Raw genomic sequence first — 55298 nt, forward strand, 5'->3', positions numbered from 1 at the left:
ACTTTTGGCACGCTGTTGAGTTCTCAAGGAACGGACGCTTCCTTTGTACTCACCCACAGAACATTCTCTGGGGCTTTCCTCCGGGCGCTTCCCTTCGGTATTTCGTGTTTCCAACCTTACCAGATCTTTTTTCCGTTCCGTTCCCGGTTCGGATTTCAATTCCGGTGGCCGTTGGAGGGCCTTGCCTTTCGGCGTGTTCACTACGTTAGCGGATTTCCCTGGTAACTCATAATCGAGCTTCGCGGATTCGAATTTCGGCATGAGGGCATGCGAAACAGGACCCCGCTGAAGGGAAGTCGTAGGTAGTGGTTGGCCGCTTCCGGCTGCTGGCTGAATGCCGTACCCGGGTCAAGCGGCTCGGGCTACATTACGGAACCACCAACGCCGCGTCAAGTTCTGGGGCGTCGAGGTGTATGGGCCCGATAAGGGCTCACCGTAGGGTCGTTGGCCGTCCAGAAGCGCCACGGGTGCACGCTTCCCTCGCCGCCGACTCCCGTGCGCGGACCGTTCCTGACCTGGTCGGGGTCTATAGGAGTGCCGGTGAGGACGTTCAGGGGCGCGCCGGGGCCCGCGCAGACGTCGGTGCCGTCGAGGCGTCGGTCCACGTCGAGGGCGGTGGCCAGGCGGGCGGGGCCTTTGGCCAGTTCCTTGTCGTTGCGGGCCGAGAGTCGACGTACCCGAGCGAGTTCCGCGCCCTCGGTGATCTCGCCGGCCCGCAGCAGGACTCCGCTCGCCATCCCCTCCGGACCGCACACCAGGTTGAGGCAGTGCCACATGCCGTAGGTGAAGTAGACGTACGCGTGCCCGGGCGGGCCGAACATCACGCCGTTGCGGGCCGTGCGGCCGCGATAGGCGTGGGAGCCGGGGTCCACCTCCCCCGCGTAGGCCTCGACCTCCGTGAGGCGCAGCTCGATCGGGCCGTCCGGGGTCTCGCGCACCAGGACGCGGCCGAGCAGGTCGGGCGCCACCTCCAGGACGGGGCGGTCGAAGAAGTCTCGGGGCAGGGGCGTACGGTCGGGGGCCGCGATCATGCCGTAGGAGCGTAGTGCACCGAACGTGTACGGGTTTGGCGTGGAGGGTGGCCCTGGAGCCGTCGCGCAGGAAGGGTGTGGCGCGAGGCACCGGTGCGGAACCGCGCGCGGGCCGTTTGCGTTCGTACGTAGTCGAAGGTCGATCGGCGATCAGCAAGGTCGACGATCAGTCGATCCAGTCCACACCACAGGCGGGGCCTGGGGAGGAGAGTCATGGGGTTCAAGAAGCTGCTGGCGAGTCTGGGTGCCGGTGGGGCCTCCGTCGAGACGGTGCTGACCGAGGCCAACGTCGTGCCGGGCGGTGTCGTCCAGGGCGAGGTGCGCATCCAGGGCGGAAACGTCGACCAGCAGATCGAGGCGCTGTCCGTGGGCCTGCAGGCGCGCGTCGAGGTCGAGGGCAACGACCAGGAGGTCAAGCAGGACATCGAGTTCATCAAGCAGCGGCTCGGCGGTGCCTTCGAGCTGAAGGCGAACGCGGTGCACGCGGTGCCGTTCGGGCTTGACATCCCCTGGGAGACGCCCATCACCCACTTCGCCGGGCGGCAGCTGCACGGCATGAACATCGGTGTGACCACGGAGCTGGAGATCGCCCGCGCGGTCGACTCCGGTGACCTGGACCCGGTGAACGTGCACCCGCTGCCGGCGCAGCAGGCGATCCTCGACGCCTTCGGCCAGCTCGGCTTCCGCTTCAAGAGCGCGGACATGGAGCGCGGCCACATCCGGGGCACCCGGCAGAAGCTGCCGTTCTACCAGGAGATCGAGTTCTTCCCGCCGGAGCAGTACCGGGGTCTGAACCAGGTCGAGCTGACCTTCGTCGCGGACGACCGCGAGATGGACGTCGTCCTGGAGATGGACAAGAAGCCGGGTCTGTTCAGCGAGGGCAGCGACTCGTACAAGTCCTTCAAGGTCGGGCTGAACGACTTCCAGGGCACGGACTGGGCGGCGTACCTCAACGAGTGGCTGTCCCACGTCGGCAGCAAGCGCAACTGGTTCTAGGCTCGTCGGCGGCGAGCGATCGCCGTACAAGGAACCGAACCGGAACCGATCAGGAGGTGCCTACGTGACCGAGGTCAAGAGGCCGCCGCTGCCCCATGACTTCCACCCGCCCGTGCCGTCGTTCACGGTCGTGAGCGCGGACTTCGAGCCGGGCGCGGTGCTCAAGGACGCCCAGGTGTACGCGGCCGGGAACACCTCGCCGCACCTGCGGTGGGAGGGCTTCCCGCCGGAGACCAAGAGCTTCGCCGTGACCTGCTTCGACCCGGACGCCCCGACGGGGAGCGGGTTCTGGCACTGGTCGGTGTTCGACATCCCGGCCTCGGTGACGGAGCTGCCCGTCGGCGCCGGCAGCGGCAAGTTCGAAGGCCTCCCTGAGAGCGCGGTGCAGGTGCGCAACGACTACGGGACGAAGGACTTCGGTGGCGCCGCCCCGCCGCCCGGTGACCCGGCGCACCGCTACGTGTTCACCGTGTACGCGGTCGACCAGGAGAAGCTCGGCCCGGACTCGGACGCGTCACCGGCCGTCGTCGGCTTCAACCTGCGGTTCCACACGCTGGCCCGCGCTTCCGTGGTCGCGGAGTACGCGGCGGTCGCCGACAGTTAGTCACGCGACGGTCGCCGATGGTGAATCGCTGCCCGGCGTGAACCGTCCGCGCTCACATCAGCTCAGCGTTCATTGAACGTTTGCCCGCCCCTGGTCTTGGAAGTGATCAGGGGCGGGCATCTTTTATTGCGTTGTCCTACCCGGCGTGCCCGGCCAGAGTTGATCCAAGCCCGCCACGGGGTGGGCCGGTGCACACGGGAGGTGGGCGAGATGCGGGACACGCTGGTGCTGAACGCGAGCTTCGAACCGCTGTCGACGGTGACGCTGAATCGCGCCGTCGTACTGGTGCTGCAGGACAAGGCCGTTGTCGAGCAGGCCCACCCCGCGCTGCGCGTGCGCGCCGCCGCCGTCGAGCTTCCGGTGCCGCGGGTGATCAGGTTGTGCAGGTATGTACGGGTGCCCTTCCGAAGACGGGCTCCGTGGTCGCGGCGCGGAGTCCTGGTGCGGGACCAGCACCGGTGCGCCTACTGCGGCAGACGCGCGACGACCGTGGACCACGTGGTGCCGCGTTCCCAGGGCGGCGCGGACTCGTGGATGAACACGGTGGCGTCGTGCGCGGTGGACAACCACCGCAAGGCCGACCGCACCCCTGAGCAGGCCGGGATGCCGCTGCTCCGGCAGCCCTTCGAGCCGACCCCGGCGGACGCGATGCTGCTCACCCTCGGGCGGGACGGGTACGAGGCCCTGCCGGACTGGCTGGCGCAGCCCGCCGCGTGAGCGGTGCGCCGCTGATGCGTCCCGTGTGTACGACTGTGGTGTGTACGACTGTGGGGCCGCCCTCCTCCGGGAGGGCGGCCCCACAGTCGTACGTCCAGGCAGTCGCTGTCAGTCGATCGGCGGCTGTTCGCGGCGCTCCACGCCGCCGGAGCTCTTCACGGCTCCCCCGCCGCCGGAGCCGCCGCCCGAGAGCGGACCGAAGTTGCCGAGCGCGCCGCCGAGGCCCTTGAGGGCGTCGCCGATCTCGCTGGGCACGATCCAGAGCTTGTTGGCGTCGCCCTCGGCGATCTTCGGGAGCATCTGGAGGTACTGGTAGGAGAGGAGCTTCTGGTCCGGGTCGCCCGCGTGGATGGACTCGAAGACCGTGCGGATCGCCTGGGCCTCGCCCTCGGCGCGCAGGGCCGCGGCGCGTGCCTCACCTTCGGCGCGCAGGATCGCGGACTGCTTCTCGCCCTCGGCGCGCAGGATCTCGGACTGGCGGACACCCTCGGCCTGGAGGATCGCGGCGCGCTTGTCACGGTCGGCGCGCATCTGCTTCTCCATCGAGTCCTGGATGGAGGTGGGCGGCTCGATCGCCTTCAGCTCGACGCGGTTGACGCGGATGCCCCACTTGCCGGTGGCCTCGTCGAGGACTCCGCGCAGGGCCGCGTTGATCTCCTCACGGGAGGTCAGGGTCCGCTCCAGGTCCATGCCACCGATGATGTTGCGCAGGGTGGTGACGGTGAGTTGTTCGATCGCCTGGATGTAGCTGGCGACCTCGTAGGTCGCGGCGCGGGCGTCGGTGACCTGGTAGTAGATGACCGTGTCGATGTTCACGACCAGGTTGTCCTGGGTGATCACCGGCTGGGGCGGGAAGGGGACGACCTGCTCGCGCAGGTCGATGCGGTTGCGGATGGAGTCGATGAACGGGACGACGATGTTCAGGCCCGCGTTCAGGGTGCGGGTGTAGCGGCCGAAGCGCTCCACGATGGCGGCGCTGGCCTGCGGGATGACCTGGATCGTCTTGATCAGGGCGATGAAGACCAGCACCACCAGAATGATCAGGACGATGATGATTGGTTCCATCGTGGTTCCCCGTGCCCTTCTTGCTTCGGTGTTCGCGGATTGCCGCGGTGTTCGCGGATTGCTGCGGGTCCCGGAAGATCTTGGGATCTCGCCGGTCGAGTCTGTCAGAACGGCGCGCGGCCCGTGGGCCGTTCGGATCACCTGCCGTCAGGAGCCGTCACTTCAACGGCAGTTGGGACCCGGAGTCGGCGCCCCGACCGCGCGCAGCTGACCCATGGTCAGATGACCACGGCCGTCGCTCCGTCGATCTCGACCACGTCCACCTCCTGGCCCGCCTCGAAGCTCTGCTCGGTGTCGAGCGGCCGCGCCGACCAGATCTCCCCCGCCAGCTTGATGCGCCCGCCGGAGGCGTCGACGCGCTCCATGACGACGGCCGATCTGCCCTTCAACGCCTCGACCCCGCTGACGAGTTCGGGCCGCTGGGAGCGGTGCCGGGCGGCGATCGGGCGTACCACCGCGATGAGCGCGACCGACACGACGGCGAAGACCACGGCCTGCAGGGCCACTCCGCCGCCTAGGCCCGCGGTCACGGCGGCGGCGACCGCCCCGACGGCGAGCATGCCGAACTCCGGCATCGCGGTTATTACCAGCGGGATTCCGAGGGCGACCGCGCCGATCAGCCACCACACCCATGCGTCCATGTCCACATGGTCATGGTAGGACCGCGGGTCCCTCCACCGACAGGGCGTGCGCGATCAGCTGAGCGGCAGGCCCTGGGCCGACCAGCGGTCGCCGCGCTGCTCGACGACCAGCGGCAGGCCGAAGCAGAGGGAGAGGTTGCGCGAGGTGAGCTCGAGCTCCAGCGGTCCCGCGGCCATGACCTTGCCCTGGCGGATCATCAGGACGTGCGTGAAGCCCGGGGCGATCTCCTCGACGTGGTGCGTGACCATGATCATGGAGGGGGCGATGGGGTCGCGGGCGAGCCGGCCGAGGCGGCGGACAAGGTCCTCGCGGCCGCCGAGGTCGAGGCCCGCGGCGGGCTCGTCGAGGAGCAGCAGCTCGGGGTCGGTCATCAGGGCGCGGGCGATCAGCGTGCGCTTGCGCTCGCCCTCGGAGAGGGTGCCGAAGCGACGGTCCAGGTACTCGCTCATGCCGAGGCGGTCGAGGAAGGCGCGGGCGCGCTGCTCGTCGATGTCCTCGTAGTCCTCGTGCCACCCGGCGGTCATGCCGTACGCCGCGGTGAGGACCGTCTGCAGGACGGTCTGGCCCTTGGGGAGCTTGTCGGCCATGGCGATGCCGGCCATGCCGATGCGCGGGCGCAGCTCGAAGACGTCGACCTTGCCGAGCCGCTCGCCGAGGATGGTGGCGGTGCCCTTGCTCGGGAAGAGGTAGCTGGACGCGACATTGAGGAGGGTGGTCTTGCCGGCGCCGTTCGGGCCGAGGATGACCCAGCGCTCCCCCTCCTTGACCGACCAGGAGACCTGGTCCACCAGAGCCCGGCCCTCTCGGACCACGGATGCGTCCTTAAGCTCCAGTACATCGCTCATGAGCGCGTTGTCTCCCATTGCAGTCTCGGTGTCGCTCGCGTGTGCCCGCGTCTGTGGACGCGGCCCCCGGATAAAACCTACGCCACCGGCCGACCGTTCCCGTGCCGAGCCCGGTCCTTAGGCTGTGTGCATGCTCTCGGAACCACGTTCAGGACGCTTGGCCGCATGGGGGAACGCCCTTTTGGCCGGACTTGTTTCACCCGATGACGCGGTGCACGCGATCGTGGGCGACGACGCGGTGCACCGGGTCGACGGCCTGCCCGGCGAGTCGGCTCCGGTCGGCTGGACGCTCGCGCTCGGCCGGTTGCGCGCGCTCGGCGTGACCGGGTTCCGGGTGGCGCTGCCCGCGCCGGGCCATCCGCTCGGCCTGAGCGGGCCGCCCGCCTTCAACGAGCGTGCTCTGGAGGCCGAGGAGGCGGTGGTCGCGACGGGCGCTCCGTACGGCTTGGTGCCGGAGGTGACCGAGGCGGGGCCCGGGGGTGCCGCGGATGCCGCGGACGTCCATGTGGAGGTCGTGTGGCACTGCCTGCCGGTGCGGGAGGCGCCGCCCGCGGACGTGCCGTCGCTGGGTGAGGCGGAGCGGGAGCTGGCGGACGCGCTGCGGGAGGCCACGGAGGTCCTCGCGCGGCTTGACGTGGCGGCTTCGGGGCCGGTCGCGGAGGCCGCGATCGACGCGTACCGGGCGCGGGCGGAGCGGGGGCGCGAGGCGCTCGCCCCGGGGTATCCGCCGCGTGCGGTGCGGGTGTTGGAGCTGGCGCAGCGGGTCGGGCTGCTGATCTCGGTGGCGTACGAGAACGGGCACGGCGGGGCGGTGAGCGCGTCGCAGATGGGGGCGCGGGCGGAGGCGCTGCGGCCGGTGGAGCGGGTGGCACGGCGGGCGCAGGTGGCCGCGTACAACGCTTACGTCGAGGAGCGGGAGCGGGGCGAGGGGCGGTAGGCCCTGCCGGGGGCCGGTGTGCCGGAGGGCCCCGCGGACCGGGTGGTCCGCGGGGCCCTCTGCCCGTGGGGCGGGGTGTGCCCGGCCCCGGGGGCGGCTAGCCCAGGGGGCTCGGTGTCACTTGTTGACCGTCTCGTTGGCGAAGGCCGGGTTCAGGATGCCGACCACGTTCACGCTGTTGCCGGAGGCGTTCACCGGGACGTGCACCGGCACCTGGACCAGGTTGCCGGAGCCGACGCCCGGGGACTTGGTGGTGGCGCCGTTGGCGTCGGCACCGGAGGTGGCGACGGCGGCTCCGGCGGAGGCGCCCGCGGCGATACCGGCGACGGCGACGGCCAGGGCGGCCTTCTTGGCGATGTTCATGGGTGTGTTCCTTCTGATGACGGGGTGACCCCGGCTGCGGGGTCAGGGGGTGTGCGTCGTGGCAGCGGGGGTGCCGGGGATCCGGTGGAGTCCGGGGGTCCCGGGGACGCGGAGGGCGCCTGGACGACGGCGGAGGGCGAGAACGCGACCGGCCCTGCGTGCGGGGTGCGTGCGGGGCCGGTCGGCCGCGGCGGCGGTCACGTGACCGCCGGATCGCGCGGGTGCGATCAGATGTTCTCGCAGACGTTCCCGAACGTCGGGTTCAGGATGCCGACGACGGAGACGCTGTTGCCGCAGGCGTTCACCGGGACGTGGACCGGGGCCTGGACCAGGTTGCCGGAGCCGACGCCGGGGGAGTTCTTCGCCGCACCGTTGGCGTCGGAGCCACCGTGGGCGGAGGCGATGCCGGCACCGGCGGCGACGAGGCCACCCGCCACCATCGTGACAGCGGCGGCCTTCTTGAGGTTCTTCACTTCTTGGATCCTCCTGAGCGGAAGCTGCGGCCAGCCGCCGCAGCACGCACTGGAGAACGCCGGGGCGCCGATCGGGATGCGCCGAACGGGGGACATCCACACGACGGTATGAATCTCAGCCCGGAACGCGACGATCCGTGCTGACTCGGCGCGCGCCGCGAGGACCTGCGGGGATCAGCCCCGAGGACCTGCGGGATCAGCCCGCGACACCGTGGCGCACGGCCCACAGGGCGGCCTGGGTGCGGTCGGCGAGGTCCAGCTTCATGAGGATGTTCGAGACATGTGTCTTGACGGTCTTCTCGGACAGGACGAGCGCGCGGGCGATCTCGCGGTTCGAGCGGCCGTCCGCGATCAGGCCGAGCACCTCCCGCTCCCGCTCGGTGAGGGAGCCGCCCCTGCCCTGCGAGCTGTTCGCCTCCTCCTGGGACAGCAGGGCGCCCGCCACCTCCGGCTGGAGCAGCACATGCCCCGCGTGCACGGAGCGGATGGCTCCGGCGAGGGCGTCGGGGTCCACGTCCTTGTACACATAGCCCGCCGCGCCCGCGCGCAGGGCCGGGACGACCGTGCGCTGCTCGGTGAAGCTCGTGACGATCAGCACGCGCGCGGGGTTGTCCAGCTCGCGCAGCTTCCGGAGCGCCTCGACGCCGTCCATGCCGGGCATCTTGACGTCCATCAGGACGACGTCCGGTTTCAGCTCCTGTGCGGCCGCGACGCCCTCGGCGCCGTCGGAGGCCTCGCCGACGACCTCGATGTCCTCCTGGATCTCCAGGAACGTGCGCAGGCCGCGGCGGACGACCTGGTGGTCGTCGACCAGCAGCACCCGGATCCCTGCCTTCGAATTGAGCGCGGCGTCAGCCACCGGGGACCTCCATCTCGATCGTCGTGCCCTTGCCGGGCTCCGACTCCACGGTCAGCCGTCCGCCGACCCCGCCCGCCCGGTCCCGCATGGAGACCAGGCCCAAGTGCCGCCCGGCGCGCCGGATGGCTCGCGGGTCGAACCCCTTGCCGTCGTCCGTGATCCGCAGCACCGCGCCGGGGCCGCGTTTCTCCAGGGCGACGGCGACGTGCTCCGCCTCCGCGTGCCGCAGGGCGTTGTGCAGGGCCTCCTGGGCGACCCGGAGCATGGCCTCCTCCTGGGAGGCGGGCAGGGCGCGCACGCCGCCGCTCTCGAAGGTGACGGTGGCGGAGTGGGCGCGGTCAAGGACCTGGATGTGGGTCCGCAGGGTCGCCACCAGGCCGTCCTCGTCGAGGGCGGCGGGGCGCAGCTCCACGACGGCGGCGCGCAGCTCGTCGGCGGCCTCCGCGGCGAGTTGGGCGACCTGCTGGAGCTCGCCCTTCGCGCGCGTGGGGTCGCGGTCCACCAGGGCGGCCGCGGCCTGGGCGGTCAGGCGCAGGGAGAAGAGCTTCTGGCTGACGGCGTCGTGCAGCTCGTGGGCGAGGCGGGAGCGCTCCTCGGCGATGGTCAGCTCGCGGCTGCGTTCGTAGAGCCTGGCGTTGGTCAGGGCGATGGCGGCGTGCTGGGCGAGGATCGAGAGGAGTTCCTCGTCGTCCGCGTCGAAGCCGCAGCCGCCTGTGGGCTTGGCGCATTTCTTGTTCGCCAGGAACAGGGCGCCGAGGGTCTCGTCGCCGTACCGGATGGGCAGGCCGAGGAAGTCGGACATGTCCGGGTGGGCGGACGGCCAGCCCTCGAAGCGGGGGTCCTCGCGCACGTCCGCGAGGCGCTCGGGCTCGGCCTTGCAGAGCATCGCGGCGAGGATGCCGTGCTGGCGCGGGAGCGGGCCGATGGCCTTCCACTGCTCGTCGCTGACGCCGTCGACGACGAACTGGGCGAAGCCGCCGTGGTCGTCGGGGACCCCCAGCGCCGCGTACTCGGCGTCGAGCAGCTCGCGGGCGGAGGCGACGATCGTCTTGAGGACGTCGCGCACCTCCAGCTGGCTGCTCATCGCGAGCAGGGCCGAGCTGACCGCGTACAGCCCGGATCGGGGTCCTTGACTCATGGGTCAACCGTACCGGCGGGGTGTGACAGTGCGTATCCGACCTGTGGCGGCCGGGCTCTAGGACCTGGGCCCTAGGCCCTGCGGCCGGTGGGCCCCCGAGCTGCGGGATCCGGGCGGAGGCGTTATTACACGCGCGGGCGGGCGGGCACGCGAGAGGTATCGGGAGGTATACGGAGGGCCGGGGCCGTGCGGGGAGACCCGGGCGGTACGTCCCCTCTGCCTGTGGCATGAGGGCCGCGGCGCGAACGTCCTACCCGCGGAGGAGTTTGCTCACTGACTGCATTGCTCTCGCAACTGATGGTGAGACTGTTACGCGCCCGATGTGAGCCCGCGCATAGGACGCACATCACGTACGAAGCCCCCTAGTGGACGCCCAGGCCCCGTAAAGGAGGGCTAAGTGCGGACATTGAGGCCGTCGGCGGACCCCCTGATCCACTATCGGGCTTCGTACGTCACTCCTTTGCCACAGAATTTTGCGCCCGCTAAGAATTGCTCCCGTCGCTCGGCGCCGCGGTCCTCGCACCGCGGCGTTTTGCCGGAAGCAACCTGTCCCCACCGGTTCAGAGCGGCCTCCCGATTTACGAAGAGGTCCACCTGCCATGTCCCAGCACGCCCCCTCTGGTCATAGTCGCTCCACGCTGACCAAGAACCAGAAGTTCTCGATCGCCGGTGTCGCCACCCTCGGTGCCGCCGCCCTCGCCTTCTCGATCGTGCCGGGCAGCTCCGACGACGCCCGGACCGCGCAGACCGAGGCCCTCGGCGCCCGCTCCGCCGCCTGGGCCGCGCCGGCCGACGCCCACGCGAGCGTCAGCAAGCAGCAGGCCAACGCCAGCAAGCGGGCCAAGGACGCCGCCGCGAAGGCCGCGGCCGACAAGAAGGCGGCCGACGAGGCCGCGGCGAAGAAGAAGGCCGAGGACGAGCGCAAGGTCAAGCAGGCCGCGAGCCGCTCCGCCGCCCGCAAGCCCGTCTACGCCAACAACCTCGACGGCTGGATCCGCCAGTCCCTGGACATCATGAAGTCCAAGGGCATCCCCGGCTCGTACGAGGGCCTGCACCGCAACATCATGCGGGAGTCCACGGGCAACCCGAACGCCAAGAACGGCTGGGACATCAACGCCCAGAACGGCACCCCGTCGATCGGCCTGCTCCAGGTCATCCAGCCGACGTTCAACGCGTACCACGTGGACGGCACCTCCACGAACATCTACGACCCGGTCGCCAACATCACGGCCGCGGCCAACTACGCCGCCGACCGCTACGGCTCGATCGACAACGTGAACGGCGCCTACTGAGTCGTACCCCCCGGACCTCTTCAGCCGAGGCTCACAGACGCCGAAGGGCGGCACCCCGTGCGGGGTGCCGCCCTTCTTCGCGTCCGGCTCGCGCCGGGAGCGACTACTTGCGCATGACCTCCGGCTCGTGGCGGCGCAGGAAGCGGGCCACGAGGAAGCCGCAGAACGCGCCGAGGGCGAGCAGGGCGGCCATGTCCATCATGTAGGCGCCCGCCTCGTGGTCCCACAGCGGGTCGGTGGCGCCCGGGTCGTCCGGGTTGGGGCTGATCCTGTTGAAGTCCAGCGTGGCGCCGGAGGCCGCGACCGCCCAGCGCGACGGCATCAGGAACGAGAACTGATTGACGCCGACCGTGCCGTGCAGGATGAACAGACAGCCGGTGAACACGACCTGGATGATCGCGAACATGACCAGCAGCGGCATGGTCTTCTCCGCGGTCTTCACCAGGGCGGAGATGATCAGGCCGAACATCATCGAGGTGAAGCCGAGGGCCATGATCGGCAGGGAGAGCTCAAGGAGCACCTGACTGCCGAGCACCAGGCCCTCCTTCGGGATCTCACGGGTGGAGAAGCCGATCACGCCGACGAGCCCGCCCTGGAGCACGGTGATCGCGCCGAGGACGATGACCTTGGACATCAGGTACGCGGACCGGGACAGACCGGTCGCGCGCTCCCGTTCGTAGATCACCCGTTCCTTGATCAGCTCACGGACCGAGTTGGCGGCGCCCGCGAAACAGGCGCCGACCGCGAGGATCAACAGGACCGTGGTGGCCGTGCCGTTCGGGATGATCTTGCCGGTTCTCGGGTTCACCACCGGCAGCAGGCCCTTGTCCGGGTCGATGAGCAGGCTCACCGCGCCGAGCACCGCGGGCAGGATCACCATCAGCGCCAGGAAGCCCCGGTCGGAGGCGATCACCGACACATAGCGGCGGATCAGGGTGAGCAGCTGCGAGCCCCAGCCCTGCGGCTTGGGCGGCGCGATCGCCTGCGGCGGCGGCATGTGCACGGACTGCGCGGCGACGGCGTCGATGTCCGCGGCGTACATCTGGTAGTGCTGCGAGCCCTTCCAGCGGCCCGCCCAGTCGTAGTCGCGGTAGTTCTCGAAGGCGGAGAAGACGTCGGCCCAGGTGCTGTAGCCGAAGAAGTTCAGGGCCTCTTCGGGCGGGCCGAAGTACGCCACCGAGCCGCCCGGCGCCATCACCAGGAGCTTGTCGCAGATGGCCAGCTCGGCCACCGAGTGCGTGACGACGAGGACCGTGCGGCCGTCGTCGGCGAGGCCGCGCAGGAGCTGCATGACGTCGCGGTCCATGCCCGGGTCGAGGCCGGAGGTCGGCTCGTCCAGGAAGATCAGCGACGGCTTGGTGAGCAGCTCCAGGGCCACCGACACGCGCTTGCGCTGGCCACCGGAGAGGGAGGTGACCTTCTTCTCCTTGTGGATGTCCAGCTTCAGCTCGCGCAGCACCTCGTCTATGCGCTGCGCGCGCTCCTGCTCGCTGGTGTCGGCGGGGAAGCGGAGCTTCGCCGCGTACTTCAGCGCCTTCTTGACGGTCAGCTCCTTGTGCAGGATGTCGTCCTGCGGGACCAGACCGATGCGCTGGCGCAGCTCGGCGAACTGCTTGTACAGGTTCCGGTTGTCGTAGAGGACGTCGCCCTCGTTGGCGGGCCGGTAGCCGGTGAGCGCCTTGAGGAGGGTCGACTTGCCGGAGCCCGAGGGGCCGATGACCGCGATGAGCGACTTCTCCGGGACGCCGAAGGAGACGTCCTTGAGGATCTGCTTGCCGCCGTCGACCGTGACGGTCAGGTGGCGCGCGGAGAAGGAGACGTCACCGGTGTCGACGAACTCCTCGAGGCGGTCGCCGACGACGCGGAACGTCGAGTGGCCGACGCCGACGATGTCGTTCGGGCCGATGAGGACCGTGGACGACTTCGCGATCGGCATGCCGTTGACGTACGTGCCGTTGTGCGAGCCGAGGTCGCGCAGCTCGAAGCGGCCGTCGGGCGTCGACGTGAACTCCGCGTGGTGCCGTGACACCTGGAGGTCGGAGACCACCAGCTCGTTCTCCAGGGCACGACCGATGGTCATCTTTCGGCCAAGCGAGAACTGGTGGTACGTCGTCGGGCTGCGGTCGCCGTAGACCGGTGGGGCCCCCGCCGCACCGCCGGATCCCACGCCCGCGCCCGGGCCCTGCTGCTGCGGCACCTGCTGCGGTGCCTGGTGCTGCGCCTGCTGGTGCTGCGCCGGTGCCTGGCCCTGCTGCTGCCAGGCCTGTTGCTGCGGCATCTGCTGCTGCGGCTGCTGCTGGGGCGCCTGATACTGCTGCGGCGCCTGGTGCTGCGGCTGCTGCTGCCCGGCCCAGCCCGGCGCCTCCTGCTGCCCCGGCTGGCCGGCGGCGTGCTGCGGCGGCGCGTACTGCCCCTGCTGCTGCGCGCCCGGCGCCGACACCGCGGCGGCGGCGCCCGCGGCGCCACCGGAGAGGATCAGCTGCGGACCGTCCGTCGCGTTGCCCAGATGGACGGCCGAGCCAGGACCGATCTCCATCTGATGGATCCGCTGCCCCTGCACGAAGGTGCCGTTGGTGGAGCCGTGGTCCTCAATGACCCAACTGCGGCCGCCCCAGCTGATCGTCGCGTGCCGCCAGGAGACCCTGGCGTCGTCCAGCGCGATGTCACCCTGTGGATCGCGTCCAAGGGTGTACGGCCTGGACGAATCGAGCGTCCAGGTCCTGCCATTCAATTCCAGTACGAGTTCCGGCACTCCATGCCCCACTGAGTTGTCCCCCGAGTTGCCCCCATCATGGGGAGTCTAGGGATGTCGAACATCGGGAGGAACTATTTCAGGCGGAGGCCTCTGACCGAAAGTCGGGCCTTGTGAAGACTGCGTACGAGCCACTATGACTGCCCCGTTGACGGGGCAGATACCGCCCCGGAAAGTAGTAAGGGCTCTCAGCGAGTGCGGATCGCGTGCATACCGCGCATGCCACTCATGTCAGTGATGCCTGGAATGACGGGTATGCGCTCGACACCTGTCCTCCCGGCGCCCACTGCCGTCCGTGCCATGCCCGTCGTGCGCCTCACGGGTTCCCCGGCGCGTCCTCCGTACGAGGAGGGCGACGCGCTGCGAGCTCGGGGGGTCCCATGGAGACCGGCGGACACAAGGACGTACGGCGGGGTGTGCCCTGGGTTGACGTCCTGCTCTCCGCGCTCGCCGCGGTCAGCTGGGCGCTGATCGGCATGGCGGGCACGGCGGCGCTCGGCCTGCATCTGCTCGGGGCGGACTCCGCGGGGTCGCTCGGACCGATGACGGCCGCGGCGATCGCACTCGGCGTGGGCGGTTCCGTCACGCCGTCCGGTGACGTGTCGGCCTTCGGCCTCAAGGGCGCGGAGGCGACCACGGCCATCGAGGTCACCCCTCTGGGTGTCGGCCTCGTGGGCGCCGTACTGCTCTCCTACTTCTTCTTGCGTTCCCTGCGCGGCGCGGGAGTTGTGATCTCGCCCGCCGAACTCGTGGCCCGCGCGGGCGCGGTGATCGTGCTATTCCTCGGCATGCTCGGCGGTCTCGCCTGGGCGGGACACGATGTCATCACGATCGACGGCAAACAGCTCGGTATCGACAAGGGAATGGACAAAGGCCTCGACAAAGGTCTGGACAATCTTCCCGACGGTATCGCCGACCGGATTCCCGACGGCCTCAAGGACATCGGCGGCATCGGGGACATCGGCGGACTCCTGCCCGACCGGCTCGGCGACCTCGTCGAGGCGGAGGCCGCGGTGGGCTTCACGGTCGACACCGGGGCCACCCTGCTCGGCGGCGGGATCTGGGTCGTCGCCGTGCTGCTCATCGCCCTCCTCGCCTCCCGCCGCACTCCCCTGCCGCCCGGCCTCGGCGCCCTCCACCGGCTGCTCCGGCCCGCCGCGTCGGCGCTGGTCACCGTGATCCTGATGGCTGTGGTCGCGGGGCTCACGGCGGCGGCGTACGCGATGATCGGCGACGACAACCCGAAGCGGGTCGCCGGCGGTGCGCTGCTCGGCACGCCGAACGGTGTGTTCCTCGGCCTGCCCGTGGGGCTCTTCGTCCCCTACGACGGCGAGGTGAAGGGGCCCCTGGCGCGCTTCCTGCCGGACCCGGTGGACGACCTGCTGCGCAGCGACAGCAGCAAGTCCCTGACCGTGGGACGGCTCGCCGAGCTGGACAACCGGGTGTGGCTGCTCGCGGTCGCGGCGATCGTGATGATGCTGTTCGCCGGGGTCCTCACCGCCGTCCGCACCCCCCTGGGGCCGGACGCCACCACGGCACGGGACGTCGGCGCCGTCGGCTTCGCCGCCCGCTGCGCCCTGTGGCTCGGGCTCGTCACGGCGGTCGCGCTGCCCCTGATGGCCTGGCTGTCGGGGGTGTCCGCCGACGCCTCGGTGTCGGTGCTCGGCTTCGACGGCTTCGGCGCTGGGCTCGAACTGCACGGCAAGCTCGGCATGGCGCTGCTCCTGGGTGCCGTGTGGGGTGTGGCCGCCGGGGCCGCCGGTGCACTCCTCGCCCGGGCCACCGGGGCGGCCGGGGGCCGTGCGGCGCCGCTGGCGCTCACGGGCGGCGAGGCGGAGGAGGGTGTGCCCGGGGCCGGGCAGCAGCAGCTGGTGCCCGGGGCACACGCGGCGGGGCCCTATCGGGCGAGCACGCCTTATCGGCCGCCTCGGGCGGAGACCAACCCGTATTTGCGGGTGCCGGAGGAGTTGCGGGATCGGGAGCCGGAGGCGGGGTCGGGGGCGGGGTCCCGGTCGGGGCAGAGGTGGGACCCGGGGTCGGGTGCTGGTGCTGGTGCTGGTGCTGGTGATGGCGGTGCCCCCGCCGGGGGTGGGGTGCCTCCGTCTGCGGGCCGAGGGGCGCCGTCGGCGGGTGGACGTTCGCCGCGGGCCGGTGGGCCTCCGCCCCGGGGTGGCGGGGTGCCTCCGCCGGTGAGCGGGGCGCCCACGGTCGCGGGTCCTGTGGTGCCGCCGGCGGGTGGGGGGTCCGGGCGGGGGCGCCGGGGCGAGGAGGAGTGGCCGCCTCCCCCGCCTCCGCCGCCACCTCCGCCTCCGCCGCCGTCGGGTAGGGGGCCGAGGAAGCGTTAGGGCCGCTGGGCTGTGGGGTGGGGGTGGGGTGTCTGGGGTGGGGGTGTTGTGGGGTGTTGCGGGGCGAGGGCCAACGTGACCTGGGGCCGCCGCAGGGCCCGTGCCGCCCCGAGGCGCCCCGACGCGGGAGCAGTCGTGTGCTGCTGCCGGGCCGGGCTGTGCACGGCGCCCTGGGCCGCCGTCAGGACAAGGCGCCCTGGGACACCGCGCCCCAGGACCAGGCCCCCACCGCCCACAGGTGAACACACGACAGCCCGCCCGGGACCCCCAGGCAAAGGGACCGCCAGCGTCCGGGGTAGCGCCGTCCGAGGGCCGGACAGCCCCGCCACCAGGCCGACCCGGCCAGATACCGTGGGGATCACCATGAGTGCCTCGACGCCCCCGCCGACCTCCGGCGAGCCCACCGCAGCAGGTCCCGGCGCCTCCGCCGACCTCCCCACCCTTCTGGTCAAGATCTTCGGCAAGGACCGCCCAGGCATCACCGCCGGACTCTTCGACACCCTCGCCGCGTACTCCGTCGATGTCGTCGACATCGAGCAGGTCGTGACCCGTGGCCGGATAGTGCTGTGCGCCCTGGTCACCGCACCGCCGCCCGGCATGGAGGGCGACCTGCGGGCCACCGTCCACAGCTGGGCGGAGTCCGTGAAGCTCCAGGCCGAGATCATCTCGGGCCACGGCGACAACCGCCCGCGCGGCCTCGGCCGCTCCCTGGTGACGGTGCTCGGCCACCCCCTCACCGCGGAGTCGACGGCCGCGATCGCCGCCTGCATCACGGGCACGGGCGGCAACATCGACCGTGTCTTCCGCCTCGCCAAGTACCCGGTGACGGCGGTGGAGTTCGCCGTCTCCGGCACGGAGACCGAGCCGCTGCGCACCGCCCTCGCGACGGAGGCGCACGCCCTCGGCGTGGACATCGCGGTCGTGGCGGCGGGCCTGCACCGCCGTGCCCAGCGCCTGGTCGTGATGGACGTCGACTCGACCCTCATCCAGGACGAGGTGATCGAGCTCTTCGCCGCGCACGCGGGCTGCGAGGAGGAGGTCGCCGCCGTGACCACCGCGGCCATGCGCGGCGAGCTGGACTTCGAGGAGTCGCTGCACGCCCGCGTCGCGCTGCTCAAGGACCTGGACGTGTCCGCCGTGGACAAGGTGAGGACCGAGGTCCGGCTGACCCCCGGCGCCCGTACGCTCATCCGCACCCTCAAGCGCCTCGGCTATCAAGTCGGCGTCGTCTCGGGCGGCTTCACCCAGGTCACCGATGACCTGAAGGAACGTCTCGGCCTGGACTTCGCGCACGCCAACACCCTGGAGATCGTCGACGGCAGGCTCACCGGCAGGGTGACCGGCGAGATCGTCGACCGCGCGGGCAAGGCCCGGCTCCTTCGCCGCTTCGCCGCCGAGGCGGGCGTGCCGCTGGAGCAGACCGTGGCGATCGGCGACGGCGCCAACGACCTGGACATGCTCAACGCCGCCGGCCTGGGCGTCGCCTTCAACGCCAAGCCGATGGTCCGCGAGGCCGCCCACACCGCGGTGAACGTCCCCTTCCTCGACACCGTCCTGTATCTCCTCGGCATCACCCGCGAAGAGGTCGAGGCCGCGGACATGCACTTGGACCAGGACTAAGACCAGACCAGACCGGACCGGACCGACGGTCGCGCCTCCCGCACGCCACACCGGAGCCGACGGGCCCGGCGTCCTTCGACGCCGGGCCCTTCTCGTGGGTCGGATCAGGTGGGAGTGGGGTGCCGCTACTCCGACGGCGCCCAGTAGTCCACCAGGGTCGCCGTCCCCGGCTCCAGGCTCTTCCACGACCCGGTGTACGTCAGGACGGCGAACGCCGACGTCGGGAAGCCGCGGCGGTTCATCCGCACCTGGGCGTCGCCCTCGGCCTCGCCGCTGAGGACGTCGGCGAGGCCGTGGACGCCGGGGTTGTGGCCGATCAGGATCAGGTCCCGGACGTCGTCCGGGGTTTCGTTGAGCACGGCGATCAGCTCGCCGGGGGACGCCTCGTAGACCCGGTCCTCGTAGACCGTCCGGGGGCGCTGGGTGAGCTCCGGGACGGCGAGCTTCCAGGTCTCACGGGTCCTGGCGGCGGTCGAGCAGAGGGCGAGGTCGAAGGCGATGCCGCTCTCGGCCAGTCTGCGACCGGCCACGGGGGCGTCCCTGCGGCCGCGCTCGGCGAGCGGGCGCTCGTGGTCGGACACTTGGGGCCAGTCGGCCTTCGCATGCCGGAAGAGGACAATCCTGCGGGGATCTGCGACGCTCATGCGTCCCAGCTTCGCATGAAACACGCCAACGGGCGCAGGGAGTTGACGGGCTCCGTCAGCACGGGTGACAGGGCTTTCGGGGGGTGACCCACGAGGTCAGGGGCGGTGCGGAGGTGTCACGCCGCGATGCGCAGCATGTCCCGCAGGCGCTCCAGGATATCCGTGACCGCGGGCTCGCTGCTCGCCGCGTGGGCGTCCGCCGGGTTCAGTATCAGCAGGAGCAGGGCCGCGAAGGCGATCGCGGGGAGGGCGATGGACCACCAGGGCAGCTGGATCTCGATGCCGGCCGGCTTCGCCTGGTCCGCCGGGTCGCGTCGAGTGTGCGAACGGGCCGACATGCCGCCTCCATGGTCTTCGAGTGCTCCGTGCCGCGTCTTCGCGGCCACATCTCGAAGGTACGGAGTCCGGCGCCCTCAACCCATCCGGTGATCCACCCAGTTAACCCTGACACTGGCCCCCTAGGGGATGGTGGTGCTAGCCCCACCATCCGGCGACGCAGGGGCCCCGCGTCGCCTGCTGAAGGATCGTCAGGGAGAGGCCACCGTCGCGACGATTCCGATGATCACGGTGATGGCCAGCATCGCGCCGAGCACGAGGAGCAGCTTCTTCTGGCCGTTCTGGGGGTTCGGGTCGAGCACTGGCATGGGGCAAGTCTCGCACCCCTCGGGCGGTCCCTGCTCCCCGGGGGTCCCTGGGCCCGAGGTCCCCGAAGTCCCCCGGGGTCCCCGGGGTCAGGCCGTCGCCCCCGCAGCCGCCGCCCGCTGCGCCACCTCGTCCTCGATGGTGCGGTCGCGGCCCGCGAGGACGCCGACGGCGATCTGCGGCACCATCAGGCCCGCCATGAGCGCGATCGGCAGGCCCCAGCCGCCGCTGTGCTGGTAGAGGACGCCGACGAGCAGCGGTCCCGGGATCGAGATCAGATAGCCGGTGCTCTGGGCGAAGGCGGACAGCTTGGCCACACCCGCACTGCTCTTGGCGCGCATGCCGACCATCGTGAGGGCCAGCGGGAAGGCGCAGTTGGAGATGCCGCACAGCAGCGCCCAGGCCCAGGCGCCGCCCGCCGGGGCGAAGTACAGGCCCGCGTACCCGGCGAGCCCGCAGGTGCCGAGGGCGACCACCACGGGACCCTGGTGGGTGAGGCGCGTCGCCACGCGCGGGATGACGAAGGCGAGGGGCACGCCCATGGCCATCGTGACGGCGAGCAGCACACCGGCCTCACCGGCGGGCACGCCCGCGTCCCGGAAGATCTGCGGCAGCCAGCCCATCGTGATGTACGCGGCGGTGGCCTGGAGGCCGAAGAAGCAGGCCAGCGCCCAGGCGGTGCGGCTGTGGGTGATGCGCAGGCCCTCGTCCTGCTGCCGGACGGCCGCGGGCACCCGCTCGGAACCGGCGGCGTTCCCGCGGTCGCGCACCAGCGGGATCCACGGCACGACGGCCACGACGGCCACCGCCGCCCAGATGGCGAGGCCCGCGCGCCAGCTGCCGCCGAGCGCGTCGGTCACCGGCACGGTGACCGCGGCGGCAGCTGAGGTGCCGAGCGCGAGGGCCATGGAGTACAGGCCGGTCATCGAGCCGACGCGGTCCGGGAACCAGCGCTTGACGATCACCGGCATCAGGACGTTGCTGACGGCGATGCCCATCAGCGCGAGCGCGCTCGCGGCCAGGAAGCCGACGGTGCCGCCCAGGAAGGGACGTATCAGCAGGCCCGTGGCGATGGCCACCATGCCGCCGCACACCACCGCGCCCGCGCCGAAGCGCCGGGCGAAGCGGGGCGCGAGGCTGCCGAAGGCCGCGAAGCACAGCGGCGGCACGGAGGTGAGGAGTCCTGCGAGCGTGCCGCTCATGCCGAGCCCGTCGCGCACCTCTTCGAGGAGGGCGCCGAGGCTGGTGATGGCGGGCCGCAGGTTGAGGGCCGCGAGGACGATGCCGACGATCACGAGACGCGTCGTCCACGCGCGCGTGGGCTGCTGTTTCACGGCCGCCGCCGCGGCTCGCGCGGGTCCGGCCCCGCCGGTCGCGTCGGTGCCGCCGGTGCCGCTCGTGCGTCCAGTGAGTACCTTCGGTGCCGTCGTCGCCGTACCAGTCGCCGTACCCGCCGCAGGACTCGTCGTCTTCGCTTCCTCACTCGCCATGAGAGCCATCATAGAATCATGGGATGATTGGTTGTCCAATCCGTTCACGATGCAAGCACCACCGGGCACCCGCCCGCCTCCTGCCCGCCCCTCCGTCCGACCGCTCGCCCGAAGGAACGCCATGCCCCTGACCACGCCGCGCCGCTCGGCGCTCTCCGAGCAGGTCATCTCCGAGCTGCGCAACCAGATCTCGTCCGGCGAGTGGCCGGTGGGCTCCCGCATCCCCACCGAACCCGAGCTGGTCGAGCAGCTCGGCGTGGCCAGGAACACGGTGCGCGAGGCGGTCCGCGCCCTCGCCCACAACGGCCTGCTCGACATCCGCCAGGGCTCGGGCACCTATGTGGTCGCGACCAGCGAGCTCGCGGGCGTGATGCAGCGCAGGTTCGCCGACGCCCACCCGCGGCACATCGCGGAGCTGCGCGCCACGCTGGAGTCGAGCGCCGCGAAGCTGGCCGCCGAGCGGCGCACCGAGCGGGATCTGCGGCAGCTGGACACGCTGCTCGCGCGCCGCGAGGAGGCCTGGGCCTCGGGCGACGCCGAGGCGTTCGTGACGGCCGACTCGACGCTGCACCTCGCGGTGGTGGCCGCGTCGCACAACGACGTCATGACGGCCATGTACGCGGACCTGGGCGAGGTGCTGCGGGACTGGCTGCGCGAGGACATCGGCCGGGAGCTGAGCCCGGAGACCTACATGGACCACGGGCGCCTGGTCGAGGCGATCCGGGCGGGGGACGCCGAGGCCGCGGCGGCGGAGGCGGCCAGCTATCCCTACCTGTGCCGCCCGGAGCGCCTCGCGGCCGACGCCTGACGTCCGACCGCCCCGCCGCCCGGCCTCACCGCTGGTGGCTGACCCACACCGAGCGGATCTCCTTCCAGCACCGCCCGGTGAGCCGCACCGTCCCGGCCGGTCCCGCGGCCACCGGAGCGCTGTCGCTGTCGACGTCCCACCACCGGTCGCACTCGATGTGCAGCCGGACCCGGTCGGTCTCGGGGTAGGGGTTGTGGCAGTACGCGACGGCCGTCGACCCCTGCACGCTGCTGCGGCACTCCGCGCCGAACGGCCGGTCCTCGCGGGCCGGTCGAGCGGCCCCGCCCCGGTCACCGCCGTCGGCCGCGCGGGTCACCGCTCCCCCGGCCGTGTGGGACGCGGCGTCATAGGGGAGGGCGACGAGCAGGGCGAGGGCGGCGAGCACCGCACCAGGTGACCAGCGCACACTTCAGGGTGCGCGGTCCGGGCCCGGGCGCGCCCGGTCAGGCGGCCGAACGGGCGACGCCCCGCCCCCGCGCGCTGCGGGAGACGGGGCGTCGGCCACGTACGAATGGCACGTACGGATACGTACGAGGACCTGCTCAGGCACCCATCATGTGGACGCCGCCGTCGACGTGCACGACCTCGCCCGTCGTCTTCGGGAAGAAGTCCGACAGGAGGCCGACGACGCCGCGGCCCGCGGGCTCCGGGTCGGTGAGGTCCCAGCCGATGGGGGCGCGGTGGTTCCACACGTCCGCGAGCTCCTCGAAGCCCGGGATGGACTTGGCGGCCATGGACTTGATCGGTCCGGCCGAGACCATGTTGACGCGGACGTTGCGGCCGCCGAGGTCACGCGCCAGGTAGCGCCCGGTGGACTCCAGAGCGGCCTTGGCGACGCCCATCCAGTCGTACTTCGGCCAGGCGATGGAGCCGTCGAAGGTGATGCCGACGACCGAGCCGCCGCCGCGCTTCTCCATCAGCGGGAGCAGCGCCATGGTGAGCGACTTCAGGGAGTACGCCGAGACCTGGAGGGCCGTCGAGACGTCCGCCCAGTCCGCCTCGAGGAAGTTGAAGGCGCCCTGCGGGCCGAAGGCGATCGAGTGGACGACGCCGTCGATGCCCTCGTCGTCGCCGAAGTACTCGTTGACCTTGGCGGCCAGCGAGTCCAGGTGCTCCTGGTCGGTCACGTCCATCTCGATGACCGTGGTGGGCTTGGGCAGCCGCTTGGCGATGCGCTCCACGAGCGTGACCCGGCCGAAGCCGGTGAGGACGACCTCGGCGCCCTGCTCCTGGGCGACCTTCGCCGCGTGGAAGGCGATGGAGCCCTCCGTGAGGACGCCCGTGACGAGGATGCGCTTGCCGTCGAGAATTCCGCTCATGGTGATCAGTGACCCATGCCCAATCCGCCGTCAACCGGGATGACGGCTCCAGTGATGTACGAGGCGTCGTCCGACGCGAGGAACTTCACCGTCGCGGCGATCTCCTCGGGCTTGGCGTAACGGCCGAGCGGCACCTGCGACACGATGTTCGCGCGCTGCTCGTCCGTCAGCACCTGGGTCATGTCGGTGTCGACAAAACCGGGCGCGACGACGTTGAAGGTGAGGTTGCGCGAGCCCAGCTCCCGGGCGAGCGAACGCGCGAAGCCGACCAGGCCCGCCTTGGAGGCGGCGTAGTTGGCCTGCCCGGGACCGCCGTAGAGGCCGACCACCGAGGAGATGAGGACGACGCGGCCCTTCCTGGCGCGCAGCATGCCGCGGTTGGCCCGCTTCACGACGCGGAAGGTGCCGGTGAGGTTGGTGTCGAGGACGGACGTGAAGTCCTCCTCGGACATGCGCATCAGGAGCTGGTCCTTGGTGATGCCCGCGTTGGCCACCAGGACCTCGACGGCTCCGTGCTTCTCCTCGATCTCCTTGTAGGCCTGCTCCACCATCTCGGTGTCGGTGATGTCGCACTTGACGGCGAGGACGCCGGCCGCGGTGAGGTCCTTGGGCGGCTCACCCGAGCGGTAGGTGATCGCGACCTTGTCGCCCGCGTCGGCGAACGCGCGGGCGATGGCGAGGCCGATGCCCCGGTTTCCTCCAGTGACGAGAACCGAGCGGCTCAACGGATCACCCTTTCCTTGGCTGTGTGGTCTTTCGAAAACCTATCGGTACCGTGCGCGATACGGAGAATCGGCGACCGACAGTGGCGCGGAAGAGTCGCTGTTGGATCCCTACAGAAAAGTGTGGCCACCGTCCGGTTCGCACGCCATGATCGGACGTGGCCGGTGCCGGGAGGCGGCCGTGACCGTGCCGGGGCGAGCAGGCCCACCACAGGCGACAGCAGGGAGACATTCCGTGCCTCATTCCATCGATGAAGCCTTCACGGCGTTGCCGTTGCGGGCGCTCGCCGACGCCGCGCTCGCCCGCGCGCGGGCGCTTGGCGCCCAGCACGCAGACTTCCGGCTCGAGCGGGTGCGCAGCGCGTCCTGGCGGCTGCGGGACGCCAAGCCGGCCGGGTCGTCCGACACCACGGACCTGGGATACGCGGTGCGGGTGGTGCACGACGGGGCGTGGGGGTTCGCCTCGGGCGTCGATCTGACGATGGACGCGGCGGCCCGGGTCGCCTCGCAGGCCGTCGCGATGGCGAAGCTGTCGGCGCAGGTGATCAAGGCGGCGGGGTCGGACGAGCGCGTGGAGCTGGCCGCCGAGCCGGTGCACGCGGACCGGACCTGGGTGTCCGCGTACGAGATCGACCCCTTCTCCGTGCCGGACGCGGAGAAGACGGGGCTGCTCGCACAGTGGAGCGCGCGGCTGCTCGGCGCCGCCGGCGTCGCGCACGTGGACGCCTCGCTGCTCACCGTGCACGAGAACAAGTTCTACGCGGACACGGCGGGCACGGTGACGACCCAGCAGCGGGTGCGGCTGCATCCGCAGCTGACCGCTGTCGCCGTCGACGAGTCCAGCGGCGAGTTCGACTCGATGCGCACCATCGCCCCGCCGGTCGGCCGCGGCTGGGAGTACCTCACCGGGAACACCTGGGACTGGGCGGGCGAGCTCGACCGCATCCCGGAGCAGTTGGCGGAGAAGATGCGGGCGCCGAGCGTCGAGGCGGGCCGCTACGACCTCGTCGTCGACCCCTCGAACCTGTGGCTGACGATCCACGAGTCCATCGGCCACGCCACGGAGCTGGACCGCGCCCTCGGCTACGAGGCGGCGTACGCGGGCACCTCCTTCGCGACCTTCGACCAGCTCGGCAAGCTGGCGTACGGCTCGTCGCTGATGAACGTGACGGGTGACCGCACGGCCGAGCACGGGCTCGCGACCATCGGCTACGACGACGAGGGCGTGGCCGCGCAGTCGTGGGACCTGGTCAAGGACGGCACCCTCGTCGGCTACCAGCTGGACCGGCGGATCGCGAGGCTCACCGGCTTCGAGCGGTCCAACGGCTGCGCGTACGCCGACTCCCCCGGGCACGTCCCGGTGCAGCGCATGGCGAACGTCTCGCTCCAGCCGGATCCCGGCGGGCTCTCCACGGAGGACCTGATCAGCGGCGTCGACCGGGGCATCTACGTGGTCGGCGACCGGTCCTGGTCCATCGACATGCAGCGCTACAACTTCCAGTTCACCGGACAGCGCTTCTACAGGATCGAGAACGGGCGGCTCACCGGGCAGCTGCGCGATGTCGCCTACCAGGCGACGACCACCGACTTCTGGGGCTCGATGACGGCGATCGGCGGCCCGCAGACGTACGTCCTCGGCGGCGCCTTCAACTGCGGCAAGGCCCAGCCGGGCCAGGTCGCGGCCGTGTCGCACGGCTGCCCCTCCGCCCTCTTCTCGGGCGTCAACATCCTCAACACGACGCAGGAGGCCGGGCGATGAGCCGTACCACCAAGCCGCACGAGATCGTCGAGCGTGCCCTGGAGCTGTCCACCGCCGACGGCTGCGTGGTGATCGCCGACGAGGAGTCGACCGCGAACCTGCGCTGGGCCGGCAACGCGCTCACCACGAACGGCGTCACCCGCGGCCGCACCCTCACCGTCATCGCCACGGTCGACGGCAAGGAGGGCACCGCCTCCGGCGTGGTCTCGCGGTCCGCGGTGACCGCCGCCGACCTGGAGCCGCTGGTGCGGGCCGCCGAGGCCGCGGCCCGCACGGGCGGGCCCGCGGAGGACGCGCAGCCGCTGGTGGCCGACGCCCCGGCCTCGCCGGACTTCACGGACGCGCCCGCCGAGACGTCGTCGGCGGTCTTCGTGGACTTCGCGCCCGCGCTCGGCGAGGCCTTCGCCCGCGCCCGGGCGGGCGGCCGCGAGCTGTACGGCTTCGCCAACCACGAGCTGACCTCCACCTACCTCGGCACGTCGACGGGGCTGCGGCTGCGCCACGACCAGCCGAGCGGCACCCTGGAGCTGAACGCGAAGTCCCCGGACCGCACCCGCTCGGCGTGGGCGGGCCGGGCCACCCGGGACTTCAAGGACGTCGACCCCGGCGCCCTGGACGAGGAGCTGGCGCGCCGCCTGACCTGGGCGGAGCGGCGGGTGGAGCTGCCCGCCGGGCGGTACGAGACGCTGCTCCCGCCGACCGCCGTCGCGGACCTGCTGGTCTACCAGCTGTGGTCGTCGGCGGGCCGGGACGCGGCGGAGGGCCGCACGGTGTTCTCCAAGCCGGGCGGCGGCACCCGGGTCGGCGAGCGGATCTCGGAGCTGCCGCTGACGCTGCGCAGCGACCCGAACGAGCCGGGCCTGGAGTCGGCGCCCTTCGTGCTCGCGCACGCCTCCGGCGACGACGCGTCGGTGTTCGACAACGGACTGCCGCTGCGGCCCACCGAGTGGCTGCGCGGGGGCGAGCTGGCGCAGCTCACGACGACCCGGCACAGCGCGGCGCTGACGGGCCTGCCGGTGGCCCCGGTGATCGACAACCTGATCCTCGACGGCGGCTCGGACCGCTCCCTCGACGACATGGTCGCGGCCACCGAGCGCGGCCTGCTCCTGACCTGCCTGTGGTACATCCGCGAGGTGGACCCGGCGACGCTGCTGCTCACCGGCCTGACCAGGGACGGCGTGTACCTGGTGGAGAACGGCGAGGTGGTGGGCGAGGTGAACAACTTCCGGTTCAACGAGTCGCCGGTGGACCTGCTGTCGCGGGCCGGTGAGGCGGGCCGTACGGAGAAGACGCTGCCGCGCGAGTGGGGCGACTGGTTCACCCGGGCCGCGATGCCCGCGCTGCGGGTCCCCGATTTCAATATGAGCTCTGTCAGCCAGGGCGTATAACCTCGGAGACCGCACCCGCGGTACGCCGGGGTGCACGCATCCTCTGACACCGCACCCCCGAGGTGCGTGGTCGAAGCACACCCAAGGAGACACGAGACCCGTGACGGACATCGTCGACGAGCTGAAGTGGCGGGGGCTGTTCTCGCAGTCCACCGACGAAGAAGCACTGCGCAAGGCGCTCGCGGACGGTCCCGTCACGTTCTATTGCGGCTTCGACCCGACGGCGGCCAGCCTGCACGTCGGGCATCTGGTGCAGGTCCTGACCGTGCGCCGCCTGCAGCAGGCGGGCCACCGCCCGCTCGCCCTGGTGGGCGGCGCCACGGGCCAGATCGGCGACCCGCGGCCGACCGCGGAGCGCACCCTGAACGACCCGGAGACGGTCGCGAACTGGGTGTCCCGGCTGCGCTCGCAGATCGAGCCGTTCCTGTCCTTCGAGGGCGAGAACGCCGCGGTCATGGTCAACAACCTGGACTGGACCGCGGGGATGTCCGCGATCGAGTTCCTGCGGGACATCGGCAAGCACTTCCGCGTGAACAAGATGCTCACCAAGGACTCGGTCGCCCGCCGCCTGGAGTCGCAGGAGGGCATCAGCTACACGGAGTTCAGCTACCAGCTGCTCCAGGGCATGGACTTCCTGGAGCTCTACCGCCGCCACGGCTGCACCCTGCAGCAGGGCGGCAGCGACCAGTGGGGCAACCTCACGGCGGGCATCGACCTGATCCACCGCCTGGAGCCGGACGCGACCGTGCACGCGCTCGCGACGCCCCTGATGACCAAGTCCGACGGCACCAAGTTCGGAAAGACCGAGGGCGGCGCCGTCTGGCTCGACCCGGAGATGACGACGCCGTACGCGTTCTACCAGTTCTGGCTGAACGTGGACGACCGGGACATCTCGCCGTACCTGCGCATCCTGAGCTTCCGCTCCCGCGAGGAACTGGAAGAGCTGGAGAAGCAGACCGAGGAGCGCCCGCAGGCGCGCGCCGCACAGCGCGCGCTCGCCGAGGAGCTGACCACCCTGGTGCACGGCGCCGACCAGTGCGCGGCCGTGATCGCCGCGTCGAAGGCGCTGTTCGGCCAGGGCGATCTGGTCGACCTGGACGAGGCGACGCTGGCGGCGGCGCTGTCCGAGCTGCCGCACATCCAGGTCGCCGAGCTGGGCCCGGTCGTGGACCTGTTCGCGGAGGTCGGCCTGGTGGCGAGCAAGTCGGCCGCGCGCCGCACGGTGAAGGAGGGCGGCGCGTACGTGAACAACACGAAGGTCGCCGCCGAGGACGCCGTGGCGGACCGCGCGGACCTGCTGCACGGGCGCTGGCTGGTGCTGCGGCGCGGCAAGAAGAACCTGGCGGCGGTCGAGGTCACGGGCTGACGGCCCGGATCAGCGCCGCGGCCTGACCGTCAGGCACAGCACGGCAGTGGGGCCGGTCCGCACGGACCGGCCCCACTGCTTCTCCCCGCCGTCAGGCTCGTCTCCCCGCCACTAGGCCGTCCGTTTGCCGCCCTTGATCATCTTGTACGCGGCGTCGCCGAGGCCCACCACCACGAGCGCCGCGGCCAGCTGGAGGGCGTGCCGCCCCCAGTCGATGCCCTTGGTCTCGTCGATGCCGAAGCCCGCGGCCATCCAGTTGCCGAGCACGGCGCCGATGATGCCGAAGATGGTCGTCAGCCAGAGCGGACTGTGCTGCTTGCCCGGCAGGATCGCCTTGGCGATGAGACCCAGCACGAATCCCACGATGATCGCCCACAACCAGCCCATAACTGCCTCCTCAGACGGCTCGACATGAGCATTACGCTCAGTGTCGGCCCATCCGCCATACGGCGCATGTCGGGCACCTCCATACGTGGCGCGACGCAGCCCCCACCAGGAGCCGAGCCGCCCCCCGGTCTACGCGTCGGCGCAGGCGCGGCGTAACGTGGTGGAGCGTCCAGGCCGGGGAGAGCCTGGCATGACGGGCAGGCGGTGGAACGTGATGCGGAAGCAGAGCAGCGCCCAGGTCTTCCGGATCACAGGGGCCCGGCAGGGCCTCGCGGACGACATCAAGGGCCGGCAGCGACGGTATGTGATCTCGATGTCGGTCCGTACTGTTTCAGTCATTGCCGCCGCGGTGCTCTGGAACGTCGAGCGGCACGTCGCTCTGGTCGCGCTGGTACTCGGAGTACTGCTTCCGTACGTCGCCGTGGTGATCGCCAACGCGGGCCGCGAGAACGCTCCGTCGCTGCCGTCAACCTTCGTACCGGCACCGTCGCGGCCGATGCTGCCGCCGACGGCGACCCGTGAACGGGCCGCGGAACCCGTCCCGGAAGATGTGACCGGGGTCACGCACGAGGACGTGAAGGCACGGTCGGGCGAACAGAGTTGACCGTCGACCTTACGCCAAGCTCACGAAAAGCTCAGATCAATCATGTAGTTCCAGTGCCAGGCGGCAGGTTCCCCGTGACATACTTCGTACGCGCTCCGCATCCCCCGTCGGAGCGACAGACCGACGCCGGGCAGCTCCCCCCGTGGCTGCTCGGCGTCGCCTTGTTTGGGATGAGTACGTGAGCGACGAAACACCGATCTGTTCCGCCAAGGGCTGCCGCGTCGCCGCGGTCTGGGTGCTCGCCTGGAACAACCCGAAGATCCACACTCCGGAGCGTCGCAAGACCTGGGTCGCGTGCGACGAGCACCGCGAGCACCTGTCCCAATTCCTGGGCGTACGAGGCTTCTTGAAGGACGTCGTGCCGCTCGCCGAGTGGGAGCAGCCCGAGGGCTCCACCGGCTGACCCGGCTGATCCGACGCCCCGGCGACTAGCCGCCGATCGCCGACATCGGGCGGTCGGGCTGGAGGAACGACGGGTCGTCGAGGCCGGAGCCCGCCTTCTTGCCCCACATCGCGAGCTTCCAGATGCGGGCGATCTCCTCGTCGTCGCTGCTCTCCGCGCGCAGCGCCGCCCTGAGGTCGGTCTCCTCGCTGGCGAACAGGCAGGTGCGCACCTGGCCGTCGGCCGTGAGCCGGGTGCGGTCGCAGGCGGAGCAGAACGGGCGCGTGACCGAGGCGATCACGCCGACGCGGTGCGGGCCGCCGTCGACGACCCAGCGCTCGGCCGGGGCGGAGCCGCGCTCCTCGGAGCCCTCCTCGGTGAGGGTGAAGCGGGTGCGCAGCGAGGTCAGGATGTCACCGGCCGTGATCATGCCGTCGCGCTTCCAGCCGTGCTGGGCGTCCAGGGGCATCTGCTCGATGAAGCGCAGTTCGTAGTCGTTCTCCACGGCCCAGGCGAGGAGGTCCGGGGCCTCGTCGTCGTTCAGGCCCGGCATCAGGACGGAGTTGACCTTGACCGGGGTCAGGCCCGCCTCGCGGGCGGCTTCGAGGCCTTCGAGGACGTCGCGGTGGCGGTCGCGGCGGGTGAGGGTCTTGAAGACGTCCGGGCGCAGGGTATCCAGGGAGACGTTGACCCGGTCGAGGCCCGCTTCCTTCAGGGCCTTGGCGGTGCGCTTGAGGCCGATGCCGTTCGTCGTCAGGGACATCTTGGGGCGCGGCTCCAGGGCGGCGCAGCGCTCGACGATGCCGACGAGGCCGGGGCGCAGCAGGGGCTCGCCGCCGGTGAAGCGGACTTCCTCGATGCCGAGGCGCGTGACGGCTATGCGGATGAGCCGGACGATCTCGTCGTCCGTGAGCAGGTCCGGCTTGGCCAGCCACTGCAGGCCCTCTTCCGGCATGCAGTACGTGCACCGCAGATTGCACCGGTCGGTCAGTGAAACCCGCAGATCGGTGGCCACTCGGCCGTACGTGTCGATGAGCACGTGGGCCCCCTCCCCGGTCCGGATCGGCAGTGTGGCGTCGTGACGCCCTTTGAGTACGAGCCTACGTGACGGTGCTGACATCGAAGAGGGGCATGATCCAACAGGAGCGGCGCGACCGCGTCGTAGAGATCTACGACGATCTCGGCGGCGCGGCCGCGCCGGGGTGCCCCGAGCGGGCCCGCGGTGGGCGGGCCCGGTCGGCTCAGTGCGCTCCGGTGCCGGTCAGGGACCGGACCTCCAGCTCCGCGTACTTCTCCTTGTCGGGCTCCTCCTTCGACAGGACGGTGCCGAGCCAGCCGAGCAGGAAGCCGACCGGGATGGAGATCAGGCCCGGGTTCTCCAGCGGGAACCAGTGGAAGTCGACGCCCTTGAACATGGACGTCTTCTCGTTGCCGGAGACGACGGGCGAGAACAGCACCAGGACGACGGCGGTGGTGAGGCCGCCGTAGATCGACCACAGCGCGCCCTGGGTGGTGAACCGCTTCCAGAAGAGGCTGTAGAGGATCGTCGGCAGGTTCGCGGACGCGGCCACGGCGAAGGCGAGGGCCACCAGGCCGGCCACGTTCAGGTCGCGGGCGAGGGCGCCGAGGCCGATGGAGACGAGGCCGATGAAGACGGTCGCCCAGCGCGCGGCCTTGACCTCCTGCTTCTCGCTGGCCTTGCCCTTCTTGATGACGTTGGCGTAGATGTCGTGCGCGAACGACGAGGACGAGGCGAGGGTGAGGCCCGCGACGACCGCGAGGATCGTGGCGAACGCGACGGCGGAGATCGTCGCCAGCAGGATGGCGCCCCAGTTGGAGTCCACTCCCCCCAGATGGAGGGCGAGCAGGGGCGCCGCGGTGTTGCCCGCCGGATTGGAGTCGGTGATCTCCTTGGGCGAGATCAGCGCGGCGGCGCCGAAGCCCAGTGCGATCGTCATCAGGTAGAAGGCGCCGATGATGCCGATGGCCCAGTTCACTGACTTCCGGGCGGCCTTGGCCGTCGGCACCGTGTAGAAGCGGATGAGGATGTGCGGCAGGCCCGCGGTGCCGAGCACCAGGGCGATGCCGAGCGAGATGAAGTCCAGCTTGGACGTCGCCGTCGCGCCGTACTTCAGTCCTGGCTCCAGGAACGGCGCGCCCTTGCCGCTGTTCTCGGCGGCGCTGCCGAGCAGGTCGGAGATGTTGAAGTCGAACTTCAGGAGCACCAGGAAGGTCAGCAGGAGAGCGCCCGCGATCAGCAGCACGGCCTTGACCATCTGCACCCAGGTGGTGCCCTTCATGCCGCCGATGGTGACGTACACGATCATCAGGACGCCGACGAGCGCGACGATGGCGACCTTGCCGCCGTCACTGGTGATGCCGAGGAGCAGCGAGACCAGGACGCCCGCGCCCGCCATCTGCGCGAGCAGGTAGAAGATCGAGACGACGATGGTGGAGGTGCCCGCGGCGGTGCGCACGGGGCGCTGGCGCATGCGGTACGCCAGGACGTCGCCCATGGTGTAGCGGCCGGAGTTGCGCAGCGGCTCGGCGACCAGGAGCAGCGCCACCAGCCAGGCGACCAGGAAGCCGATGGAGTACAGGAAGCCGTCGTAGCCGAACAGGGCGATGGCGCCCGCGATGCCGAGGAAGGACGCGGCGGACATGTAGTCGCCGGAGACGGCGAGGCCGTTCTGGAAGCCGGTGAACTGCCGTCCGCCGGCGTAGAAGTCGGCGGCGCTCTTGGTCTGCCGGCCGGCCCACACGGTGATGACGAGGGTGGCGACGACGAAGACCGCGAACAGTGTGATGATCAGCGGCCGGTGCTCGCTGGCCTCGTTCGCGGCCAGCACGGTGCTCTGCGCCGAGTGGAGCTGAAGGGTGCTCACGCGCCGCCCTCCATCCGGGACTTGATGGCCTCTGCCTTGGGGTCGAGCTTGCTGGCGGCGTGGCGGGAGTACCACCAGGCGATGAGGAACGTGGTCAGGAACTGGGCGAGGCCGAGGACCAGGGCCACGTTGATGTTGCCGAGCACCTTGGTGCCCATGAAGTCGCCCGCGTAGTTCGAGAGCAGGACGTACACCAGGTACCAGGCGATGAACGCGATGGTCAGCGGGAACGCGAACGAGCGGTGGGCGGTGCGCAGTTCGCCGAACTCCGCGCTCTGCTGCACCGCGACGAACTCCTCCGTGGAGGGCGTGACGGGGGTGGGTTCTGAGCCGCCCTTCGATGGTGGCGGTACGTCGGTGGCCACGGAGTCTCCTCGTGGGACGGGGGTGGTGGGGAGGTGTGGTGCCGGGGCGGGGGGTTCGGGGAGGTGGGGGGAGTCGGAGGTGGTGCGGTGCATGGGGGTCTGCGTTCTCTGCTCTCGGGCCGTCGTGGGTGGCACGGATAGTGACACGGATCACGTGGCCGCGGATGGTGATGCTAAGCCCCGGGGACGTGATCCGACAGGGGGTCGATATTGGTTCTGTCCGCTGTTCAACGTCTCGGCGGCGCGCCCGAAGCGGTCGAACTCACGCTTTTCCCGCTTTCTTCGGGAAGCCATTGCTGGCCTGGGAGTTCGGGGGATAACTTCACCCTGCACCACTCGTCATGCACCTGCCCGAGCACCAGCAGTGTTCGGGCAGTTCCGTATCCGGATGATGTGGAGATCCCATGGCTCATCTGCGCTCGTCACGCACGTCGCGCTCCAGACGCCTGGCGCTCGCGCTGCCGCTCGGTGTCGTGCTCGCCGCAGCGGTCGGCTTCGCGCCCGGCGCCGCGACCGCCGCCCCGCTCGACCCTCCCGGCTCCAGCACGGCGCGGGCCGCGGACACCGACGCGGCCGGCAAGCTGGCGTACGTCGTCAACACCAGGTCGGACGCCAAGACCTTGGCGCGGGTGAAGAAGGCGATAGCCGAGGCCGACGGCACGGTCGTCGTCACGTACGCGAAAATAGGCGTGATCGTCGCCCACTCGGCCAATCCGGACTTCGGCAAGACGCTGCGCGACGTGCGCGGTGTCCACTCCGCGGGCGCCACCCGCACCTCGCCGCTCACCCCGGCCGCCACGACGCAGGAGGGCGCGCCGACCTTCGTGTCGAAGGAGCGGGCCAAGGCGCTCAAGCAGCGGGCCGCGGCGGGCAAGGGCGGCGCCGCCGCCCAGGAGCCGCTGGAAGCCGACCAGTGGGATCTGCGGGCCATCGGCGCCGACAAGGCGGCGCAGATCAACCCGGGCAGCAAGAAGGTCACCGTCGGCGTCATCGACACCGGTGTGGACGACACCCACCCCGACCTCGCGCCCAACTTCTCGGCCAAGCAGTCCGCGAGCTGTGTCGGCGGCAAGGCCGACACCTCCCCCGGCGCCTGGCGCCCGGAGAAGCCCGAGCACTACCACGGCACCCATGTGGCGGGCGAGGTCGCCGCCGCGCGCAACAACGTCGGCGTCGCGGGTGTCGCGCCCGGCGTGAAGGTCGCGGGCATCAAGGTGGCCGACCCGGTCAGCGAGCTGTTCTTCCCGGAGAGCGTGGTCTGCGCCTTCGTGTTCGCCGCCGACAACGGCATCGAGATCACCAACAACAGCTACTACGTGGACCCGTGGCTGTACAACTGCAAGGACGACCCGGACCAGCGGGCCATCCTCGACGCGGTCAACCGCGCCCAGCTGTACGCCCAGCGCAAGGGCACCCTGAACCTCGCCTCCGCGGGCAACTCCAACCACGACCTGGACGCGGACGAGATCCTCGACGAGTCGAGCCCCGACGACTCCACGCCGGTCCCCCGCACCATCGACCCGCACGAGTGCCTCGACATCCCGACCCAGCTCCCGGGCGTCGTGACGGTCAGCGCGACGGGCGTGTACAAGGCCAAGTCGTACTACTCGACGTACGGCAACGGCGTCGTCGACATCGCGGCCCCCGGCGGCGACCGGCGCTACCAGAAGCCGACCGACACCCCCTCCAAGGACGGCGGCATCCTCTCCACGATGCCGGGCGGCCAGTACGCGTGGCTGCAGGGCACGTCCATGGCGTCCCCGCACGCGGCCGGTGTCGCCGCGCTCCTGAAGTCCACGCACCCGAAGGCGGGTCCGGCGGAGCTGCAGCGGCTGCTCAAGCGGCAGGCCGACAACCCGGGCTGCCCGACGAAGCCGTACGACCCCGACGGCGACGGCAAGGTCGACGCCGTCTGCAAGGGCGGCAAGAACAGGAACGGCTTCTACGGCCACGGGATCGTCGACGCGCTCGACGCCGTGAAGAAGTAAGGGGAACGGCACCTTGAGCAGCAAGCACACCAGCGGGACCGGCCGGGCCGGACGCCGCGCCGTCGCCCTTCCCCTCGGCGTCGCGGTGATCTCCGCGCTCGCCTTCCTGCCGGGCACCGCGTCCGCGCGGAGCGACGCCCCGGCGGCGCCCTCGGCGCCCGCAGCACCCGGCGTCGGCGTCCTCGCCGCGGCCGCGGACGGTTCGACGATGAGCTATGTCGTCAACGTCCGCACCGGGCAGGGCGGTTGGGCGGCCAAGTACGTCAAGAAGGCCATCGCCAAGGCCGACGGCAAGGTCGTGATCTCGTACGACAAGATCGGTGTGATCGTCGTCCACTCCGCGAACCCCGACTTCGCGAAGACGATCCGCAAGGTCAAGGGCGTGCAATCGGCCGGTGCCACGCGCACCGCGCCGCTGTCGGCGCAGTCCAGCGACGACATCGACGCCGCGCGTCCGCTGTCCGCCAAGGAGGCCGAGGCCGCCGCGGGCAAGGCGGGGGCCGGGCAGGACGAGTTCGAGCCGCTGCAGTGGGACCTGCCCGCCATGAAGGCGGACCAGGCCCACAAGGTGTCCCTCGGCAGCCCGAAGGTGACCGTCGGCGTCCTCGACTCCGGCGTCGACGACACCCACCCGGACATCGCGCCGAACTTCGACAGGCGCGCCTCGGCGAGCTGTCTGGGCGGCGTGCCCACGCAGAAGGACAACGCGTGGCGTCCGGTGGCCAAGGAGAGCGACCACGGCATGCACGTGGCGGGCACCATCGCCGCCGCGAAGAACGGCACCGGTGTCACGGGTGTCGCGCCGGGCGTGAAGGTCGCGAGCCTGAAGGTGGCCGAGCCAGCGACCGGCATGTACTACACGGAGGCCGTCGTCTGCGGCTTCATGTGGGCGGCCGACCACGGCGTGGACGTCACGAACAGCAGCTACTACACCGACCCGTGGCTGTTCAACTGCCGTACCGACGCCGACCAGAAGGCACTGGTCGACGCGGTCGGGCGGGCGACCAGGTACGCGGAGCGCAAGGGCGCGGTGAACGTCGCCGCGGCCGGCAACGCGGAGACGGACCTCGCCCAGGACGAGATCGTCGACGAGTCGAGCCCGGACGACACGACGCCCGTCAAGCGGACCATCAAGACCGCGGACTGCCTCGACATACCGTCGCAGCTCCCGGGCGTGGTGACGGTGTCGTCGACGGGCGCGAAGGGCATCAAGTCGTCGTTCTCGAACTACGGCAAGGGCGTCATCGACATCGCGGCGCCGGGCGGCGACTCCACCGCCTTCCAGAAGCCGCAGCCGCCCGCCACCAGCGGGCTGATCCTGTCGACGCTGCCGGGCGGCAAGTTCGGCTACAAGGCCGGTACGTCGATGGCCTCGCCGCACACCGCGGGCGTGGCCGCGCTCATCAAGTCGACGCACCCGAAGGCCTCCGCGGCCCGGGTGAAGGCCCTGCTGTACCGCCAGGCCGACGCGATGGCGTGCACCGACCCCTACGACATCGACGGCGACGGCAAGGTCGACGCGGTGTGCGCGGGCGGGAAGAACAAGAACGGCTTCTACGGCGTGGGCATGTCCGACGCGCTGGACGCCGTGCGCAAGTAACGCCTCAGTGAGGTGGTGAGGGCCGGGCGGTGTGCGGACCGCCCGGCCCTTCGCGAGAGGATGCATGGCATGTACGCGTACCAGGACTCGACGTTCGTCTACGAAGGGCAGCAGCAGTGGCGGGCCGAACCTGACCGCCCCGGATGGCAGTTGTGGCTCCGGTTCGTGCTGACCGTGCTGGTCCTGCCGGTGTGGTGGCTGCTGCTCCTCGCCTTCGCGCTCGTCATGATCGTGGTCGCGATGTTCGCCGAGATCCTGACCGTCATCCCGGGCTTCGAGCGCGGCGCCGAGCGCGCCATGGACTCCGTCATCGGCAAGATCTCCCTCTGGCCGCGCTGGGCCGTGACCTGGCCCGAGCTGAACCACGAGGGCGACACCGCCTTCCACGCCGCGCGGGTCGACGCGTACCTGGACAAGTGGACGAAGCGCGCGGCCAGGCCCAAGGCCCCGAAGAAGCCCGCGCCCCCGACGGAGTGCGAGGTGCCGTGGCGCACGTACCGGGGCGTCGGCGGCGCGTACGTCGTCGAGGCGGCGGCGCGGCGCGGCTGGGAGCTGCGGCCGTCCGACCCGGCGCAGGAGATCCGGCTGTGGTGGTCGGCGGCTTCGGCGGCGGGGGCCACGGGGCCGGGGGTCGCGGGGCCGGGCGCTGGTGGGCCAGGGGCCCCGGGGCCGGGGGCTTTTGGTCCTGCGACGGGGTACCCGCCCGCGGGCACGGCATAGTGACTGTATGACGCAATCACCCTTGGACGGCGCCGCGGTCGCCTGGGACGCGCTCGGGGGCGACCCCGCGCTCCTGTCCCGCCTCTCCCCCGTCGTACGCGAGGACACCCTGCCCGCGCGGCTCCCGGTGCGGGCGCTCGCGCGGTCCTGTGTGGGCGTCTGCGCGCTCGCCGCCGCCGAGTTGGCGGCCCTGCGCACGGGGCGGGACGTGCCGCACGCGCGCGTGGACGACGGTTCGGTGGCCGCCGCGTTCGCCAGTGAACGGCACCTCCTCGTGAACGGGCGCGCGCCGGAGTCGTTCGCGCCCCTGTCGCGCTTCTGGCGCACCGCCGACGGCTGGGTGCGCACGCACGCCAACTACCCGCACCACCGGGCCCGCCTGCTCGCCGCGCTGGGTCTCGGCGACGGCGAGGCGTCCGTGGAGCGCGTCGGCGCCCGCCTCGCGGAGCTGCCCGCCGCCGAGGCCGAGGAGGCGGTGTACGCCGCCGGGGGCCTGGCCGTCGCCCTGCGCACGCCGCAGGAGTGGGCCGCGCATCCCCAGGGGGTCGCAGTGGCCGGGCTCCCCCTCGTGGGCCGGGAGCGGCTCGGTGACGGCGCCCCGCCCGCGACGGCGCCCCTCCGGGCCGCGGCCACGGACCCGCTCCTGCCCGCCGCCGGGCTGCGCGTCCTCGACCTCACGCGCGTCATCGCCGGACCGGTCGCCACCCGTACGCTCGCCCTGCTCGGCGCCGACGTGCTGCGCGTCGACCCGCCGCACCTGCCCGAACTCCCCGACCAGCACGCCGACACGGGCTTCGGCAAGCGCTCCGCCACCCTCGACCTCGGCGCCCCCGCGGACCGGCGCGCCTTCGAGGACCTGCTCGCCCGGGCCGACGTGGTCGTGACCGGCTACCGGCCCGGCACCCTCGATCGGTTCGGGCTCGCCCCCGAGGCGCTGGCCGAGCGGCGGCCCGGCCTCGTCGTGGCGCAGCTCTCGGCGTGGGGCACGAGCGGCCCGTGGTCCGGCCGCCGCGGCTTCGACAGCCTGGTGCAGGTGGCCACGGGCATCGCGGTGGCCGAGGGCGCGCCGGACGCGCCCGGTGCGCTGCCCGCGCAGGCGCTGGACCACGGCACGGGGTATCTGCTGGCCGCGGCGGTGCTGCGGGCGCTGTCGGAGCGGCTGGGGGGAACCGCCGACGGCACGGGTGGCACGCCGGTGGTGCGGCTCGCTCTCGCGCGGACGGCGGCGTGGCTCACGGGCTGGCCTACGTACGCGGCGGATCCCTGGCTCACCGGGACGGACGGTCCGCTGGGTCTGCTGCGGCACGCCCTCCCGCCGGTGTCCTTCGACGGCGGGCCCGTGAACTGGGGGCGGCCGCCGGGCGGTTGGGGCGGGGATGCCCCTGTGTGGCGGTGAGCGGGGCCGGACGGTCGGAATGACATTCCGCCAGTTGTTTGCCCGGACTTGCCCGGGAGTGCGACGACTGGTGAAGATCTTGTGGTGAGCTCCATACGACCGCCAGGGGACCCGGGTGGCGAGGCCACGGCCGGGACGGCCGCCTCCTCGTCGCACCCGGGGTATTCGGCCCCGCCGCACCGTCCGGGGGACGCGGGCCCGGCCGGCGCGCACGCGGCTCCGGCCGACACGACGCGTCCGGCCGTGCCCGACACGGCGTATCCGGACCCGGCCGACACGCTGCACCTCACCGTGCGGCGCACTCCGGACCCTGCCGACACCTTGCGCCTCACCGTGCGGCGCACGGAGCACCCCTCCGCGCCGCCCGCCGCTGCCCCGACCTCCCGAACCACCGCGCCCCGCCGCCCGTCCTCCCGCCGTGCCGTCGCCGTGCTCGTCCTCGTGGCCGTCGCGGCCGTGGTGCCGCTCTTCGGGCCCGCCGCCGTCCTGGACGGCACCGGTGAGGCCGAGGCGCCGGGCACGCCGGGCATCACGTTCCTGCGGACGGTGCTGTTCGCCGCGCTGTGCGTGCAGGTGGGCGAGGTGTTCGTGCGGCGGCTCGCGCGCCGGGTGCCGGGGGCGCCGCTCGCGTCGGCGCCGCCGGGGTGGGGGTGGTGGGCGGCCGTCGCGGGCGGTGTCGCCGCGCTCGGCCTGGCCTCGATCGTGGCCAGCGGCAACCTGGTGCCGCACCAGCCGTCCGACCTGGACGTCGGCGGCCTGTACCAGTCGCGGGACGGCCGCCTCGCGCTCCTCGAGGTCAACGCCTTCGTCGTGGCCGCCCTGTGCGCCCGCTCGCGCCGCCCGGACAGCGCGGTCCTGCCGCTGGCCGCCGTGATCGTGGCGGAGGCGCTGCGCGCCCACCCGCCGACGGAGGAGGCCGCGCTCGTCGGCTCGGGGCTGACCCTGGTGCACCTGACGTGCGCGGCGCTGTGGGCGGGCGGCCTGCTGTACGCGCTGCGTACGCTGCGGAGCTGGCGAAGGACCGCCCCGGAGGCGGGCGTTGCCGTGCTCGGCCGCTACGCGCGCGTGGCCGCCGTCCTGTTCGCCGCCATCACCGCGAGCGGAATCGTCAGCACGCTGCGCCGGATGCCGCCGGACACCGTGGCGGACCAGCTGACGGACACCGCCTACGGCCGCACCCTGCTCGCCAAGGTGCTGCTCGTGGCCGTCGTCGCCGTCCTCGCGCTGCTCTCCCGGCGCCGGCTGAAGCGGTCGCCCCGGGCCACGCTCAGCACGTACGCGCCCGCGCGCGCCGAGGTGATGGCACTCGGGGCCGTGGTCGCGGTGTCGGCGCTGCTCACCGTCGTTCCGGTGCCGATCCGTTGGTGAGGGTGGCGGTGAGCACGCCCCGGGTCAGGAGGGCCTGGGCGGCCAGGTAGGTCAGCATGATCCAGAAGTCGGGGCGGGGTGCCTGCGCCCAGTCGGCGACGTCCGTGGCGATGAGGGTGTCCGACAGGAGGAAGAGGCCGCCGCCCGCCGCGGCGGTCAGGCCGAGGGTGGTCGCGCCGAAGGCCATGGCGGTCAGGAGCAGGCTGTAGCCCGCCACCGGGATCCGCATGTCCGACGGCAGGTCGGGCCACAGGAGCGCCACGGTGACGATCAGGGCGCAGGCGTAGGTGGCCACGACGAAGGTGCCCCGGGCCGGGGCGTGGTGCTCGCCGTGTCTGCGGAACAGGGCCAGGTAGCAGAGGTGGCCGACGGCGAAGGAGCCCATGCCCGCGAGGAAGAGCGGGTCGGCGTCGCCGAGGAGGAGGACGTCGCCGCCCCAGCCGAAGAGGAGGGCCGCCACCAGGAGGGGCGGGCCCTGGCGGAGGACCGCGTAGGCCGCGAGCAGGGGCATCAGGAGCGGCTTCAGGACGGTGTGGCCCGTGTCGGCCCCCAGGGCGAGGGCCGAGAGGTCGCCGGCCGCCACGAGGGCGAAGGCCGCGAGGACCACCGTGCCGTAGCCGTGCCTCCTGGACGTCGGCGGATCGGCGCCCGGCGCCGGGGGTGGTGCCGCGAGCGTCGGCTCGCCCGGCTCCGCGCGGGTCACGCCGCGGGCTCCGTCGTGCGCTCCTGCGTCGGCACCGGCACCGCCGTCGCCTCCGGTGGCCGGGACGGCTGCCAGCCCGGGCCCCGGAAGACCCGGCCCGCCCGCTCGCCCCAGCTGGAGGCGCTCTTCAGGTCCCTGGCGATCGCCGCGTACTCGTGGGTGGCGACGCGCAGCGGGTTGTACGTCGTGATGTTCTTCGTGAGGCCGTAGACCGGGCGGTCAGTCTCGGGGACCCAGGAGCGGAACAGGCGGTCCCAGACGATCAGGATGCCGCCGAAGTTGCGGTCCAGGTAGCCGCCCTGCGAGGCGTGGTGGACGCGGTGGTGGGAGGGCGTGTTGAAGACGTACTCGATGGGCCGGGGCAGCTTGCCGATGCGTTCGGTGTGGATCCAGAACTGGTAGACGAGGTTCGTCGCCGAACAGAAGGCGAGGGCGGCAGGGTGCACGCCGAGGGCGATCAGCGGCAGGTAGAACGGCCACACCGTGAGGCTCGTCCAGGGCTGGCGGAGCGCGGTGGTGAAGTTGAACTTCTCGCTGGAGTGGTGCACCACGTGGCAGGCCCACAGGACGCGGATCACGTGGTGGCCGCGGTGCGACCAGTAGTAGAAGAAGTCCTGCGCGAGCAGCATCAGCGGAATCGTCCACCACAGGACGGGCACGCGCAGCGGCGTCAGCGCGTACACCCCGGAGTAGACGGCGACGATCGGGATCTTCCAGAGGAAGTCGAAGACCAGGCTGCCGAGCCCCATGGTGATGCTGGTGGCGGCGTCCTTGGTCTCGTACCCGGCGGCGTCCTCGTCGGGGTGGACCCGGTGGCTGATGATCTCGACGACCGTGAGCACCACGAAGGCGGGGATGGACCACAGCACGACATCGGGCAGGTTCGGGGACATGCGTGCACGGTAGAACGGCCTCTGGGCTGCCGCTAGGGGTTGTTACCGATAAGTATTACCGCGGGTACGGCCCTGGTTTTTGGTGATCTCCGCCAATGCGGGGCGCAGGTCCGTACCACCGCCTCACACCCCGGCCGCGCCGAGCAGCGCCCCCGCCCCGTACGTCACCGCCATCGCGAGCGCCCCGCCCGCCACGTTCCGCACGACGGCGGGCCGCACCGCCGCGGCGCCGAGCCGGGCGCTGCTGAGGCCGGTGAGGGCGAGCGCGCCGAGCACCGAGAGGACAGTGACGCCAAGGCGCCAATCGGCGGGCGGGAGCACCATGGCGAGCAGCGGGAGCAGCGCGCCCGCGGTGAACGCGAGGAAGCTCGCCCACGCGGCGTGCCAGGGGTTGGTCAGCTCGTCGGGGTCGATGCCGAGCTCCACGCGCGCGTGGGCGCGCAGGGCGTCCCGCTCGGTGAGCTGCACGGCGGCCTCGCGGGCCACGTCACGGCTGAGCCCTCGCTCTTCGAGGAGGTCGGTCAGCTCGGCGAGTTCGGCCTCGGGCTGCTCGCGCAGTTCGCGCTTCTCCATGGCCAGGGCGGCCTTCTCGGAGTCGCGCTGGGTGGACACGGAGACGTACTCGCCCGCGGCCATCGACATCGACCCGGCGAGCAGTCCGGCGAGGCCCGCCGTCAGGATCGTGGCGCGCTCGTCGGTGGCACCGGCGACACCGACGACGAGGCCCGCGGTGGACACGATGCCGTCGTTGGCGCCGAGGACCGCGGCCCGCAGCCAGTTGAGGCGGGTGCCGAGCGCCCCGCCGTGGGCCTCGTCGTGGTCGGGGGCGGGCGCGGAATCGCTCATCCGGGGAGGGTCTCACCCGGTGCGCCGCCCGCACGGCAGCGGCGCACCGGGGGCTCACCAGACCCTGGTCTGCCCGCCGGGCGCGAACACCGGGCTCGTCGCCCCGGCCGGGGCCTTCTCCAGGGGTTCGGCGAGCTCCTGGACGGTGGGCCCGACCTGCGCCGCGATCGCGTCGAGCCGCCCCAGGTCGAAGCCGTAGACACGGGCCGCGTTGCCGCCCGCCATGGCCGCGACCTCGGCCGGGGGCAGGCCCGCGTAGGCGGCGCGCAGGCCCTCGCGCGAGAAGGGGTGGGTGCCCTCGTCGTGCGGGTAGTCGCTGCCCCACATGATCTTGTCGAGGCCGACGCGGTCGCGCACCGCCGCCTCGTGCGGACGCATGAAGCTGGCGCCCACGAAGCAGTTGTCCCGCCACACCTCGGAGGGTCCCTTGCCCATGGCCTCGGAGAGCCCGGCGCCGAACTTGGCCTCGGCGGTGTCCCGGCGCGCGACGGCCGCGACGAGCCGCCCGTGGTAGTAGTCCAGCATGGCGAGCACGCCCGGGATCCAGCCGGAGCCCTGCTCGGTGAGGACCAGCTTCAGCTCGGGGTGGCGCCGGAACGCGCCGCCGAACATCAGGTGCCACAGCGCCCGGTGGGAGAACCACGTCGTCTCCACCATGAACACCGCGCGCGCGGCGGGCTCGTCGCCGAGCGGCGGCGAGGCCGAGCCCGCGTGGTGGTTCACGGGCACGCCCAGCTCCGCGCAGACCGCCCACAGCGGGTCGTACGTCTGCGAGTACAGCTCGGGCAGGCCGGACCCCGGCGGCGTGCCGGGCACGAGGACCCCGCCGGTGAGGCCCGCGTCGACGCACCGGCGGACCTCCCTGACGGCCTCCTCGACGTCGTTGAGCAGGATCTGGAAGACGCCCGCCCGGCGCCCGGGTGCCGCCGCGCAGAAGTCCGCGAGCCAGCGGTTGTGGGCGCGCAGTCCGGCCCAGCGCTGCTCGTACTCCTGCCGGGTCGGCGCCGGGGCCATCAGGGACGCCGACGGGAAGAACGGCGGGATGGTGTTGGGGAACACCACTTCGGCGACGATGCCGTCGGCCTCCAGCTCGGCGACACGGCGCTCGGAGTTCCAGTTGCGGTCGGCGGTGTCGGCGAGCAGGTCCTCGTACGGATTGACGTAGGTGGCCGCCCAGGCGTCGAAGGCGTCGTGGTGGCGGGCGGCCAGGTAGGGCCTGTAGTCGAGGAGGTCGGCGCCCGCGTGGCAGTCGGCGGAGATGACGGTGTAGCGGTCGGTGTCGGCGTACGTCCTTGCGTCGGTCATGGGGTCACCCCGAGCGTCGGGAAGTCGTGGCCGGTCAGCCAGTGGCGGCCCGTCTCGCGCGAGCGGGCCCAGGAGGCCTCGACGGCGCACTGGTCGGGGTCCTGGCCGAGGTCGGCGGGGGTCGGGCCGATGCGGCGGGCCAGCGGGGCGAGCTTCGCCGTGTCGAAGCCGAAGACCTCTGCGGCGGCGAGGCCCAGCATGCGGCGGGTCTCGGCGACGGGGATGTCGTGGAAGGTCCTCGCGAGCCATCCGCGGGTGTCGGGCCAGGTGCCCTCGGGGTGCGGGAAGTCGCTGCCCCAGAGGATGTTGTCGACGCCGATCTCGTAGCGCTGGGCCAGCTCGCGGCGCTTGGTGTTGGTGGCGCAGACGAAGATCTGCCGGTCCAGGTACTCGTGCGGCGGGCGCTTCAGCTCGGCGAACGGCGACAGCTTCTTGCCGCCGTGCGCGCCCAGGTAGAGCCGGTCCATGAACCACAGCAGGTTCGGCAGCCACCAGCAGCCCGACTCCGCGACCCCGAACCTCAGCCCCGGGTGCCGCTCGAAGACCCCGGACCAGAGCAGGAACCACAGGGGGCGTGCGGGCCACCAGGTCACTTCGGAGACGTAGATGCCGAGGTGGTCGCCGTACTCGTCGCGCGGCGCCGCCCCGGAGTGGGTGAGCACGGGCATCGCGCACTCGGCGGCCGCGGCCCATACGGGGTCGTAACGCCGGTCGTGGTAGGGCGCCTTGTCGACCCACATGGAGGGGATCATCAGGGCGCCGAGGCCCGACTCCTTGGCGCGGTGGATCTCGGCGACGACCCGGTCGACCTCGCCGGTGACGGGCAGCAGGGCGACGCCGCAGTGCCGTTCGGGGTTCCCCGACACGAAGTCGGCGAGCCAGCGGTTGTGCGCCTGGGCGCCCGCCATGCCGAGTGCGGGGTCCTGGTCCCCGGAGAGGCCGAGGCCCACTCCGAAGGGCGCGGCGGTGCGGCTGTCCACGGCGTCGGCGTCCGGGAAGACGACCTCCGCGGCCACCCCGTCGCCGTCCAGCTCCTTGAGCCGCTGCGCGGGGTCCCAGCCGCCCTTCAGGCCTTCCTCGTTGTCGCTGAACCAGCGGTCGGCGAAGGCCTCGTTGCGGATGCCGAGCCGGGTCATCTCCTCGCGGCGCCGCTCGCGCCCGCCGAGGAACTCGTCGAAGTCCCGGTGGAACCGGGCGTCCAGGTAGGGCCGGTACTCCTCGGTGGGCAGACCGGCGTGGCAGTCGGAGGAGACGATCAAGTAGGGCTCTTCGAAGCCCTGTCGGGGTTCTTCGGTGTCGTGCGGGTCCGTCATGGCGGCTCCCTCAGTCCAGGATGAAGCTCTCCAGGTACGACGGGTCGGTCCGGCCGAGCATCGACTGCGCGCGGGCCCGGATCTGCCGGTCGCTGTGCTCGCTCGCGGGCAGCAGCCAGAAGCGGCCCGCGACGACGCCCTCGGCCACCAGGTCCGCGACGTCCTCCACGGGCGTGAACGCGACCTCCTGCCCGGCCTCGCGCATGGCCGCCTCCCACTGGCCGAGGGTGCGGTAGGGCGTCCTGCGGGGGCGGGACTTGGCGTACCGCTCGGGGCGGTTGCGGTGCGACTCCCACAGGCCGGTGCGCAGCATGTGCGGCCCGGGGAAGAGCACGGAGGCGCCCACGCGCGCGCGTGCGGCCTTCAGGTGCGCGTACAGGGACTCCGTCATCGTCACGACGGCCGCCTTGGTGACCGCGTACACGGACGCCGTCGGCAGCGGCGCGATACCGCCGTCCCCGGAGGAGGTGTTGACGACGTGGCCCTCCTCGCCGCCCGCGAGCATGCGTGGCACGAACGCCTGGATGCCGTGGAAGACGCCCCACACGTTGACTTCGAAGGCCCACTTCCAGTCGTTCGGATCGTGCTCCCACATCCGGCCCTCCGCGCCGGAGCCGACCCCGGCGTTGTTGCACAGGACGTGCACGGCGCCGAACCGGTCGTACGTGTCGTCGGCGAGCGCGACGACCTGCTCGCGCACGCCGACGTCGACCACGCGCGCGTGCACGCGCGCGCCGTCGGCACGCAGTCCGGCCGCCGCCTTCTCCAGGGCGTCCGCCTCGACGTCGGCGAGCACGACGGTGAGTCCGTCCGCCGCGAACCGCCGTGCGAGGGCGAGCCCGACGCCGCTCGCCGCACCCGTGACGACGGCGACCTGCCCCCGGCGCAGCTCCATGTCAGACGCTCCCCTCGGGCGGGCCGTCCAGGATCTGCCGCGGGTCGTCGTAGCGCTGGTGGATGTAGGGCAGCAGGGCCTGCGCGTCGACGCGCTCCACCACCCTGCCCCGCTGGTCGCTGGTCTTCTCGCCGATGGTCAGCTCCACCAGGCGGCGCACGGGCAGGTCCGCCACCGGGTCGTACATCGACTCGCGAAGCACCACGTCCCCGGTGACGCTCTCCAGCCTGCGGACCCGCTCCTCGCGCACGCAGTGCACGAGCACCGGGTCCGCGTCGAAGCCCGAACCGTCCACCGCGGGCAGGAACTTGAAGTAGAAGTCGGTCTTCCGCGCGGGCTCCGGCAGCGGCAGGCTCCCGCTCACGGCGCCGCGCACCTCCACGAACGCGATGCCGTGCCGGGCCATGGCGGCCCGCACCACCAGGCCGTCGCGCTCGACGGTGACGTCGCCCAGCTTCTTGGGCTCGCCGAAGACCTCACGGCCGCCGGTCAGGGCGCGCTCGTGCGTCATCGGCATCACCAGCGGATACCAGCCCGCCACGCCGCCGTGCTCCGCCGCGACGGCCACCGAACCCGCGCCCAGCGGATACCCGGCGAGCTCGACCCTGCTGATGTTGGCCCGCACCAGGGGGCGGCCCGCGGGCTTCAGGGGCGGTGGCAGGACCGCCGCCACCACGTCCGGGTCGCTCTCCCACACGGCCACCACTCCCGTGGACCAGATGTCGGGGAGCCTGGTGTGCGCGGTGCGCGTCGCGGCCATTTCGGCCTCGGTGCGCGCGCCGTAGCGTACGCGTGCCATGCCGTACCACCCTTCGCCGACGGACTGTCAGATACTTGCGGCGGTTCTGTAACACAGTTACAACAGGAGCCGTGAAGGGTAAAGAGACGCGTGCGCATCTGGACCGGGAACAGGTCCTCGCCGCCGCCGCGGGCCTCGTCAAGCAGCACGGCCCCGACGCCCTGACCATGCGCAAGCTCGCGGCCGAGCTCGGCACGGCCGTCACCTCGATCTACTGGCACGTCGGCAACCGCGAGCAGCTCCTGGACGCCCTCGTCGAGCGCACCGTCGCCGACCTCGGCGAGATCCGCCCCACCGGCGCCACGCCCGCCCGGCGCATCACGTCCGTGGCGCGCGCCCTGCGCCGCCTCCTTCGCGACCATCCGCACCTCATCGCGATGGTCCACGAACGCGGCCTGACGGAGCGGATGTTCCTGCCCGCGCAGCGGGCCCTGGTGCACGAGGTGCACGCGGCCGGGCTGCGCGGCGCCCGGGCCGCCGACGCCGTGCGCGCCGTCCAGGTCCATGTCGTCGGTCACGTCCTGGTCGAGCGCAACCGCGAGCGGGCGCCGGTGCAGCGCCCCGGCGAGCAGGAGCTGTGGGACGCGCGGGCCGCCGAGCAGGACCCGGCCCTCGCCCGCGCCCTCGCCCGGCCGCCGGACACGGAGCGGCTGTTCACGCTGTCGGTGCGGGCGCTGGTGGCGGGGTTGCTCGAACCCTCCGCCGGGGACTGCCCGAACCCCCCTCCGTCGGCTGACGGTCCGTCGCCGTCCTGAAAGGTGGCTGATTCCGCCCCTCGAAGGTGACTGCCCCCCGGCCCTGGGACCTGACTGTCAGTCGCGGCCCGTATCCTCATGGACCATGCTCGAAGACCGCACGACCGCATCGCCGACGGCGCCGACCGTCCCTTCGGCGACTCCGGCGACGCACGCGACTCCGGCGCCGACCGCCGCGACCGCGCCGGGGTCCGAGACCCCCTGGCCGACGGCCTACCCCTCCGGGTACGCGGTCGTCGACGTCGAGACCACCGGCCTGTCCAGAGACGACCGGATCATCTCGGCCGCGGTCTACCGCCTGGACGCCCGCGGCGAGGTCGAGGACCACTGGTACACGCTGGTGAACCCGCAGCGCGACCCCGGCCCGGTCTGGATCCACGGTCTGACGAGCGACAAGCTGGCCGACGCCCCGCTCTTCGCGGACATCGCCGAGGAGTTCGCGACCCGCCTCGCGGACCGCGTCCTCGTCGCGCACAACGCCGTCTTCGACTGGTCGATGATCGCCAGGGAGTACGCCCGCGCGGAGCGCACCGCCCCCGTCCGGCAGCGCCTGTGCACCATCGCGCTCTCCAAGGAGCTCGGCCTGCCGCTGCCCAACCACAAGCTGGAGTCCCTCGCCGCCCACTTCGGCGTGGTCCAGCGCCAGGCCCACCACGCCCTCGACGACGCCCGGGTCCTCGCCGAGGCGTTCCGGCCGAGCCTGCGCGCGGCGGCGAGCGACGGGGTGCGGCTGCCGCTCCTGGAGTGCCGCCCGCTCACCGAGTGGTCGGACGGCGGCGCCCGCGTCGGCCGCCAGGGCGGGCCCGCCACCGGCTCCTCCACATCGTCGTTCTCGGCGTACTCCTCGTACCAGTCCGGCAGTTGGCGCCCCTCCCGCAAGCGCCCCGCCTGCCCGTTCCCGAACCCCGGGCGGTGGGAGGACGGCAAGCCGCTCAAGCAAGGCATGCGCGTCGCCTTCTCCGGGGACACCTCCGTGGACCGCGAGCTCCTGGAGGACCGGGCGTTCGAGGCGGGCCTGCACATCGCGACGAGCGTGTCGCGGCTGACGAGCCTCCTCGTCACGAACGACCCGGACTCCGGCACGTCGAAGACGACGAAGGCCCGGGCGTACGGCACTCCGGTCATCGACGAGGCGGCCTTCGGCCAGCTCCTCCAGGACGTGGCCCCGGCGGAGACCCCGGCAGGAACCCCGGGAGAAAGGTGACCGCCACACGGTCCGCGTCAGACGGGTGATTGCCGGGCGACTCGCCCGTCCGCCGCTCGCCGCGCGCCGCCGCCGCGTCCCACTCTGTGGCGCATGGCACGTTGTGAGGTCTGCGGAAACGACTACGGCATGTCCTTCGAGGTGCACGCGCAGGGCGCGGTGCACGTCTTCGGCTGCTTCGCCTGCGCCATCCACCGCATGGCGCCCATCTGCGAGCACTGCCGGTGCCGCATCATCGGGCAGGGCGTCGAGGTCGAGGGCCACTGGTACTGCGGGGCGCACTGCGCCCGCGCGGAGGGGCGGGTGGGGATCGTCGACAGGGTGTGAGCGGGGGCCCTCCCGTCGGGGGCTTTCCCGCGCGGGGTAACGTCGAAGCCGTGTACCGCTTCCTCCTGACCCGCCAATGGGTGATCCTCACCCTCGTCGGCCTCGTCCTCATCCCCGTGATGATCGAGCTGGGCTTCTGGCAGCTGCACCGCCACGAGAAGCGCGTGGCGCACAACGGGAAGATCAGCAGGGCGCTGGACGCCGCGCCGGTCCCCGCCGAGCGGCTGACCGCCCCGGGCCGTGACGTACCGGACTCCGCGGTCTACCGCCGGGTGACGGCCAAGGGCACCTTCGCCCCCGAGGACGAGGTCGTCGTGCGCCGCCGCACCAACTCCGACGACGAGGTCGGCTTCCACGTCCTGACCCCGTTCGTCCTCGACGACGGCAAGGTGCTGCTCGTCAACCGCGGCTGGATCCCGGCGGACGGCCCCCAGACCGCCTTCCCGAAGATCCCCGCGCCGCCCCGCGGCGAGATCACCGTCACCGGCCGCCTCATGGGCGACGAGACGTCCGCGGCCAGCGGCATCAAGGACGTCCGCGGGCTGCCCGACCGCCAGATCATGCTGATCAGCAGCGGGCAGCAGGCACACGCCCTGGGCAAGAAGGTGCTCGGCGGCTACGTCGAGCTGACCGCGCCGCGCCACGGCGACTCCCCCCAACTCCTCGCCGAGCCCGACCACAGCGGGATCGGCGCGCACATGGCGTACGCCGTGCAGTGGTGGCTGTTCGCCGCCGGGGTGCCCGCGGGCTGGATCGTGCTGGTCCGGCGCGAGCGCAAGGACCGCATCGAGACGGCGGCGCGGGCGGCGGCGGAGGAGTCCGAGAAGCCCGACCAGGGCGAGACGGCCGACCAGGCTTCCCCCGCGACGGCCTGAGCCGCGGTCCCACCGCGCGGCCCGCCCGGTGCGGCAGAGGCAGCACCGCGTCCGGGCCGCCCCGTCCCCCCGGTCCCGGATTGCCACACCACCGAACCGGGAAACCGTCACCCGTGTCACAACGACCGCGCCGCCCCATCGAGGACTACGCCCTGATCGGCGACCACCAGACGGCCGCCCTTGTCTCCCGCACCGGATCCGTGGACTGGCTGTGCCTGCCGCGCTTCGACTCCGGGGCCTGTTTCGCCGCGCTCCTGGGCGACGACGGGCACGGCCACTGGCGCGTCGCGCCGAAGGACGCCGACGACTGCACCCGCCGCGCCTACCGCCCGGACACCCTCGTCCTCGACACCGAGTGGGACACCCCGGACGGCTCGGTCCGCGTGACCGACTTCATGCCGCAGCGCGACCGCGCCCCCGACCTCGTCCGCGTCGTCGAGGGCCTCAAGGGCGAAGTGACCATGAGCAGCACGCTCCGGCTCCGCTTCGACTACGGCTCGATCGTGCCGTGGATGCGCCGCGCCGACGGCCACCGGGTGGCGGTCGCTGGCCCCGACTCCGTATGGCTGCGCAGCGACCCGGAGGTCCACACCGAGGGCCGCGACTTCACCACGTACTCCGAGTTCACCGTGGCCGCCGGGGAACGCGTGACGTTCGTCCTCACCTGGCACCCCTCGCACGAACCGGCCCCGAAGGCCCTCGACGCCGAACAGGCGCTGCGCGACAGCGTCGAGGACTGGCAGGCCTGGGCGGCCCACTGCCGCTACGAAGGCCCGCACCGCGACGCGGTCGTGCGCTCCCTCATCACGCTCAAGGCCCTCACCTACGCCCCGACCGGCGGCATCGTCGCCGCCCCCACCACCTCGCTGCCCGAGGAGATCGGCGGCGTCCGCAACTGGGACTACCGCTACTGCTGGCTGCGCGACTCCACTCTCACGCTCGGCGCGCTGCTCGCCGCGGGCTATCTGGAGGAGGCCGAGGCGTGGCGCGACTGGCTGCTGCGCGCGGCGGCGGGCGACCCCGCCGACCTCCAGATCATGTACGGCCTCGCGGGTGAGCGGCGGCTGCCCGAGTACGAGGCGGGGTGGCTGCCCGGGTACGAGGGCTCGGCGCCCGTGCGCATCGGCAACCGGGCGGTCAGCCAGCGCCAACTCGACGTCTACGGAGAGGTCGTCGACTCCCTCACCCTGGCCCGCCGCTCCGGCCTCGCCACCCGCCCGCACGGCTGGCGGCTGCAACTCGCGCTCATGGAGTTCCTGCGGCACTGCTGGCGCGAGAAGGACGAGGGCCTGTGGGAGGTACGCGGCCCGCGCCGGCACTTCGTGCACTCCAAGGTGATGGCGTGGGTCGCCGCGGACCGCACCGTGCGCGCGATGGAGGACGACCCGGCGCTGCCCGGCGACGTGGCGCACTGGCGGCGCCTGCGCGACGACATCCACGCGGAGGTCTGCGCCCGCGGCTACGACGCGGAGCGCCGCACCTTCACGCAGTCGTACGGCTCGCGCGAGCTCGACGCCGCGCTGCTCCTGATCCCACGCGTGGGGTTCCTGCCGCCGGACGACCCGCGGGTGATCGGCACGATCGAGGCGGTGCAGGAGGAACTGGGCACGCGGGAGGGACTGCTGCGGCGGTATTCGGTCGGTGGTGCCGTGGTGGACGACGCCGTCCCCGCGGCCACGGCCACCGTGGACGGCCTGCCCGGCGGCGAGGGAACCTTCCTCGTCTGCTCCTTCTGGCTCGCCGACGCGCTGCACCTCACCGGCCGCACCAAGGAGGCCCGCGACCTCTTCGAGCGGCTGCTCGCGCTCCGCAACGACGTGGGGCTGCTCGCGGAGGAGTACGACCCCGTGGCCGCGCGCCAGTTGGGCAACTTCCCGCAGGCCTTCAGCCATGTGGGCCTTGTGGGCACCGCCCTCGCCCTCTACGGCCCGGACGCGGCAGGATAGGACCATGGATCTTGGACTGAACAACCGTGTGTACGTCGTCACCGGCGCCACCCGTGGCCTCGGCAACGCCGCCGCCCGTGAGCTGGTCGCGGACGGCGCGAAGGTCGTCCTCACCGGCCGCGACGAGAAGACGGCCGCCGCGGCGGCCGCGGAGCTCGGCCCGAACGCGGTGGGCATCGGCGCGGACAACGCCGATCCGGGCGTCGCGGACCGCCTCGTGGCGGCGGCGCGCGAGCACTTCGGCGGCTTCGACGGCATCCTCGTCAGCGTCGGCGGGCCGCCGCCCGGCTTCGTCGCCGACAACACCGACGAGCAGTGGCAGGCCGCGTTCGACTCCGTCTTCCTCGGTGCCGTACGCCTCGCGCGCACCGCCGCGGCGGAGCTGGGCGAGGGCGGTGTCATCGGCTTCGTCCTCTCCGCGTCCGTGCACGAGCCGATCCCGGGCCTCACCGTCTCCAACGGCCTGCGCCCCGGCCTCGCGGGCTTCGCCAAGTCCCTCGCCGACGAGTTGGGGCCGCGCGGCATCCGCGTGGTCGGCCTCCTCCCGGCCCGCATCGACACCGACCGCGTCCGCGAACTCGACGGCTTCTCCGCCGACCCGGAGGCGACCCGCGCGGCCCACGAGTCCCGCATCCCGCTGCGCCGCTACGGCACCCCCCAGGAGTTCGGCCGCACCGCCGCGTTCCTCCTCTCTCCCGCGGCGTCGTACCTCACCGGCGTGATGCTGCCCGTGGACGGCGGGGCACGACACGGTTTCTAGCCTGCGGCTCAGTGGGGGTGCCCGCCGCTACCGCGGCGGGTTCCTCCCACCCGCCCACCCGTTTGCTGTGGGACGGGGGGGTTGGGGCCCGGGGTGAGGTGGATGGGGGGATCCGGGGTGCCGGGTGCTCCGGGGTGCCGGGGCCCGAGGTGCCGAGGCCCGGGGTGCCGGGGCCCGAGGTGCCGGGGCCCGAGGTGCCGAGGGCGCAGGCGCTCAGGGGCCGACGCCCGGGGGCGCGGCGGCGCTGGGCGCGTCTGTCGGAGGGGTGGGGGCGAGGGCGGGGTCGGGGTGAGTTCGGCCTCGGGGCGAGCTCGGGCTCAGGGCGAGGGCGGGATCGGTCCAGGACGGTGGACGGAAGCCGCCGGGGGTGAGGCGGGCCCCAGAGTTCCGGGTGGGTGGGTGGGAAAGGCCGCCGCGCAGCGGCGGTGGGGCTGCCGTCCACGGCGAGGTGGCGCGCGGGGACGGGGCGAAGGTGGCCGGCCTGAGCCGCCCAGGAGTGAGGCGGGCCCCAGAGTTCCGGGCGGGTGGGTGGGAGAAGCCGCCGCGCAGCGGCGGTGGGGCTGCCGCCCACGGCGAGGTGGCGCACGGGGGGACGGGGCGAGGGTGGCCGGCCCAAGCCGCCCAGGGGCGAGACGGGCGTCAGCTGACGCGTTCGGCGCGGTGCTTCACGGCACGCAGCAGCACCGTGGCCGGCAGCCGCCCCAGCCCGGCGGAGTCCCGCGCATGCGCCAACGCCTCCTCGCAGGTGCGATGCAACGCCTCCGCGGGCACGGCGTCGGCACCGAGGACGAGCCCGACCCGCGCCTCGGGGGCATTGCGCCGCCCGGTGAGCCGCACCCGGGCCCGCTCGACGCCGTCGAGCGCCGCGGCCTCGGTCTCGAGGACGCTCTCCATGGCCCGCCCCCGCAGCAGCGCGCCCTCCCCGTCCCCGGTCTCGACGAGGACCTCCGCGAGGCGCCGCCGCCGCAGTTGGGCGGTGAGCCACCACAGGGCGAGCAGCACGACGACGGCGAGCACGCCGATGACGGTGGGCCACCACCAGCCGTCGTCCCGCCACCGCGCCCGGTCGGCGTCACTGAGCAGCACGTCGTCGCGGGAGTCGTGCACCCACCACGAGGGCGGCTCGACGCCGAGCCCGACCGCGAGGACGGACCCGCCGAGCAGGACGAGGGCGAGGCCGAGGAGGCCGAGGAGCACGCGGTTCACGGTCCGCAGCATGGCGCGGTCACCCCTTCCGGCCCGGCCGGGCCACGTGCACGGAGAGACCGGGCGGGTGGCCGAGCCCGAGGTCGTGGATGGCGGCGGCGAGGGCGGCGTCCAAGTCGCCGCGTACGTCGTCGAGTTCACGGAAGTGCGACACGGCCCGCACGTCGACCTTGGAGCGGCTCATGCGGACGCGTACCGACCGTACGCCCGACACGTCCATGGCCCGGTCCCGCAGCGCCGTCGCGGCGGCACCCCGGTCGAGCCCGGCGCGCACGTCGGCGTGGGTGCGCCGCATCGGGAGGAGGGAGCGAAGGCCGGGCGTCACGGCGAGGACGAGGAGCCACAGGCCGGCGGCGAGCGCCGCCGCGGCCCCGGCGAGCACCGCCGTGCTGTCGAGGGGCCGTTCGGCCAGCTCACGGGCGAGGTCGCGGCGCCACCGCATCGCGGGGTGGTCGGCGCGCACGGCCACGATGTCGTACAGGAGCAGCCCGGCGCCGCCGAGGACCAGCAGGGCGAGCAACCCGGCGGGCACCCGTCGCGCCGACCAGAAGCGGGGGGAGCCGTCCTCGTCGCCGAGGGTGGGCGGCGGCTGGTAGGCGGCCGCGGACGCGGACTGGTCGAGTTCGGGTGCGGACGCGGCACGCTCGATGACGGGCACGGCCTCGCCCGGTTTGGTCAGGTCGGTTCCGCCGGCCTGCCGGGGTTCGCTCATCGGGTCCTCCCCTGCGCCGCGTCCCGCGCCTGCGCCGAGTGCAGCCGCTCCACCTGGACCGCCACTTCGGGCACTTCCATGCCCGCCAACGCCTTTACCCGTTCGGCGACCCGGTGACGCACGGCGCCGCACTGGCGGCCGATGTCGCTGGGGTAGTCCAGTTCGACGCTGACGCGGACGCGCGCGCTGCCGTGCGGGGCATCGCCCGGCCCGGCGGAGCCCCCGGCGGGGGGCCGCACGCTCACGGTGGCGTGCGGCGGCGCCGCCTCGTCGGGCAGCGCGGGCAGCGCCTCACGTGCCGCGCGCGCGGCGATCTTCGCGACGACGCGGTCGGCGATCCGGGTCGCGCCGCGCTCGCCGGGCGGTACCTGCCCCACGACGTCGGCGGCCACCGCTCAGCGCCGCCGGTCGCCGCGGGGACGGAAGAATTCCCCGGGCTCCAGGTCCCCTTCCAGGAACCGCCCGGCCACGAACCCGATGGCACCCAGGGCCGCCACCAGGAGGAAGGCCCCGAACCCGCCGAAGTACCCGGCGAATCCGAGAGCCATTCCGGCGATCATGCCGATCACGGCAAAGCTCATCGTGCGCTCCTTCGCTCCTGCGCGCCTCATGCTCCCGGCCGTCCGCGCCCGCCGCCGCGCACGTCCCGTGCTTCTCCTCTACCCAGGTCGCGCGGCGGGGCCGCCTCCACCCGCGGGTGCGGAACGCCGGACGGTCCGAGCCGTCGTCTCTGACGGTCCGAGCCGTCGCCCCTATTGAAGCCGCGACGGCTGCTCGTCGTCCTCGTCGTCCGGCAGCTTCACATCGCTCACCGCGATGTTCACCTCGACGACCTCCAAGCCCGTCATCCGCTCGACGGCGGCGACGACGTTCTCCCGTACGTCCCGCGCGACATCGGCGATCGAGACTCCGTAGTCAACGACGATCTCCAGGTCGAGGGCCGTCTGCACCTCGCCGACCTCGGCCTTCACGCCACGTGTGACGGCCTTCGAGCTGCCGGGCACCCGGTCCCGCACGGCCCCGAAGGTCCGCGCGAGGCCGCCGCCCATCGCGTGCACGCCGACCACGTCGCGGGCGGCGAGGCCCGCGATCTTCTCGACCACACCGTCGGCGATGCTGGTGCGCCCGCGCGTCGCGGGGTCGCCTCCCCCACGCCGTGCCGTGCCGCCCGTCCTGGCCTCGTCGGGTGACTCCTTCGCGAGCGTCTGGGACGTCGTGCGCTCTCCGGTGTCGCTCATCGTGTGGTC

At 72.2% G+C, this 55298-nt stretch carries 57 protein-coding genes; 24 read left to right on the plus strand and 33 right to left on the minus strand.

Features of this window, described 5'->3' with window-relative positions; genetic code table 11:
- Together OO63_RS46375 and OO63_RS24100 are read right to left on the minus strand one after the other, a co-directional pair.
- Nucleotides 1–261: hypothetical protein (locus OO63_RS46375; protein WP_211271474.1), on the minus strand; the 261-nt coding region annotated here is incomplete at its 3' end.
- A gap of 128 nt (nt 262–389) precedes the next feature.
- Complete coding sequence (locus OO63_RS24100; protein ID WP_030361394.1) at nt 390–1031, minus strand: DNA-3-methyladenine glycosylase; 642 nt, start codon at nt 1029–1031, stop codon at nt 390–392.
- Between the two features lie 213 nt (nt 1032–1244).
- Here OO63_RS24100 and OO63_RS24105 point away from each other — a divergent pair, with 213 nt between their 5' ends.
- From OO63_RS24105 to OO63_RS24115, 3 genes are all read left to right on the plus strand, one after another.
- A complete protein-coding gene (locus OO63_RS24105; protein ID WP_030361393.1) occupies nt 1245–2027 on the plus strand; it encodes a sporulation protein in 783 nt (260 codons plus the stop codon).
- A 64-nt stretch (nt 2028–2091) separates the two neighbouring features.
- The gene (locus OO63_RS24110; protein WP_030361392.1) at nt 2092–2631 is read left to right on the plus strand and encodes a YbhB/YbcL family Raf kinase inhibitor-like protein; all 540 of its coding nucleotides are present in this window, start codon (nt 2092–2094) and stop codon (nt 2629–2631) included.
- Nucleotides 2632–2841: 210 nt separating this feature from the next.
- A complete protein-coding gene (locus tag OO63_RS24115; protein WP_030361391.1) occupies nt 2842–3348 on the plus strand; it encodes an HNH endonuclease in 507 nt (168 codons plus the stop codon).
- Nucleotides 3349–3456: 108 nt separating this feature from the next.
- On the opposite strand, the gene OO63_RS24120 is transcribed toward OO63_RS24115, so the two are convergent.
- The 3 genes from OO63_RS24120 to OO63_RS24130 all read right to left on the minus strand — a co-directional run bounded on the left by OO63_RS24120 (nt 3457) and on the right by OO63_RS24130 (nt 5900).
- Nucleotides 3457–4413 carry an SPFH domain-containing protein gene (locus OO63_RS24120; protein ID WP_030361390.1) on the minus strand — a complete coding sequence of 319 codons (957 nt, stop codon included), beginning with the start codon at nt 4411–4413 and terminating at the stop codon, nt 3457–3459.
- A 218-nt stretch (nt 4414–4631) separates the two neighbouring features.
- Nucleotides 4632–5054, minus strand: a complete 423-nt coding sequence (locus OO63_RS24125) for an NfeD family protein (RefSeq protein WP_033264411.1) — start codon at nt 5052–5054, stop codon at nt 4632–4634.
- Nucleotides 5055–5108: 54 nt separating this feature from the next.
- Nucleotides 5109–5900: an ABC transporter ATP-binding protein gene (locus OO63_RS24130; protein ID WP_030361388.1), complete on the minus strand. Its 792-nt coding sequence runs from the start codon at nt 5898–5900 to the stop codon at nt 5109–5111.
- A gap of 130 nt (nt 5901–6030) precedes the next feature.
- Here OO63_RS24130 and OO63_RS24135 point away from each other — a divergent pair, with 130 nt between their 5' ends.
- Nucleotides 6031–6837: a hypothetical protein gene (locus OO63_RS24135; RefSeq protein ID WP_078619329.1), complete on the plus strand. Its 807-nt coding sequence runs from the start codon at nt 6031–6033 to the stop codon at nt 6835–6837.
- A 117-nt stretch (nt 6838–6954) separates the two neighbouring features.
- On the opposite strand, the gene OO63_RS24140 is transcribed toward OO63_RS24135, so the two are convergent.
- The 4 genes from OO63_RS24140 to OO63_RS24155 form a co-directional block, all read right to left on the minus strand.
- The gene (locus OO63_RS24140; RefSeq protein WP_030361386.1) at nt 6955–7200 is read right to left on the minus strand and encodes a chaplin; all 246 of its coding nucleotides are present in this window, start codon (nt 7198–7200) and stop codon (nt 6955–6957) included.
- 227 nt (nt 7201–7427) lie between these two features.
- Nucleotides 7428–7673, minus strand: a complete 246-nt coding sequence (locus OO63_RS24145) for a chaplin (protein WP_030361385.1) — start codon at nt 7671–7673, stop codon at nt 7428–7430.
- A 196-nt stretch (nt 7674–7869) separates the two neighbouring features.
- A complete protein-coding gene (locus OO63_RS24150) occupies nt 7870–8532 on the minus strand; it encodes a response regulator (RefSeq protein WP_234311340.1) in 663 nt (220 codons plus the stop codon).
- Nucleotides 8525–9670, minus strand: coding sequence for a GAF domain-containing sensor histidine kinase (locus tag OO63_RS24155; protein WP_030361383.1), 1146 nt, complete (start codon nt 9668–9670; stop codon nt 8525–8527). Before OO63_RS24155 ends, OO63_RS24150 begins: the two co-directional genes overlap by 8 nt.
- Nucleotides 9671–10269: 599 nt before the next feature.
- Between OO63_RS24155 and OO63_RS24160 the strand changes: the two genes are divergently transcribed.
- Nucleotides 10270–10962, plus strand: a complete 693-nt coding sequence (locus OO63_RS24160; RefSeq protein WP_030361382.1) for a transglycosylase SLT domain-containing protein — start codon at nt 10270–10272, stop codon at nt 10960–10962.
- Nucleotides 10963–11065: 103 nt separating this feature from the next.
- On the opposite strand, the gene OO63_RS24165 is transcribed toward OO63_RS24160, so the two are convergent.
- Nucleotides 11066–13714: an ABC transporter ATP-binding protein/permease gene (locus tag OO63_RS24165; protein WP_030361381.1), complete on the minus strand. Its 2649-nt coding sequence runs from the start codon at nt 13712–13714 to the stop codon at nt 11066–11068.
- 380 nt (nt 13715–14094) lie between these two features.
- Between OO63_RS24165 and OO63_RS24170 the strand changes: the two genes are divergently transcribed.
- The gene (locus OO63_RS24170; RefSeq protein ID WP_030361380.1) at nt 14095–16059 is read left to right on the plus strand and encodes a streptophobe family protein; all 1965 of its coding nucleotides are present in this window, start codon (nt 14095–14097) and stop codon (nt 16057–16059) included.
- A gap of 363 nt (nt 16060–16422) precedes the next feature.
- Nucleotides 16423–17679: a phosphoserine phosphatase SerB gene (gene serB, locus OO63_RS24175; RefSeq protein ID WP_030361379.1), complete on the plus strand. Its 1257-nt coding sequence runs from the start codon at nt 16423–16425 to the stop codon at nt 17677–17679.
- 125 nt (nt 17680–17804) lie between these two features.
- Here the strand turns inward: serB and OO63_RS24180 are convergent, their stop codons facing one another.
- From OO63_RS24180 to OO63_RS24190, 4 genes are all read right to left on the minus strand, one after another.
- Nucleotides 17805–18323, minus strand: coding sequence for a SixA phosphatase family protein (locus OO63_RS24180; protein ID WP_030361378.1), 519 nt, complete (start codon nt 18321–18323; stop codon nt 17805–17807).
- A gap of 116 nt (nt 18324–18439) precedes the next feature.
- Entirely contained in the window at nt 18440–18661 is a 222-nt protein-coding gene (locus tag OO63_RS24185; RefSeq protein ID WP_030361377.1) for a hypothetical protein, read from the minus strand.
- A gap of 189 nt (nt 18662–18850) precedes the next feature.
- Complete coding sequence (locus OO63_RS47410) at nt 18851–18967, minus strand: SGM_5486 family transporter-associated protein (RefSeq protein ID WP_087883525.1); 117 nt, start codon at nt 18965–18967, stop codon at nt 18851–18853.
- 87 nt (nt 18968–19054) lie between these two features.
- Nucleotides 19055–20467: a CynX/NimT family MFS transporter gene (locus OO63_RS24190; RefSeq protein WP_397622236.1), complete on the minus strand. Its 1413-nt coding sequence runs from the start codon at nt 20465–20467 to the stop codon at nt 19055–19057.
- Between the two features lie 109 nt (nt 20468–20576).
- On the opposite strand from OO63_RS24190, the gene OO63_RS24195 reads away from it, so the two are divergent.
- Nucleotides 20577–21263 (plus strand): FadR/GntR family transcriptional regulator, encoded by a 687-nt coding sequence (locus OO63_RS24195; RefSeq protein ID WP_030361375.1) that lies wholly within the window; start codon nt 20577–20579, stop codon nt 21261–21263.
- A 25-nt stretch (nt 21264–21288) separates the two neighbouring features.
- Here OO63_RS24195 and OO63_RS24200 read toward each other — a convergent pair whose 3' ends face one another.
- From OO63_RS24200 to fabG, 3 genes are all read right to left on the minus strand, one after another.
- On the minus strand, nt 21289–21669 hold the full coding sequence (locus OO63_RS24200; RefSeq protein ID WP_030361374.1) for a hypothetical protein: 381 nt from the start codon (nt 21667–21669) through the stop codon (nt 21289–21291).
- Nucleotides 21670–21805: 136 nt separating this feature from the next.
- Nucleotides 21806–22582 (minus strand): enoyl-ACP reductase FabI, encoded by a 777-nt coding sequence (gene fabI / locus OO63_RS24205; RefSeq protein WP_030361373.1) that lies wholly within the window; start codon nt 22580–22582, stop codon nt 21806–21808.
- A gap of 5 nt (nt 22583–22587) precedes the next feature.
- Complete coding sequence (fabG, locus tag OO63_RS24210) at nt 22588–23307, minus strand: 3-oxoacyl-[acyl-carrier-protein] reductase (RefSeq protein WP_030361372.1); 720 nt, start codon at nt 23305–23307, stop codon at nt 22588–22590.
- Nucleotides 23308–23539: 232 nt separating this feature from the next.
- Between fabG and OO63_RS24215 the strand changes: the two genes are divergently transcribed.
- The 3 genes from OO63_RS24215 (at nt 23540) to tyrS (ending at nt 27817) form a co-directional block, all read left to right on the plus strand.
- Nucleotides 23540–25063 (plus strand): TldD/PmbA family protein, encoded by a 1524-nt coding sequence (locus OO63_RS24215; RefSeq protein WP_030361371.1) that lies wholly within the window; start codon nt 23540–23542, stop codon nt 25061–25063.
- Nucleotides 25060–26451 (plus strand): TldD/PmbA family protein, encoded by a 1392-nt coding sequence (locus OO63_RS24220; RefSeq protein WP_030361370.1) that lies wholly within the window; start codon nt 25060–25062, stop codon nt 26449–26451. The genes OO63_RS24215 and OO63_RS24220 overlap by 4 nt, the downstream gene beginning before the upstream one ends.
- 100 nt (nt 26452–26551) lie before the next feature.
- Nucleotides 26552–27817, plus strand: coding sequence for a tyrosine--tRNA ligase (gene tyrS, locus OO63_RS24225; RefSeq protein WP_030361369.1), 1266 nt, complete (start codon nt 26552–26554; stop codon nt 27815–27817).
- 111 nt (nt 27818–27928) lie between these two features.
- Here tyrS and OO63_RS24230 read toward each other — a convergent pair whose 3' ends face one another.
- Nucleotides 27929–28204 (minus strand): GlsB/YeaQ/YmgE family stress response membrane protein, encoded by a 276-nt coding sequence (locus OO63_RS24230; RefSeq protein WP_030361368.1) that lies wholly within the window; start codon nt 28202–28204, stop codon nt 27929–27931.
- A 214-nt stretch (nt 28205–28418) separates the two neighbouring features.
- Between OO63_RS24230 and OO63_RS24235 the strand changes: the two genes are divergently transcribed.
- Both OO63_RS24235 and OO63_RS24240 read left to right on the plus strand, forming a co-directional pair.
- The gene (locus OO63_RS24235; RefSeq protein ID WP_051811140.1) at nt 28419–28808 is read left to right on the plus strand and encodes a DUF3099 domain-containing protein; all 390 of its coding nucleotides are present in this window, start codon (nt 28419–28421) and stop codon (nt 28806–28808) included.
- 178 nt (nt 28809–28986) lie between these two features.
- Nucleotides 28987–29211, plus strand: a complete 225-nt coding sequence (locus OO63_RS24240; RefSeq protein ID WP_030361366.1) for a hypothetical protein — start codon at nt 28987–28989, stop codon at nt 29209–29211.
- Between the two features lie 25 nt (nt 29212–29236).
- Here the strand turns inward: OO63_RS24240 and moaA are convergent, their stop codons facing one another.
- From moaA to OO63_RS24255, 3 genes are all read right to left on the minus strand, one after another.
- The gene (gene moaA / locus OO63_RS24245) at nt 29237–30229 is read right to left on the minus strand and encodes a GTP 3',8-cyclase MoaA (RefSeq protein WP_030361365.1); all 993 of its coding nucleotides are present in this window, start codon (nt 30227–30229) and stop codon (nt 29237–29239) included.
- Nucleotides 30230–30431: 202 nt separating this feature from the next.
- Nucleotides 30432–32075 (minus strand): solute symporter family protein, encoded by a 1644-nt coding sequence (locus OO63_RS24250; protein ID WP_030361364.1) that lies wholly within the window; start codon nt 32073–32075, stop codon nt 30432–30434.
- Nucleotides 32072–32440 (minus strand): DUF485 domain-containing protein, encoded by a 369-nt coding sequence (locus tag OO63_RS24255; RefSeq protein WP_030361363.1) that lies wholly within the window; start codon nt 32438–32440, stop codon nt 32072–32074. The genes OO63_RS24250 and OO63_RS24255 overlap by 4 nt, the downstream gene beginning before the upstream one ends.
- A gap of 404 nt (nt 32441–32844) precedes the next feature.
- Here OO63_RS24255 and OO63_RS24260 point away from each other — a divergent pair, with 404 nt between their 5' ends.
- The 5 genes from OO63_RS24260 (at nt 32845) to OO63_RS24280 (ending at nt 39512) form a co-directional block, all read left to right on the plus strand.
- The gene (locus OO63_RS24260) at nt 32845–34428 is read left to right on the plus strand and encodes a S8 family peptidase (protein WP_030361362.1); all 1584 of its coding nucleotides are present in this window, start codon (nt 32845–32847) and stop codon (nt 34426–34428) included.
- A 13-nt stretch (nt 34429–34441) separates the two neighbouring features.
- A complete protein-coding gene (locus tag OO63_RS24265) occupies nt 34442–36028 on the plus strand; it encodes a S8 family peptidase (protein WP_030361361.1) in 1587 nt (528 codons plus the stop codon).
- A gap of 69 nt (nt 36029–36097) precedes the next feature.
- Nucleotides 36098–36748, plus strand: a complete 651-nt coding sequence (locus OO63_RS24270) for a hypothetical protein (RefSeq protein WP_063750447.1) — start codon at nt 36098–36100, stop codon at nt 36746–36748.
- 7 nt (nt 36749–36755) lie between these two features.
- Nucleotides 36756–38144, plus strand: a complete 1389-nt coding sequence (locus OO63_RS24275) for a CoA transferase (protein WP_030361359.1) — start codon at nt 36756–36758, stop codon at nt 38142–38144.
- A gap of 333 nt (nt 38145–38477) precedes the next feature.
- Nucleotides 38478–39512 carry a CopD family protein gene (locus OO63_RS24280; RefSeq protein WP_030361358.1) on the plus strand — a complete coding sequence of 345 codons (1035 nt, stop codon included), beginning with the start codon at nt 38478–38480 and terminating at the stop codon, nt 39510–39512.
- Here the strand turns inward: OO63_RS24280 and OO63_RS24285 are convergent.
- The 7 genes from OO63_RS24285 to OO63_RS24315 all read right to left on the minus strand — a co-directional run bounded on the left by OO63_RS24285 (nt 39481) and on the right by OO63_RS24315 (nt 46266).
- Nucleotides 39481–40119, minus strand: coding sequence for a lysoplasmalogenase (locus OO63_RS24285; protein WP_030361357.1), 639 nt, complete (start codon nt 40117–40119; stop codon nt 39481–39483). The genes OO63_RS24280 and OO63_RS24285 overlap by 32 nt on opposite strands.
- A gap of 92 nt (nt 40120–40211) precedes the next feature.
- A complete protein-coding gene (locus tag OO63_RS41535) occupies nt 40212–41108 on the minus strand; it encodes a sterol desaturase family protein (protein WP_030361356.1) in 897 nt (298 codons plus the stop codon).
- Nucleotides 41109–41231: 123 nt separating this feature from the next.
- Nucleotides 41232–41954, minus strand: coding sequence for a VIT1/CCC1 transporter family protein (locus tag OO63_RS24295; RefSeq protein ID WP_030361355.1), 723 nt, complete (start codon nt 41952–41954; stop codon nt 41232–41234).
- 54 nt (nt 41955–42008) lie between these two features.
- On the minus strand, nt 42009–43259 hold the full coding sequence (locus OO63_RS24300; RefSeq protein ID WP_030361354.1) for an amidohydrolase family protein: 1251 nt from the start codon (nt 43257–43259) through the stop codon (nt 42009–42011).
- Nucleotides 43256–44572: an amidohydrolase family protein gene (locus OO63_RS24305; protein WP_030361353.1), complete on the minus strand. Its 1317-nt coding sequence runs from the start codon at nt 44570–44572 to the stop codon at nt 43256–43258. Before OO63_RS24305 ends, OO63_RS24300 begins: the two co-directional genes overlap by 4 nt.
- Nucleotides 44573–44582: 10 nt before the next feature.
- A complete protein-coding gene (locus tag OO63_RS24310; RefSeq protein ID WP_030361352.1) occupies nt 44583–45467 on the minus strand; it encodes an SDR family NAD(P)-dependent oxidoreductase in 885 nt (294 codons plus the stop codon).
- 1 nt (nt 45468) lies between these two features.
- The gene (locus OO63_RS24315) at nt 45469–46266 is read right to left on the minus strand and encodes an acetoacetate decarboxylase family protein (protein WP_030361351.1); all 798 of its coding nucleotides are present in this window, start codon (nt 46264–46266) and stop codon (nt 45469–45471) included.
- Between the two features lie 71 nt (nt 46267–46337).
- On the opposite strand from OO63_RS24315, the gene OO63_RS24320 reads away from it, so the two are divergent.
- The 6 genes from OO63_RS24320 to OO63_RS24345 all read left to right on the plus strand — a co-directional run bounded on the left by OO63_RS24320 (nt 46338) and on the right by OO63_RS24345 (nt 52133).
- Nucleotides 46338–47021, plus strand: coding sequence for a TetR/AcrR family transcriptional regulator (locus tag OO63_RS24320; RefSeq protein WP_030361350.1), 684 nt, complete (start codon nt 46338–46340; stop codon nt 47019–47021).
- 85 nt (nt 47022–47106) lie between these two features.
- Nucleotides 47107–48225, plus strand: a complete 1119-nt coding sequence (locus tag OO63_RS24325; protein ID WP_030361349.1) for a DEDDh family exonuclease — start codon at nt 47107–47109, stop codon at nt 48223–48225.
- Nucleotides 48226–48318: 93 nt separating this feature from the next.
- Nucleotides 48319–48552, plus strand: a complete 234-nt coding sequence (locus OO63_RS24330; protein WP_078619326.1) for a hypothetical protein — start codon at nt 48319–48321, stop codon at nt 48550–48552.
- 50 nt (nt 48553–48602) lie between these two features.
- On the plus strand, nt 48603–49427 hold the full coding sequence (locus tag OO63_RS24335) for an SURF1 family cytochrome oxidase biogenesis protein (protein ID WP_030361347.1): 825 nt from the start codon (nt 48603–48605) through the stop codon (nt 49425–49427).
- 113 nt (nt 49428–49540) lie between these two features.
- Nucleotides 49541–51373, plus strand: coding sequence for a glycoside hydrolase family 15 protein (locus OO63_RS24340; protein ID WP_030361346.1), 1833 nt, complete (start codon nt 49541–49543; stop codon nt 51371–51373).
- A 4-nt stretch (nt 51374–51377) separates the two neighbouring features.
- Nucleotides 51378–52133, plus strand: a complete 756-nt coding sequence (locus OO63_RS24345; protein ID WP_030361345.1) for an SDR family oxidoreductase — start codon at nt 51378–51380, stop codon at nt 52131–52133.
- A 639-nt stretch (nt 52134–52772) separates the two neighbouring features.
- Here OO63_RS24345 and amaP read toward each other — a convergent pair.
- From amaP to OO63_RS24370, 5 genes are all read right to left on the minus strand, one after another.
- Nucleotides 52773–53351 carry an alkaline shock response membrane anchor protein AmaP gene (amaP, locus tag OO63_RS24350; protein WP_030361344.1) on the minus strand — a complete coding sequence of 193 codons (579 nt, stop codon included), beginning with the start codon at nt 53349–53351 and terminating at the stop codon, nt 52773–52775.
- A gap of 7 nt (nt 53352–53358) precedes the next feature.
- Nucleotides 53359–54051: a DUF6286 domain-containing protein gene (locus OO63_RS24355; RefSeq protein WP_030361343.1), complete on the minus strand. Its 693-nt coding sequence runs from the start codon at nt 54049–54051 to the stop codon at nt 53359–53361.
- On the minus strand, nt 54048–54443 hold the full coding sequence (locus OO63_RS24360; protein WP_030361342.1) for an Asp23/Gls24 family envelope stress response protein: 396 nt from the start codon (nt 54441–54443) through the stop codon (nt 54048–54050). The genes OO63_RS24355 and OO63_RS24360 overlap by 4 nt, the downstream gene beginning before the upstream one ends.
- A gap of 3 nt (nt 54444–54446) precedes the next feature.
- Complete coding sequence (locus OO63_RS24365; protein ID WP_030361341.1) at nt 54447–54632, minus strand: hypothetical protein; 186 nt, start codon at nt 54630–54632, stop codon at nt 54447–54449.
- Between the two features lie 171 nt (nt 54633–54803).
- Nucleotides 54804–55289, minus strand: coding sequence for an Asp23/Gls24 family envelope stress response protein (locus tag OO63_RS24370; RefSeq protein ID WP_030361340.1), 486 nt, complete (start codon nt 55287–55289; stop codon nt 54804–54806).
- Between the last annotated feature and the right edge of the window lie 9 nt (nt 55290–55298).

The sequence above is a fragment of the Streptomyces alboflavus genome, from assembly GCF_000716675.1.
Lineage (GTDB): Bacteria > Actinomycetota > Actinomycetes > Streptomycetales > Streptomycetaceae > Streptomyces > Streptomyces alboflavus.

What these genes read in the sequence shown, in the direction of transcription:
- OO63_RS24100 (WP_030361394.1), bottom strand. Translation starts at nt 1,031, where the DNA reads ATGATCGCGGCCCCCGACCGTACGCCCCTGCCCCGAGACTTCTTCGAC.
- OO63_RS24105 (WP_030361393.1), top strand. Translation starts at nt 1,245, where the DNA reads ATGGGGTTCAAGAAGCTGCTGGCGAGTCTGGGTGCCGGTGGGGCCTCC.
- OO63_RS24115 (WP_030361391.1), top strand. Translation starts at nt 2,842, where the DNA reads ATGCGGGACACGCTGGTGCTGAACGCGAGCTTCGAACCGCTGTCGACG.
- OO63_RS24120 (WP_030361390.1), bottom strand. Translation starts at nt 4,413, where the DNA reads ATGGAACCAATCATCATCGTCCTGATCATTCTGGTGGTGCTGGTCTTC.
- OO63_RS24125 (WP_033264411.1), bottom strand. Translation starts at nt 5,054, where the DNA reads ATGGACGCATGGGTGTGGTGGCTGATCGGCGCGGTCGCCCTCGGAATC.
- OO63_RS24130 (WP_030361388.1), bottom strand. Translation starts at nt 5,900, where the DNA reads ATGAGCGATGTACTGGAGCTTAAGGACGCATCCGTGGTCCGAGAGGGC.
- OO63_RS24135 (WP_078619329.1), top strand. Translation starts at nt 6,031, where the DNA reads ATGCTCTCGGAACCACGTTCAGGACGCTTGGCCGCATGGGGGAACGCC.
- OO63_RS24140 (WP_030361386.1), bottom strand. Translation starts at nt 7,200, where the DNA reads ATGAACATCGCCAAGAAGGCCGCCCTGGCCGTCGCCGTCGCCGGTATC.
- OO63_RS24155 (WP_030361383.1), bottom strand. Translation starts at nt 9,670, where the DNA reads ATGAGTCAAGGACCCCGATCCGGGCTGTACGCGGTCAGCTCGGCCCTG.
- OO63_RS24160 (WP_030361382.1), top strand. Translation starts at nt 10,270, where the DNA reads ATGTCCCAGCACGCCCCCTCTGGTCATAGTCGCTCCACGCTGACCAAG.
- OO63_RS24170 (WP_030361380.1), top strand. Translation starts at nt 14,095, where the DNA reads ATGGAGACCGGCGGACACAAGGACGTACGGCGGGGTGTGCCCTGGGTT.
- serB (WP_030361379.1), top strand. Translation starts at nt 16,423, where the DNA reads ATGAGTGCCTCGACGCCCCCGCCGACCTCCGGCGAGCCCACCGCAGCA.
- OO63_RS24180 (WP_030361378.1), bottom strand. Translation starts at nt 18,323, where the DNA reads ATGAGCGTCGCAGATCCCCGCAGGATTGTCCTCTTCCGGCATGCGAAG.
- OO63_RS24185 (WP_030361377.1), bottom strand. Translation starts at nt 18,661, where the DNA reads ATGTCGGCCCGTTCGCACACTCGACGCGACCCGGCGGACCAGGCGAAG.
- OO63_RS47410 (WP_087883525.1), bottom strand. Translation starts at nt 18,967, where the DNA reads ATGCCAGTGCTCGACCCGAACCCCCAGAACGGCCAGAAGAAGCTGCTC.
- OO63_RS24190 (WP_397622236.1), bottom strand. Translation starts at nt 20,467, where the DNA reads ATGATGGCTCTCATGGCGAGTGAGGAAGCGAAGACGACGAGTCCTGCG.
- OO63_RS24195 (WP_030361375.1), top strand. Translation starts at nt 20,577, where the DNA reads ATGCCCCTGACCACGCCGCGCCGCTCGGCGCTCTCCGAGCAGGTCATC.
- fabI (WP_030361373.1), bottom strand. Translation starts at nt 22,582, where the DNA reads ATGAGCGGAATTCTCGACGGCAAGCGCATCCTCGTCACGGGCGTCCTC.
- OO63_RS24220 (WP_030361370.1), top strand. Translation starts at nt 25,060, where the DNA reads ATGAGCCGTACCACCAAGCCGCACGAGATCGTCGAGCGTGCCCTGGAG.
- OO63_RS24230 (WP_030361368.1), bottom strand. Translation starts at nt 28,204, where the DNA reads ATGGGCTGGTTGTGGGCGATCATCGTGGGATTCGTGCTGGGTCTCATC.
- OO63_RS24235 (WP_051811140.1), top strand. Translation starts at nt 28,419, where the DNA reads ATGCGGAAGCAGAGCAGCGCCCAGGTCTTCCGGATCACAGGGGCCCGG.
- OO63_RS24260 (WP_030361362.1), top strand. Translation starts at nt 32,845, where the DNA reads ATGGCTCATCTGCGCTCGTCACGCACGTCGCGCTCCAGACGCCTGGCG.
- OO63_RS24270 (WP_063750447.1), top strand. Translation starts at nt 36,098, where the DNA reads ATGTACGCGTACCAGGACTCGACGTTCGTCTACGAAGGGCAGCAGCAG.
- OO63_RS24275 (WP_030361359.1), top strand. Translation starts at nt 36,756, where the DNA reads ATGACGCAATCACCCTTGGACGGCGCCGCGGTCGCCTGGGACGCGCTC.
- OO63_RS41535 (WP_030361356.1), bottom strand. Translation starts at nt 41,108, where the DNA reads ATGTCCCCGAACCTGCCCGATGTCGTGCTGTGGTCCATCCCCGCCTTC.
- OO63_RS24295 (WP_030361355.1), bottom strand. Translation starts at nt 41,954, where the DNA reads ATGAGCGATTCCGCGCCCGCCCCCGACCACGACGAGGCCCACGGCGGG.
- OO63_RS24300 (WP_030361354.1), bottom strand. Translation starts at nt 43,259, where the DNA reads ATGACCGACGCAAGGACGTACGCCGACACCGACCGCTACACCGTCATC.
- OO63_RS24305 (WP_030361353.1), bottom strand. Translation starts at nt 44,572, where the DNA reads ATGACGGACCCGCACGACACCGAAGAACCCCGACAGGGCTTCGAAGAG.
- OO63_RS24310 (WP_030361352.1), bottom strand. Translation starts at nt 45,467, where the DNA reads ATGGAGCTGCGCCGGGGGCAGGTCGCCGTCGTCACGGGTGCGGCGAGC.
- OO63_RS24315 (WP_030361351.1), bottom strand. Translation starts at nt 46,266, where the DNA reads ATGGCACGCGTACGCTACGGCGCGCGCACCGAGGCCGAAATGGCCGCG.
- OO63_RS24325 (WP_030361349.1), top strand. Translation starts at nt 47,107, where the DNA reads ATGCTCGAAGACCGCACGACCGCATCGCCGACGGCGCCGACCGTCCCT.
- OO63_RS24330 (WP_078619326.1), top strand. Translation starts at nt 48,319, where the DNA reads ATGGCACGTTGTGAGGTCTGCGGAAACGACTACGGCATGTCCTTCGAG.
- OO63_RS24345 (WP_030361345.1), top strand. Translation starts at nt 51,378, where the DNA reads ATGGATCTTGGACTGAACAACCGTGTGTACGTCGTCACCGGCGCCACC.
- amaP (WP_030361344.1), bottom strand. Translation starts at nt 53,351, where the DNA reads ATGCTGCGGACCGTGAACCGCGTGCTCCTCGGCCTCCTCGGCCTCGCC.
- OO63_RS24355 (WP_030361343.1), bottom strand. Translation starts at nt 54,051, where the DNA reads ATGAGCGAACCCCGGCAGGCCGGCGGAACCGACCTGACCAAACCGGGC.
- OO63_RS24365 (WP_030361341.1), bottom strand. Translation starts at nt 54,632, where the DNA reads ATGAGCTTTGCCGTGATCGGCATGATCGCCGGAATGGCTCTCGGATTC.
- OO63_RS24370 (WP_030361340.1), bottom strand. Translation starts at nt 55,289, where the DNA reads ATGAGCGACACCGGAGAGCGCACGACGTCCCAGACGCTCGCGAAGGAG.